This is a genomic window from Yinghuangia seranimata (genome assembly GCF_029953285.1).
In the GTDB taxonomy this organism is placed as follows: Bacteria; Actinomycetota; Actinomycetes; order Streptomycetales; family Streptomycetaceae; genus Yinghuangia; species Yinghuangia seranimata.
On the sequence record NZ_JASAOI010000013.1, the window covers coordinates 1 to 42,225 of the forward strand.

The following is a 42,225-nucleotide window of genomic DNA, read 5'->3' on the forward strand; positions in this document are numbered from 1 at the left end:
TGTGGGTGTGTGGGGGGGGGGGGGGGGGGGGGGCCCGCCCCCCCCCCCCCCCCCCCCCCCCCCCCCCCCCGCTCCGCCCGCCCCGACTACGAGGCCTGGCTCACCGAGCTCATGTTGAAGTCCGGCACCCGCACCGCGGGCATCGCCGCGCGCGAGAAGTAGTCGCCCCACTCGCGCGGCAGGCACCGCTCGGTGCGGCCGGCCTCGGTGATCCTGCCCAGCACGTCGACCGGCGAGTCGTTGAACCGGAAGTTGTTCACCGCACCGGTGACCTCCCCGTTCTCGACGAGGTACACACCGTCCCGGGTGAGCCCGGTCAGCAGCAGCGTCTGCGGGTCCACCTCGCGGATGTACCACAGGCAGGTCAGCAGCAGCCCGCGCTCGGTCGAGGCGATCATCTCGGCGAGCGACCGGTCGTTGCCCTCGCCGCCGTTCTCCAGCACGAGGTTGTCGGTCTCCGGCGCCAGCGGCAGCCCGGTGAGGCCGGCCGTGAACCGGTTGCTCGGCAGCGCGCGCAGCACACCCTCGTCGATCCACGACGTCGGCGCGAGCGCGAGCCCGTTGTCGAACACCGACGAGCCGTCCCCGGACGCCATCGCCGTGGAGAACGGCGTGCACTCCAGGCCCGGGTACGCGGCGTCGCTGCGCAGCGTCAGCGGCAGCGCCGCCAGCTTCTCGCCGACCCGGGTCCCGCCGCCCGGCTTCGAGAACACCGTGCGGCCCTCGTGGGCGTCCCGCGAACCGGCCGACCAGTAGAGGTAGATCATCAGGTCGGCGACCGCCGTCGGGGGCAGCAGCGTCTCGTACCGCCCGGCCGGCAGGTCGATCTGCCGGCGCGCCCACTCCAGGCGCTGGGCGACGTCCGCCTCGGTCGCGGCGACGTCCACGTCGCGGAAGTCGCGCGTCGAGACGCCCGCCCACGCCGAGCGCGCCATGTCGGCGGACTTGGCGTTGAGCTCGAAGCTGCCGGTCGGCTGGTCGTGCCGGGCGCGCAGCCCGGCGGTGTTGCCGACGTACGTCGACACCACGTCGTGCCGGGCGAAGCCGTACAGCTTCCGGTCGGCCGCGCCGGCCCGCCCGAAGGCCTCGCCGAGCGCGGGCGCGAAGTCCGCGAACACGTCGATCGAGGTCCGCGCCGGGGCGTCCTCGAAGCCGGCCGCGAACGCGTCGCCCGACACCAGCGGGTTCGCGTCCTCCGCGGGGCCCGCGTCGCGCGCCGCCGCCTCGGCCGCGCGCACCAGGCCCTCCAGCTGGTCGACGGTGACGCCGCTGCGCGACACCACGCCCGACGCGGTGCCCTCGGCGCCGCCGACCGTGGCCACCACCGTGATCCGGCGGCCCTGCGTGAGCCCGTTGGTGGTGAGCGCGTTGCCCGCCCAACGGAGGTTGGCGCTGGAGGTCTCCTCCGCGATGACCACAAGGCCGTCCGCGCGGGACAGCGCGAGCGCGCGCTCGACCGTCTCGCCCGGGCCGGTCACCGTCGTCGTCTGTGTCATCGCCCGGCCTCCTGCACCGTGTTGAGAATGCGAACCCCGCGGAACAGCGCCGAGGGGCAGCCGTGCCCGACCGCCGCGACCTGCCCCGGCTGTGCCTTGCCGCAGTTGAACGCCCCGCCGAACACGTACGTCGACGGGCCGCCGACCGCCTCCATCGAGCCCCAGAAGTCGGTGGTGGTCGCCTGGTAGGCGAAGTCCTTCACCTGGCCGGCGAGCCGGCCGTTCTCGATCTTGTAGGCGCGCTGGCCGGTGAACTGGAAGTTGTAGCGCTGCATGTCGATCGACCACGACTTGTCGCCGACGATGTAGAGGCCGCGCTCGACCGCGCCGATCAGGTCCGCCGTGGAGCGGTCCTCGGCGGCCGGCTGGAGCGACACGTTCGCCATGCGCTGCACCGGGACGTGCGACGGCGAGTCCGCGAACGCGCAGCCGTTCGACCGGCCGAAGCCCTTCATCCGGGCCATGTTGCGGTCCAGCTGGTAGCCCGTCAGCACGCCGTCCCTGACCAGGTCCCACTGCTGGGTGGCGACGCCCTCGTCGTCGAAGCCGATCGTCGCCAGGCCGTGCTCGGCGGTGCGGTCGCCGGTCACGTGCATGATCTCGGAGCCGTACTTGAGCGTGTTCAGCTTGTCGAACGTCGCGAACGACGTGCCCGCGTACGCCGCCTCGTAGCCCAGCGCCCGGTCCAGCTCGGTCGCGTGCCCGATCGACTCGTGGATGGTCAGCCACAGGTTGCTCGGGTCGACCACCACGTCGTACGTGCCGGCCTCGACCGAGGGCGCCGCCAGCCGCTCGGCGAGCAGCGCCGGCAGTTCGGCCAGCTCCGCCTTCCAGTCCCACCCGGTGCCGGTCAGGTACTCCCAGCCGCGCCCGGTCGGCGGCGCCAGCGTGCGCATGGACTCGAACGCGCCCGACTCGCGGTCCACCGCGATCACGGTCAGCTGCGGGTGGATGCGCACCCGCTGCTGGGTGGTCGTCGTCCCCGCCGAGTCCGCATAGAACTTGTTCTCGTGCACGGCCATCAGGCCCGCGTCGACGTGGTCCACGCCGTCGGCCGCCAGCAGCTCGCGGCTCCACTGCGCGAGCAGCCCGACCCGTTCGGCCTCGGCGACGTCGAACGGGTTCACGTCGTACGCCGAGACCCACACCGCGTCCGCGTACACCGGCTCGGGCGCCAGCTCCACCCGGTCGCCCAGGCCGGACGCCGCCGCGATCGACGCGGAGACCCGCGCGACCGCGACCGCCTCCTCGGCGACCCGCGCCGCCGCGTCCACGGTCAGGTCCACGCCGGCCGCGAAGCCCCACGCGCCGTCGTGTACGACGCGCACCGCGAACCCGACGTCCGTGGTGTCCAGCGACGACTGGGTGTTGCCGTCCCGCAGCCTCAGGGACGCGTCACGGATCCGCTCCAGCCGGAAGTCCGCGTGCTCGGCACCGAGTTCGGCGGCACGCCCGAGCGCGGCGTCGGCCATCGCACGCAGTGGGTACGCCAGGAACTCCGGATCGATGGGATGCGGCACTGGGGTTCTCACCTGTCCTTCATGTCGCGGTGATGTCGCAGTGAGGTCGCGGTGTCCTCGCGGTTCGCGCTTACATCCGGGCACACACGGTTCGCAGTCAACCACGCGCGGCCCACGGGCCGGTCCTGCTTTTCCGGCGCGTCGCGCGCCCGCGGGCAGGCCTGTCCGACTACTCCTCCGACTCCCGGAGCGGTTGGCGAGTTCCCACACGCGTGCGCGGATCTTCTTGTGGGGAGCGATTCCTTCCCGCAGTCACCGGACCGATACGGTTAGGCGCACCTCACACGATCCCGGGTAATAAGGAGTGATCCGTTGAGCCGGTCGGTTCTCGTCACCGGAGGAAACCGCGGCATCGGCCTCGCCATCGCGCGCGCGTTCGCCGCCGAAGGCGACAAGGTCGCGGTCACCTCCCGGTCCGGAGAGGCCCCCGAGGGGCTGTTCGGCGTCCGCTGCGACATCACGGACCCCGAGCAGGTCGAGCAGGCGTTCAAGGAGGTCGAGGCCCACCAGGGCCCGGTCGAGGTGCTCATCGCCAACGCCGGCATCACCCGGGACACCCTCCTCCTGCGCATGAGCGAGGCCGACTTCACCGAGGTCGTCGACACGAACCTCACCGGCACGTTCCGGGTCGTGAAGCGCGCCAGCAAGGGCATGCTGCGGGCCCGCAAGGGACGCATCGTGCTCATCTCGTCGGTCGTCGGGCTGCTCGGCTCCGCCGGCCAGGCGAACTACGCCGCCTCCAAGGCCGGCCTGGTGGGCTTCGCCCGCTCGCTGGCCCGCGAGCTCGGCTCCCGCAACATCACCACCAACGTGGTCGCGCCCGGCTTCGTCGACACCGCGATGACCGAGGTCCTCGGCGAGGACCGCAAGGCCGAGATCCTGGCCCAGGTACCCCTGGGCCGCTACGCGAGCACCGACGAGGTCGCGGGCGTCGTCCGCTTCCTCTGCTCGGACGCCGCGTCGTACATCACCGGAGCCGTCATCCCTGTGGACGGCGGACTTGGAATGGGGCACTGACGCATGGGTGACCTTCTGGTCGGCAAGCGCATTCTCGTCACCGGCGTTCTGACCGACGCCTCGATCGCCTTCCACGTCGCGCGCCTCGCGCAGGAGGAGGGCGCCGAGGTCGTGCTCACCGGCTTCGGCCGGCTCTCGCTCGTCAACCGCATCGCGGGCCGGCTGCCCAAGCCCGCCCCGGTCATCGAGCTGGACGTCACCAACCAGGAGCACCTCGACGCGCTCGCCGACAACGTGCGCCAGCACGTCGACGGCATCGACGGCGTCGTGCACTCCATCGCGTTCGGTCCGCAGGACGCGCTCGGCGGCAACTTCCTCAACACCACGTACGAGGACGTCTCCACCGCCGTGCAGGTCTCCGCCTTCTCGCTGAAGTCGCTGACCATGGCCGCGCTGCCGCTCAAGCCCGAGGACGGCTCGCTCTCCGTCGTCGGCCTCGACTTCGACGCGCAGGTCGCGTGGCCCGGCTACGACTGGATGGGCGTCGCGAAGGCCGGCCTGGAGGCCACCTCGCGCTACCTCGCCAAGTACCTCGGCGAGCAGAACGTGCGCGTCAACCTCGTATCGGCCGGCCCCGTCAAGACCATGGCCGCCCGCTCGATCCCCGGCTTCGACCAGTTCGAGGGCGTGTGGAACGAGAAGGCCCCGCTCGGCTGGGACCTCAACGACCCGGAGCCGGCCGCCCGCGGCGTCGTCGGCCTGCTGTCCGACTGGTTCCCCAAGACCACCGGCGAGGTCGTGCACGTCGACGGCGGCCTGCACGCCATGGGCGCCTGACCGAGGCACCGCTGTACTCCGCCCGCGAGGGCCGGCTCCCACCCGGGAACCGGCCCTCGCGGCGTTCCCACCCCCGGCGTCTGCGAGACTCGACGTCATGTCCGCAGATCCCACGCCGCAGCCCCAGACCGGCCGGACCGAGACCGCGAAGGAGCGCTACGCCCGCGCGGTCGCCGCCCGCAAGGCCCGCGAGGACCAGGCGCGCGCCGCCGACCACGACGCCGCCCGCGCCCGGGCCGCCGCCGAGGCCGCCGACCACGCCGCCCAGGGCGAGGACCAGGGCTGGACGCCGGTCCTCGCGCCGCCGGACCCGGACAAGCCGGCCAGCCGCGCCATGCTCGCCATCCTCGGCGCCATGCTGCTCATCACCGGCGCCATCGCCCTGCTCGCCACCCTGGTCAGCTGACCGCCGCCGCACCGCGGCATCCCTAGGGGGTAGGGCTAGCCCCACCAGCCGACCGGGCGCCCGCACCCCGTCGGACACGGCAGTTCGCCGGATGGGGCCCGACCACCGCTCGCCCGTAGCGTCGTAGCGACACCAAGGGACCACCGACTCGGGGCGGTTCCTGCGCGTACGCACACGCGACAAGGAGAGCAGACCCATGGCTAGCAGGCGCAATCTCGCCGCATCAATGGGCGGTTGGAGTGCACGGCACCGCAAGACGGCGGTCTTCGCCTGGCTGGCGTTCGTCGTCCTCGCCGTCGTCATCGGCGGCATGGTGGGCTCGAAGGAACTGTCCGAAGGGGAGAACACGCCCGGCGAGGCTGGGCGCGCCGAGCGGATCATCGAGGACGCCGGCGTCGAGTACCCGGCGAGCGAGATGGTCCTCATCAGCAGCACGACCCTCAAGGCCGACGACCCGGCCTTCCACGCCGCCGTCGACGACACCGTCGCCCGGATCACCGCGGCCAAGGACAAGAGCGGCGCGGTCGCCATGAACGTCCGCGGCCCGTACGGCCCCGGCGGCGCGATCTCCCAGGACCGCGGCTCGGTCCTCGTCCAGTTCGACATGGCGGGCAAGCACGACGACGCCACGGACCACATCGACCCCGTCATCGACGCGGTCAAGCAGGTCAAGGCCGCCCACCCGCAGCTCACCTTCGACGAACTCGGCGACGCCACTTCGGAGAAGTGGTTCAAAGAGACCATGGGCAACGACTTCAAGACGGCCGAGTGGACCGCCGTGCCGCTCGCCCTCGGAATCCTGCTCATCGCGTTCGGCGCCGTCGTCGCGGCCCTGCTGCCCGTCGCGCTCGCCATGACCGCGTTCATCGCGGCCGGCGGCCTGCTCGCCCTCGGCACCCGGCTCCTCCCGACCACCGACAGCACCATGTCCGTCATGCTGCTCATCGGCCTCGCGGTCGGCGTCGACTACTGCCTCTTCTACATCCGCCGTGAGCGGGAGGAGCGCGCGAAGGGCCGCTCCCCGGAGCGCGCCCTGGAGATCGCCGCCGCCACGTCCGGCCGCTCGGTCCTGGTCTCCGGCATCACCGTCATGGTCGCCATGGCCGGCATGATGTTCTCCGGCCTCGCCCAGTTCCAGTCCATGGCGTTCGGCACCATCCTGGTCGTCCTGACCGCCATGATCGGCTCGGTCACCGTGCTGCCGGCGCTGCTGTCGATGCTCCACGACAAGGTCGACGCGGGGAAGATCCCCGGCCTCGGCCGCATGCGCCGCCCGTCGCCCGAAGGCGGCCGCTTCTGGGGCGCGATCCTGCGCACCGTGCTGCGCCGCCCGGTCGTCTGGGCCGTCGCCTCGGCCGGCCTCCTGGTCGCGCTCGCCCTCCCCGCGCTCGACATGAAGCTGTCGCTGCTGCCCCTGGACAAGGAACTGCCCAAGGACAGCGCGATCGTGCAGACCTACACGAAGATCGACCAGAAGTTCCCCGGCGGCCCCGCACCCGCGGACGTCGTCATCAAGACCCGCGACATCAACGCCGCCGACTTCAAGGCCGCCCTGGAGGCGTTCAAGAAGCAGGCCGTCGCGAGCGGCGTCTCCACCGACCAGATCGAGACGCGCACCTTCCCCGGCAAGACCGACGTCATGACCGTCGAGGTCCCCTTCAAGGACCCCGACCACCAGGTGGCGGCGCTGCACACCCTCCGCGACACGGTGATCCCCGACACCCTCGGCAAGGTCAAGGGCCTCGACGCGCCCGTCTCCGGCCGGGTAGCCGAAACCGAGGACTTCAACCACCAGCTCGACAAGACCACGCCCATCGCGTTCGGGTTCGTGCTCCTGTTCGCCTTCCTGCTGATGCTCGTCTCGTTCCGCTCGCTCACCATCGCGCTCACCGCGATCGTGCTCAACCTGCTGTCGGTCGGCGCCGCGTACGGCGTCCTCGGCCTGGTCTTCCAGCACGGCTACGGCGACAACCTGGTCGGCACCGACGCGCCGGGCGCGATCACCTCGTGGCTGCCGCTGTTCCTCTTCGTGGTCCTGTTCGGCCTGTCGATGGACTACCACGTCTTCGTCGTCAGCCGGATCCGCGAGGCCTACGACAAGGGCATGGACACCAAGAGCGCCGTCGCCCACGGCGTGCGCAGCACCGCGGGCGTCGTCACCAGCGCGGCGGTCATCATGGTCGCGGTGTTCGCGGTCTTCGGCACCCTGTCCATGCAGCAGATGAAGCAGATGGGCGTCGGCCTCGCGGTCGCGGTCCTGCTCGACGCCACCATCATCCGAGCCGTCCTGCTCCCCGCCGTCATGGGCCTGCTCGGTGAGCGCAACTGGTACCTGCCGAAGTGGCTCGGCTGGCTGCCGCAGCTCGACCACGGCGCCGACGACGCCGCGCCCCCGGCCCCGGTCCGCGAGCCGGTCCTGGCCGGCGGCCGGCACGCCGCCCCGTACGCCGGGTACGAGGACGTCTCCGGCTCGACGCGCCTGCCCCGTCCGCCGGTCGGCTGAACCCGGCCACCGCACCGGACCGCACAGCGCCGCACAACACCGCCCCGAGTACGCGGGTCCCGGCCGTCATGGCCGGGACCCGCCGCGCGTTATGCGGGAATTCTGAGAGGCTGGATCCCATGGCATCGCACCGACAGCGCACCCTCGTCGTGGTCAGACACGCCAAGGCGGACTGGCCCGACGTTCCCGACCACGAGCGCCCCCTGGCCGACAGCGGGCGCCACGACGCCCCCGAGATCGGCAACTGGCTCGTCAACCGCCGTGTCCATCCCGACCACGTCGTGTGCTCGACCGCCGCGCGCACCCGTGAGACGTGGAAGCTCATGGGCAAGGTCTTCGACCCGAAGCCGCACACCGTCTACGACGACCGGCTCTACGAGGCGACCGCGCAGTCCCTGCTCTATGTAGCCCAGGAGACCGCCGACGATGTCGACACCCTGGTGATGATCGGCCACAACCCCGGCGTCGCGACCCTCGTGTCCGTCCTCGCCGGAAGCGCCGACGGCGACGCCCTGGAGCGCGCCCGCGAGAAGTACGCCACCTCGGGTGTGGCCCTGCTGCGCTTCGAGGGCGCGTGGGGCGACCTCAACGAAAAGGCCGCGCACCTGGCGGCGTTCGCGACGCCGCGCGCCTAGGCGCATACGCGGTCCGCAGCCCGCACCCCCGTGGGCCGTGACCGCGGGCCGTCACACCCGAGCGCCCCGCGACACCACGTGTCGCGGGGCCTCGCCGTACCCGGTGCCGCGTCCGCCCCACCCGGCGCCCCGTCGGGCGGCTGCGGCGCGCGGCACCGGAGTCACTTGTCAGGCGACCAGTTCTCCATCGTGGGCATCGTGAAAGGCACGTCCCACGGGTTCGGGCAGCTGTCGCGGTTCTGGGCGACGTGGCACGACAGCGCCGACGTCTCCGCCGTCCAGGCTCCCGGGCCGTCGACCCTGCCGCCGTCCGCGCGCACGAGGGTGGTGGCCGCCTTGCCCGGCATGATCGGCTTCGTCGCGACCATGGTCGCGAACCCGTCGGTGTCCGTCACACCCTGCGCGACGACCTCGCCCGTCGACGTGTCCCGCAGCTCGACCCGCGTCGCCGGGGTGGCGAACACCGCCCAGTTCCTGCTGCCCAGTTCGGACAGGAGCCAGGGCCCCTGCCGGTGCTCGGCAGGCCAGACGCCGCCGCCGCGCCTCCCCGGGACGGCGAACTCCTGGATCGTCTCCGTCCCGCGCGTGAAAGCCAGCACGACGCCGTTGCCTCCGGTCGGCATGCCGCCGCTCCACAACAGCCTCACGTCCAGGCCCGCGACACCGCCGAACTTGTCGTAGGCGCACACCACCTCGTAGACCAACTGGCGGTCGGCGCTCGACGCCGCCCCGTCGGGGGACTGCCGGAACGCCTCGTCGTAGGCGTCGGCGGCGGCATCCGCCTTGGCCTTGGCCTCCCCCTTGAGGAGCGTGACCTCCGTGCCCGCGATCTCCTGCCTGCCGCACTGCTCGGTCACCTTGTACGGCTCGGCGTCGTCGAACCCCGCGGCCACCCCCGACCGCTCGCCCGCCGCGTAGCCCGCCCACGCGGTGCCGCCGGCCAGTGCCAGCACGGCGGCCGCGGCCGCCACCGCGACCCGGGCCCGCTGGGCGCGGCGGGCCCGCACCGAGCGGAACCGGGCGTACGGCGTCGCCGACGGTGTGACCGCGTCGGCCCGGGCGTGCATCGTGGCGACCATTTCGGCCACCAGCCGGTCTTCGCCGGGCACTTCGTCGTGCGTGTCAGGCATGGGCGGACTCCTCACGGGGGCGCGGGCGCGGGCCGGCCGCGCGCTTCTCCGGGGCCAGCGCGGCGCGCAACTGCGCGAGGCCGCGGGCGTGTTGGCTCTTCACGGTGCCGAGCGGCCGGTCCAGCAGGCGGGCCACCTCGGTCTCGGGCAGGTCCTCGTAGTAGCGCAGCACCAGCACGGCGCGTACCGCCGGCTTGAGGGTGCCGAGTGCCTTCCACATGTCGGCGTGCAGCTCGACCGGGGCGTGCGCGTCGCGCGCGGCGTTGTCCGGGACCTGCGCCCACGTCTGCTCGCGCGAGGCCGCCCGGCGCCACCACGAGCTGTTGAGGTTCACCACGACCCGGCGGGTGTACGCCTCGGCGCCCATCGACCGGTCGATCCGCTCCCACCGGCGGTGCACCCGCATCAGCGCGGTCTGCACCAGGTCCTCGGCGCGGTGGTGGTCACCGGTGAGCAGATACGCGGTGCGCAGCAGTCGGGGCCACGCGCCCTCGACGAACTCCTTGAAGTCTTCCTCGGGATCCATCACTCCCCGTTCCACGGAACCGGACCTCTGTCACGGCTATTAGTCCGTGGCCGGGGCGAAAGGTTCCGTCGGAACGGGGAGCGGTCCGCGTACGGGCGGATCAGTGCTCGGCGTCGGCGTCGCCCAGGTCGTCGTCGGCGGCGTCGGCCGCCTCGACCTCCTCGCGGGTGAGGCCGAGCAGGAACAGCACGGTGTCCAGGAACGGGAAGTTCACGGCGGTGTCCGCCGCTTCGCGGACCACCGGCTTGGCGTTGAACGCCACGCCCAGGCCGGCCGCGTTCAGCATGTCCAGGTCGTTCGCGCCGTCGCCGATCGCGACGGTCGCGGACAACGGCACGCCCGCGTCCGCGGCGAACCGCGCCAGCATCCGGGCCTTGCCGGGCCGGTCGACGATCTCGCCGACGACCTTGCCGGTCAGCTTGCCGTCGACCACCTCGAGCGTGTTCGCCGCCGAGTAGTCCAGTCCGAGCCGCTCCACCAGCACGTCGGTGACCTGCGTGAAGCCGCCCGACACGATGCCGACCTGGTAGCCGAGCCGCTTGAGGGTGCGCACCAGGGTGCGCGCGCCGGGGGTGAGCTCGACGCGCTCGCGGACGGCGTCGATCGCGGACGCGTCCAGGCCGGCCAGCAGTGCGACGCGGGCTTCCAACGACTCGGCGAAGTCCAGCTCGCCGCGCATCGCCGCGGCGGTGACCTCGGCGACCTCGTCCAGACAGCCGGCGTACTCGGCGAGCAGTTCGATGACCTCGCCCTGGATGAGCGTCGAGTCGACGTCCATCACCACGAGGCGCTTGGCGCGCCGCAGCAGGCCCGAAGGCTGCACCGCGACGTCGACCCGCCGCGCGGCCGCCTCGCCGGCCAGCTCGCCGCGCAGCTTGTCCGTCTCGACGCCGGAGACCTGCAGCTCGATCGCGGTCACCGGGTACTTCGCGAGCCGGAAGATCCGGTCGATGTTCGCGCCGGTCGCCGCGATCCGGCCCGCTATGGCGGCGATCGCCGAGGCGGTGAGCGGGTGGCCCAGCACCGTGACGTGCGAGCGGCCCTCGCCGCGCGGACGGTTGTCGCCGCTGCCGGAGATGATCTCGATGTCGAGGCGCTCGCCCTCGGCCCAGCGGTGCAGCTCTGCGCGCAGCGGCCCGTCGACCGCGGGAGCCGGCACCAGGACGCACAGCGTCAGGCGGCCCCGCGTGACGGTCTGCTCGATGTCGACCACGTCGAGTCCGTGCCCGGCCAGCGTCTCGAAGAGCGACGAGGTGATCCCGGGGTGGTCCTTCCCGAAGATCTTGACCAGGAGAGTGCGGGGCGCGGCGTCCATGATTGATCACGGTACCCGGCGCCGCGACGACGGCGTCGCGCGGTTCCGCTGGGTGGACACGATCACGACCGCGCGGGTCCGCGGGACGGTTCCCGCACGTCACACGTTCAGCGTTGCCCCGGTGGTGGGCCAGGCGGGGGAGGCGGCGGGTAGCCGCCCGGCTGCCCGCCAGGCGGCTGGGCGCCGGGGCCCGAGGGTCTGCGCGGGGTGAAGCCTCCGGGGCCGCCTGCGTAGCCCCCAGGGCCGCCGGGGGCGGGACCGGGCGCGGGGCCGGGGGCGGTTCCCGGCGCGGGAGCGCGTCCCGGGCCGGGCGCGGGGGCGGCGCCGTAGCCGCCTGCGGGCTTCGGACGGGGGACCGCGCGCTGGCGCGCGGCCGGGGCCGGGTTGCGGCTCGCGCGCACCGCTCGGATCCACGCGGCCATCGCGCCGCCGAGCAGGCCCGCGCAGGCGCCCCACAGTGCGCCGAGGCCCGCCGTCATGGCGTAGTCGGGGTGCAGGTTCACCTGACCGCCGGGCTGCACGCTGTCGCCCAGCACGTCGACGTTCGCCTTCAGCTGGATCTGCGCTATGGCCGCCGCACACACCGCCGTCACCGCGAACGCCACGGCGAACCGCCACGCGTGTTGGTACAGCTTCACCTGCGCGGGGGAGCGCAGCGCCATCACGGTGCCGCCGAACAGCAGCAGGATCCCGGACACGACCGGGATCCACCACGCGCGGCTGTCCAGCTCGGCCAGCCGGTTGATCGTGATCGGCAGGCCCTTGCTGCCCGACTCGTTGAGCAGCTTGCCCAGCGGTCCGGGCAGACCGAAGCTGAACGCGCCGCCGCCGCTGGACTTCCACTCGACGCCCATGCCAAGCGTCAACAACAGCCACATGACGTTCGGGATCGCCAGCAGCATGCCGCCGATCATCCGCTTGGGCCCCGGTGCCGCGGCGGCCACGAACGGCGCGCCGATGATCGCGAGCAGCACGGCGCCCAGGAACACCGCCATCACGCCCGCCACCGGCGGCCGCACGACGTCGCGGTAGCGCAGCCACAGCCGCGGCAGCGGGCCGCGCGCGGACACCGCCAGCGCCAGCACGAGCGTCAGCACCATCCACAGCAGCCCGAAGCCGAGCGTGGTCGGTGTGTCGGTGGTGAACTTCGCCGTCGCGCCGAGGCTGAAGATGCCCATCAGCTCGTCGGCCTTCACCTTCGGGACGACGTCCCCGATCGGCAGGTTGTGGGTGCCGAGCACCGCGCACGCGCCCAGCGCGGCCACGGTGAACACCGCGATCCGGGCCACGTGCGCGAGCAGTTCGTTCACCCCGATGACCAGCCGGTAGCGCAGCGGCCGCAGGAACAGCCAGCCCAGCACCAGCGCGCCGACCAGTCCGACGCCGAGCATGATCACGTCGACGTGGCCGCTGCCCTCCGCGACGGACAGGTCGTCGATCGGGATCAGGCCCCCGAGCGGGTTGTCGCCGGTCTGCAGGTTCTCGGCGCCCTTGAGCTCGACCTTCCCGCCGACCGCCAGCGCGATCGTCGCGGCGACCAGCGGTGGCATCGACCCGCCGCCCAGGTCGCCCGCGCCCAGCAGCCACAGGGCGAGCCACGCCGTGGCCGCCATCGCCGCGAACGACGCGAAGACCGCCACGAACGCGTGGAGCCACGCCTCCAGCCCGCCGAACAACCGCACCGCGGGCGCGGCGGGGGGCCGGGCGTTGCGCGGCGGCCCCTGGGGCCCCTGCGGGCCCCGTGGTCCGGGCCCGCCGTGCGGGCCGCGGCCGGCGCCGGGGCCGGGCCCCGGTCCGGGGGGCTGCGGTGGGTTGTTCCAGGACACGCCCGCTCCCTGCGACTGAGGTGACGAGGGCGCAGTACGGCGAGGTATCCAGCCCCCCATTCGGACATGAATGACTATCGGACCCGGCGTGACGCACGTCAACGGGATCGCTGAGACGGGTGAACGCCTGTTACACGGCCGTTCGGACGGGTTTCCCACACCCGTCCGTGTCGCCGCCGACACACCGGGGCCGCAGCCAACGGGTTTGGCGCACGCCGAAATTCCGGTTGCCCGTAACGCCCCGCCCGCCCGGATCACGACGGTCTGCGCACACCCCGCGTGACCAGGCCGCACGCATTTGTCCTCAGCCGTCCGGCGCACGGAGCACACCGGCCCCGGGCTCGTACACCGATCCGAGTGGAAGCCTGGGCGAACAGGTGCCACACAGGCCCGATGGTCCCTAAACTCGCTGGACATGGGGGGCAGGTATGCATCCGAAGACCCGGCCGTGCCGAGACTGACGGCGGGCACCGACGCCGGGCAATCCGTCGTGCTCGATCCCGGGCACGACTACATCGTGGGCCGTGACCCGCAGTCGTGCGACGTCGTCGTCGACGACCGCCGGGTGTCGCGCCGCCATGCCGTCCTGCGCGTGGCCGCCGACGGCTGGGAGCTCGTCGACACCGGAAGTGTGAACGGCACGTACGTGCGCGGCCAGCGCGTGACCCGGATCGTCGTGGGAGGCGGATGCGAAGTCCGCCTGGGGGACCCCGACGACGGCGGACGCCTCACGCTGAGCCCGGTCGCCGAGGCCACCGAGCTGGTGCCGGCCCGCGACCGCCAGGCGTACCCGCCGCAGCCGTACGAGGACCGGCCGGACAACAGGCCGCAGGGCCCGTCGGGCGTGCCGCAGCCGCCGTCCGGCGGTCAGGGCGTCGGCTCGGGCGCGCCCGGACCCGGACCCGGCAGCGGCGGCCCGGGAACGCCTGCGGGCGGCCGCGCAGGCGGCGCGCTGTGGGAGAACATGGCGCCCGGCCCGTTCGCCGACCGCCGGCCGAGCGTCGACCGGCGGCCCAGCCAGGTCATCCGCATCCCGGTCCGGACGCTGCGCATCGGCCGCGCGCTCGACAACGACCTGGTCCTCACCGACCTGATGGTGTCGCGGCACCACGCCGAGCTGCGCACCACGCCCGGCGGCCAGCACGAGATCGCCGACCTCGGCAGCCACAACGGCACGTACGTCAACGGTGTGCCCGTCGAGCGGCAGGTCCTCGGCGCGAACGACATCGTCGGCATCGGGCACGCGACGTTCCGCCTCGACGGCAACGAACTGCGCGAGTTCATCGACACCGGCGAGGTCTCGCTCCACATCCAGAACCTGGAAGTGAAGGCCGGCGACAAGACGCTGCTGCACGAGGTGTCGTTCCCGGTCGGCGAGCGCACGCTGCTCGCCGTCGTCGGTACCTCGGGCGCCGGCAAGTCCACGCTGCTCAAGGCGCTCACCGGGTCGCTCCCGGTCAGCAGCGGCAACGTGCTGTACGACGGCCGCGACATGTTCGCCCAGTTCGCCGAACTGCGGCAGCGCATCGGCCTCGTCCCGCAGGACGACATCCTGCACAAGCAGCTCACCGTGCGGCAGGCACTGCGCTACGCGGCCCGGCTCCGGTTCCCCGAGGACACCGAGAAGGCCGAGCGCGCCCGCCGCGTCGAGGAGGTCATCGCCGACCTCGGCCTGACCGAGCGCGCCGAACTGCCCATCCACAAGCTGTCCGGCGGCCAGCGCAAGCGCGTCAGCGTCGCGGTCGAGCTGCTCACCAAGCCGTCCCTCCTGTATCTGGACGAGCCCACCTCAGGCCTGGACGTCGGCTCCGCCGGCGACCTGATGGACAACCTGCGCAACCTCGCCGACGACGGCCGCACCGTCATCACCGTGCTGCACGACCTCGACAGCGCCGAGGTGTGCGACCGCCTGCTGGTGCTGGTCACCGGCGGCTACGTCGCCTACTACGGGCCGCCCGGCGAGGCGCTGGCGTACTTCGGCAAGGAGAACTGGCGCGCCGCGTTCCAGATGCTCAACAACGAGCGCGGCAAGGTGCTCGCCGAGCGGTTCCGTGCGTCCGAGCCGCACGCCCGCTACGTCGACACCGGCACGACCCCGGCCGCGACCGCGCAGCCGCAGGCCGACCGCCCGCAGGTCAAGCCGCCGAAGCCGCAGAGCTGGGGCTCGCAGCTGGCCACGCTGTCGCGCCGCTACCTCTCGGTCATCGCGTCCGACCGCAAGTACCTCATGCTGCTGCTGGCCGCCCCGGTCTTCCTGGGCGCGCTGTGCCGGGCCATCCCCGGCAAGCTGGTCACCGACCAGGCGGGCAGCAACCCGGACGTGATGACGAAGCTGCTCGTGCTGTTCGTCATCAGCGGCCTGATGGGCTCGGCGACCGCGGTCAACGAACTCATCAAGGAACGCGCGATCTACCTGCGCGAACGCAGCGCGGGCCTGTCCGTGTCCGCGTACCTGTGCTCGAAACTGCTGGTCCTCGGCGCCATCGCGGCACTGCAGGGCGCGGCGCTGACGGCGGTCGCGCTGATCGGGGTGAAACTGCCCGACAAGGGCGTCGTCACCGGCACACCGATCGTCGAGATCGGCATCGCGGTCATCCTGTCCGCGGTCGCCGCCATGGCCCTCGGCCTGGTCATCTCCGCGCTCGTCGGCACCCCGGAACTGACCATGCCGCTGCTCGTCGTGATCGCGATCATCCAGGTCGTGCTGTGCGGCGCGCTGTTCCCGCTGCACGGGTCGCCGGGCATCGAGCAACTCGCCTGGATCGCCCCCGCCCGCTGGGCGTTCTCCGCCGCGGCGGGGACCGTCGACGTCATCTTCCAGGCGCCCATGAAGGACTCGGGCAAGGGCCCCGATCCGCTCTGGAAGCCCGAGGCGTCGGTCTGGTACACGAACGTCGCGATACTCGGCGCCCAGATCATGGTGTACGCGGGCATCGCGATGTTGATGCTGCGCCGGCTCGACCCGAAGGCGGGCGGCCGCAAGGCCAGGACGAAGAAGAACTGACGCGCCGAACGGGCGCGGACGCCGGGAAGCCCCGGTGTCCGCGCCCGTTCGCGTTTGCCGGTTCGGCCGGGTCGGCCGGTTCCGTCGAGTCGGCCGGGTCAGTCGGCGGCCGACGGTTCCAACGCCGCGCCGAAGGCCGCGACCAGCGCCCGCCGGCAGGCCCGCTCCAACGGCACCAGCGAGTCCGTCCGCGCGCTCATCTCGTACGCGTTCACCGCGGCGCCGTGGTCCTGCCCGGCCAGCTCCAGGATCGTCGCGACCCGGTAGGCCTGCTCGACCACCCGCACCGCGCGTTGCGGATAGCCGGGCGCCAGCGGCGACTCGTGGCCCCCCGGGCGGGCCCGCAGCGCCGCGGCGACCGCGCCCGTGCGCGCACCGGTGCCGCCGACGTCCAGACGCATCAGCACGTCGGTGGCCTCCTTGAGCGCGGCCGCCAGCTCCCGGTCGGCCTCGGCCAGGAACGGCCCCGGGAACGGCCGGTCGGCGGCCTCGTACACCCGCCACAGCACGCGTACCGCCTGGTCGCCGGGCGGGCCGTACACCTCGCCCTCCGGTACCAGCCCGAGCTGGCCGCCCGGCAGGCCCACCGTGACCGCGGCCTCTCCGGCCTGCAGCGCGGCGTCGTTGAACTCCGGCGGCCCCGGCAGCCCCAGAGGATCGCCCGGCGCGGGCAGCGCGAGCCGCAGCCCCGTCGCCCCGAGCGCGCGCAGCCGGCCCAGCGCGAGCGACAGCCCCACCGGCCCGGACTCGCCCGGGAGGCCCACGACGCGGTGCGGCTCGTCCCCGTGGGTGATCCGGGTGACGGCGTCGTCGGGGCCGACCCGACCGGAGAGCAGGGCGTTGCCCCAGGCGACCAAGGCACCGGAGCGCGGGACATCAAGCATGCGGTTGAGACTAAGGGGTCGCGGTGTCATAGGTTTCTCCACGAGTGGGTGAGTCGACAGCGGCACCGCACGGACTGCACGCGATGGGGAGCTGGTACGCGAATGGGCGAGCGAATCAACAGCGAGGCGCAGGCATGAGCGATGTTCTTGAGCTGGTGGATGTATCCGTCATCCGCGGCGGCCGGCCACTGGTCGAACAGGTCACGTGGGCGGTCGCGGAAGGCGAGCGCTGGGTCGTCGTCGGGCCCAACGGCGCCGGCAAGACCACGCTCCTGCAGATCGCCTCCTCGTATCTGTTCCCGACCACCGGCACCGCGGCGATCCTGGGCGAGAAGCTCGGCTCGGTGGACGTGTTCGAGCTGCGGCCCCGCGTCGGCATGGCGTCGGCGGCGCTCGCGGACCGGCTGCCGCGCCGCGAGAAGGTCCTCGACATCGTGCTGACCGCGGCGTACGGCATGACCGCGACGTGGCGCGAGCGGTACGAGGAGAGCGACGAGGATCGCGCGCTGTTCCTGCTCGACCAGCTCGGCATGATCGACTTCGCCGAGCGGCGCTTCGGCACGCTGTCCGAGGGCGAGCGCAAACGCGTGCAGATCGCCCGCTCGCTGATGACCGACCCCGAGCTGCTGCTCCTCGACGAACCCGCCGCGGGCCTCGACCTCGGCGGCCGCGAGGACCTGGTGCGGCGGCTCGGCCGGCTGGCGTCCGACCCGTACGCGCCCGCGATGGTGATGGTCAGCCACCACGTCGAGGAGATCCCGGCCGGGTTCACCCACGTCCTGATGCTCCGCCAGGGCCGGGTGCTCGCCGCCGGACCGATCGCCGAGACCCTGACCTCGCGCAACCTGTCGCTCTGCTTCGGCCTCCCGCTCGTGGTCAAGCAGAAGCACGACCGCTGGTCGGCCCGGGGCCTGCCGCTGCACGCGTGAGGCGATGAACCCCCGCCGGAGGCGGGGTCGGTCGACACGACCGGCCCCGCCTCCGGCGTTTCCGGCGCCCAACCGACCGTGACCGTCGACGACTTCGGCCGATCTTCGTCCCCCCGTACCCCTACGTCACGCGAATCCGCCGCCCTACCATGGCTTTGTGAACTCATGGATGTGGTGGCTGGTCGCGTTGGGCGGGCTCGGCATCGTCGGAGTCCTCACGTCCGTCGTCGAGTTCGGCATGTTCGCGGTGGGCGCGCTCGCCGCCGCGATCGCGGCCGGACTCGGGGCCGGACTGATCGTGCAGTGCATCGTGTTCTCCGCGGTGTCCGTATCCCTCCTCGTGTTCGTCCGGCCCATCGCCATACGCCAGTTGCAGGGCGGGCCGCGCACGCGCACCGGCGTCGAGGCGCTGACCGGCAAGACCGCGCTGGTCCTGGAGCGCGTGGACGAGAACGGCGGGCGCATCAAACTCGCGGGCGAGGTGTGGTCGGCGCGTGCGATGGACGCGACACAGGTGTTCGAGCCCGGCGAGAAGGTCGACGTCGCGGAGATCGACGGCGCGACCGCCGTCGTCATCTGACCCGACGCGCCCGGGCGTTCGGACGGGGGTCGGCGAACCCTCGTACGGGGTAAGCGGGTAGGGACCGGTCGTGTTGCGGTCCCAGGCGGCGCCGGCAACCCGTAAGGTCGACACAGCAACTTCCGAAACGGAATTGGGGGAGGGGTCGTGACCGTCGTCATCGTCGTGATCGTTCTCGTCCTGCTGGTGATCGTCGCCCTGGTGCGCACGGTCAAAGTCATCCCGCAGGCGAGCGCGGCCATCGTCGAGCGGTTCGGCCGGTACACGAGGACCCTGCACGCGGGGCTGAACATCCTTGTGCCGTTCATCGACCGCGTACGGCAGATGATCGACCTGCGCGAGCAGGTCGTGCCGTTCCCGCCGCAACCGGTCATCACCGAGGACAACCTGGTCGTCCAGATCGACACGGTGATCTACTTCCAGGTGACCGACCCGCGCGCGGCGACGTACGAGATCGCCAACTACATCCAGGCGATCGAGCAGCTGACCATCACCACGCTGCGCAACATCATCGGCGGCATGGACCTGGAGCAGACGCTGACCTCGCGCGAGGAGGTCAACGCGGGCCTGCGCGGCGTGCTGGACGAGGCGACCGGCCGCTGGGGGATCCGCGTCAACCGCGTGGAGCTGAAGGCGATCGAACCGCCGCCCTCCATCCAGGAGTCGATGGAGAAGCAGATGCGCGCCGAGCGGGACCGCCGCGCGGCGATCCTGACGGCCGAGGGCACGCAGCGTTCGCAGGTCCTGATCGCCGAGGGCGAGAAGGAGGCCGCGGTGCTGCGCGCCGAGGGCGACCGCACGGCCGCCGCGCTGCGCGCCGAAGGTGAGGCCAAGGCGATCGAGACGGTGTTCCGCGCCATCCACGACGGAGACGCGGACCAGAAGCTCATCGCCTACCAGTACCTGCAGATGCTGCCGAAGCTCGCCGAGGGCGACGCGAACAAGCTGTGGATCGTGCCGAGCGAGATCGGGCGCGCGCTGGAGGGCATCGGCGGCGTGTTCGGGAACCTGGCCGGCGCCCCGCAGGTCGGCGGGGCCGCGGCGCCGCTGCCGCCCCCGGTCGCGCCGCCGGCCGCCGACCAGGAGCCGGCCGCGTTCGGCGCCGCGAAGCCGCGGCCGCCCGCCGAGGTGCCGTCCGACATCGACGAGCCGGGCGCGCCCGCTCAGGCGCCGGCCGAGACGCCCGCGCCGACCATCCCGATGCAGGCGCCGCCGAGCGGCACGCTGCCGGCGCGTCCGGAGGACCCGGACGCGGACCCGGGCCCGGCCGGGCTGCCGGGGCCCGACGTGGGCCGGCGCGCACCGGGCCGGGGCACGCGGCAGCAGGTGGACCCGCCGCGCATCGAGCGCCCGACCGCGCCGGGCCGGCGCCAGCCGCGGGACAACGGCCCGCTGGGCTGAGTACGGCCTCAGGCCTCCACGGGGCCCGCATCCCGATCCGGGGTGCGGGCCCCGCGCTTGTGCGGCGCCTGTCGTCGCCTGTCGTCGCCGTACAGGCCTTCCTGCGTCGCTGTTGTGTCCACATTCCGGAAGGTCCATCTCGTCTCGCGGACAGCGGTTAGGGTGCCCCACGAGGAACGTTGGTGCGGGACCCTGGTCGACGGGACGTCAAAGGAACCACCGGACATGACATGGCTTGAACAGCTGGCGGTCTTCGGCGCCGGCATCGCCGCGGGCGGCATCAACACGATCGTGGGCTCCGGGACGCTCATCACGTTCCCGGTGCTGCTCGCGATCGGCTACCCGCCGGTGACGGCCAACGTGTCCAACACGATCGGCCTCGTGCCTGGATCGCTCAGCGGGGCGATCGGATACCGGCGCGAACTCGCCGGACAGCGAAGCCGGTTGATCAGACTCGGAATCGCCTCCGTGCTCGGCGGCATCACCGGCGCGGTGCTTCTGCTGACGCTGCCCGCCGGCGCGTTCAAGGCGATCGTGCCGGCGCTCATCATCGTGGCGCTGGTCCTGGTCGTCGTGCAGCCCGCACTGTCCCGGCGGCTCCAGGCGCGCCGAGCCGGCAACGGCGGCGGCGTCCCCGCGCACGGAGGGCCGGTGCTGTTCGGCGCGGTGTACGCGACCGGCATCTACGGCGGCTACTTCGGCGCCGCGCAGGGCGTCATCCTGCTCGCCCTCCTCGGCGTCTTCGTCGCCGAGGACATCCAGCGGCTCAACGGGGTCAAGAACGTCCTCGCGATGCTCGTGAACGGCGTCGCCGCGATCCTCTTCATGATCGTCGCGGACGTCTCCTGGGCCGTCGTCGCGCTGATCGCGGTCGGCTCGATCATCGGCGGACAGCTCGGCGCCAAGATCGGCCGCAGCCTGTCGCCGACCGTCCTGCGCGCCGTCATCGTCGTGGTCGGCACCATCGCCGTGGTGCGCCTCCTCGCCGCCTGACCCTCCGACGGGTCGACCGGGGCGACGGAGTCCGGGGTGTTGCCTCAGGGGGGCGGCATGGATGAACTTCACGGTCATTACCGCACGTTGTTCGTCATCGCGATCGCCGCGTCCGTGCTCGAGCTGCTGCTGAGCGCGTTGACCCGGCTGCCCGGCGAATCGCACGTCTCCAGGCCACTGGTGATCACGCTGGTGCTGCTGGCCTTCCCGTTGTGGTTCGCAGGCCTTGCCGCCATGTTCGTCTCCCGCGCCCACCACCTGCTGCGTGGCCGCCGCCTCGTCTCCTACAACCCGCTGCGCACGGTGAAGGCGCTGCTGCGCCCGACGCGCGGGGCTGCTACGCGACGTAGTGGAGCGACGAGCAGCGCGCCACGGTGCGCGTAGCGACCAGGAAGGACGAGTACGACGCGGCCACGCGGCAGGGCATGCGCGTGTTCACCGCGGCGCCTGCCCTGTTCGACGCGGGCGCGGGCGTGATGCTCTTCGTCGCGTCGGGTGTCGCGGCCCGTCGTCGGGGTGGGGCGGGCGCCGTGGTGTGATGGGCCTCCCGCCGCCGCCAGGCCGACCTCGGAGGATCCGCCGTGCCCATACCCGCCCTCGGGCTCGCCCTCGGTGTGGCCGCCGACGCCCTCGTCGGCGACCCGCGTCGCGGGCACCCCGTCGCGCTGTTCGGCAGCGCGGCGCACCGGCTCGAACAGCGGCTCTACGCCCCGACGCGCGCCCGCGGCGCCGTCTACACCGCGCTGCTGGTCGGCGGCAGCGCGGCGCTCGGGCAAGCCGCGACGCGGCTGACCCGGCGCAGCCGTGTCGCGCGCACCGCGGTCACCGCCGCGGCGACGTGGGCCGTGCTCGGCGGCACGACGCTGTGCCGCGAGGCCCGGGCGATCGGGGCCCCGCTCGCGGCGGGCGACCTGCCCGCCGCGCGGGCCCGCCTGCCGTACCTCGTCGGGCGCGATCCGTCCGGCCTCGACGAGACCGGCATCGCGCGCGCGGTGGTGGAGTCCGTCGCCGAGAACACCTCCGACGCCGTCGTCGCACCGCTGTTCTGGGGCGCCGTCGCCGGCGTCCCCGGGCTGCTGGCCTACCGCGCGGCCAACACGCTGGACGCCATGGTCGGGCACCGCACGCCCCGGCACGCCGAGTTCGGCTGGGCCTCGGCCCGCCTCGACGACGCCGCCAACTGGATCCCGGCGCGCCTGACCGGGCTCCTGACCGTCGCCGCCGCACCGCTGGTCGGTGGCTCTCCCCGCACCACCTGGACCGTCCTGCGGCGGGACGGCGCGGCGCACCCCAGCCCGAACTCCGGCCGCTGCGAAGCCTCCGCGGCCGGTGCGCTCGGTCTCCGGCTCGGCGGCCGCAACGTCTACGCCGGGCGCACCGAGGACCGCCCGGAGCTCGGCGACGGCCGCTCCGCCGAGGCCGCCGACATTCCGCGCGCGAACCGCCTGTCGACCGCCGTCGGGCTGTCCGCGGCCGCGCTCACCATCATGACCCTGGTCGTCCGGAACCGCGGTTCGTCGTCCACAGGTTGAGGCTCACCCGACCCGGAACGCCGAGTTGTCCACAGATTCGGACCGCGGCTTGCCGACGGCCGGGCGGCCCGGCGAGCATTGCGGGTGTGCGGCGCACCGGGCGCCGCACGGGTGCCCCTGCTGTCCTCCACCCGCGCGGTGGGATCATCGGACCGCGGCCCTGCGGCCGCACGTCCGCCGACCCCGCCCGAAGGACCGCACTCATGAACGGCGCTCTGCTCGTCGCCGGAACGACCTCCGACGCCGGCAAGAGCGTCCTCGTCGCCGGGCTGTGCCGGCGACTCGCGCGGGAGAGCGTCAAGGTCGCGCCGTTCAAGGCGCAGAACATGTCGCTCAACTCGATGGTGACCGCCGACGGCGCGGAGATCGGCCGCGCCCAGGCGATGCAGGCAGCCGCCGCCGGCATCGCCCCCGAGGCCGTCATGAACCCGGTGCTGCTCAAGCCCGGCGGCGCGATGAGCAGCCAGGTCGTGCTGCTCGGCCGCCCGGTCGCCGAGGTGTCGGCGATGAACTACCGCGACCTCAAGCCGCGCCTGTTCGAGGCGGTCCTGGAGTCGCTGGCCGACCTGCGCGCCCGCTACGACGTGGTGGTGTGCGAGGGCGCCGGCAGCCCCACCGAGATCAACCTGCGCGACCGCGACATCACCAACATGGGCCTCGCGCGCGCCGCGAACCTGCCCGTCCTCGTCGTCGGCGACATCGACCGGGGCGGCGTGTTCGCCCACCTGTTCGGCACCGTCGCGCTGCTCTCGCCCGAGGACCAGGCGCTGCTGTGCGGGTTCGTCGTCAACAAGTTCCGCGGCGACAAGGCCCTGCTGGAGCCCGGCCTGGCGCAGATCCGCGCGCTGACCGGCCGCCCGGTGCTCGGCGTGCTGCCGTACCTGCCCGGCCTGTGGCTGGACGTCGAGGACTCGCTCGCGCTCGATGCCGACCGCGGCGCGGCCGTGCCGCCGCTCGGCGAGGACATCCTGCGCGTCGCCGTCGTCCGGCTGCCCCGGGTCAGCAACTTCACCGACATCGACGCGCTGTCCGTGGAACCCGGCGTCGTGGTCCGGTTCGTCACCTCGCCCGCTGAACTCGCCGACGCCGACCTGGTCGTCGTCCCCGGCACCCGCGCGACGGTCGAGGACCTGGCGTGGCTGCGTGAGCGTGGTCTGGCCGACGCCCTCGCCCGCCGCGTCGCGGAGGGCCGCCCCGTCCTCGGCGTGTGCGGCGGATACCAGCTGCTCGGCACCGAGATCGACGACGCCGTCGAGTCGCGGCGCGGCCGCGTCCCCGGCCTCGGCCTGCTCCCGGTTCGGGTGCGGTTCGCCGCCGACAAGACCCTCGCGCGCCCGACCGGGTTCGCCGACGGAGAGCCGGTGTCCGGCTACGAGATCCACCACGGCGTCGTCACCGTCGACGGCGGCGACCCGCTGTTCACGTCCGCCGACGGCACCCCGTTGGACGGCTGCCGGGTCGGCGCGACCTGGGGCACGCTGTGGCACGGCGCGCTGGAGAACGACGGCTTCCGCCGCGCGTTCCTCACCCGGGTGGCGCAATGGACGGGGCGGCGTTTCGCCGTGTCGCCCGACACCTCGTTCGAGGCCGCGCGCCAGGCCCGCCTGGACGCGCTCGGCGACCTCGTCGCGGACCACCTCGACAACGCCGCCGTCGACCGGCTCATCGAACACGGCGCCCCCGGCGGGCTGCCGTTCCTGCCGCCGGGGGCCTGACCGGCCCGATCGGCCCAATCGGCCGCGTCGATCGTCGGATTCTCGGGGTTTCGGCCTCAATATGCCGACTGTGGTGATCCGTGTCTCAATGGTGCGTACTTTCGTGTGAAGGCGAGGGAATCCACCATGCGCTCACCGCTGGGCCGCGCCCTGCTCGCCGTGCTGACCGCGTGCATGCTGGTCCTCGGCACCGCAGGCTGCAACGAGGACAAGACCTCGGACGCCGTCGAACAGTCCAAGGACCCGGTGAAGTTCGCCAAGACCAAGTTCGTGCTGCACTCCGGGCTCGCCGCGGGAGCGTCGTACCGCTGGATCGTGAAGCCGTACCGCGAGGGGAAGTTCCAGTCCGGCGCCGACGGCCGCACGTTCGCGCTCGTCAAGGCCGGCCTCGCGGGGGCGTTCACCTACCACGAGGTGAAGAAGGCCCTCGACGCCGCACAGGGCGACCCCACGCTGTCCAAGGCGCTGGTCCCGATCACCGCGGTGGCGGACAAACTCAGGGACCTCGGCGGCAAGCTGTCCGGCGGCAACGCCACCGACGCCGACGTCAACGACGTCGGCTCCGTGATCGACGGCCTCAAGTCCGTCGGCACCCAGAACGGCCTGACGATCGAGGACAAGGAGCCCAGCCTCAGCCAGCTCAACAGCGGCTGAGACCTCGGCCGGGCCCTCGGCGCGGACCTACAGCGGCCGCAGCGGCGGCGGAGGCGGATACGACGCCATCAGGCGCACATGCCGCCGCCGCGCCCGCACCGCCCACCACGCGACGAGCAGCACGACCGGGCCGAGCACCGACATGAGCCACACCGGCACACCGCCGACCGTCAGCAGCTCGTCCCGGTACTTCACACGGTGGTACCGGGTGTCCTTCGCGGCCGGCCGGAACTCGAAGTCACCCGTGATCGTCGAGGGCGCCGACAGGTCCCGTGCCATCGCCGTCAGATAGGGCGCTGCGCCGAGGCCCTCGCCCGGCCAGCGCACGTCGTCGGCGTCGGGCTTCCCGGCGTACAGCAGCTCGGTCGTGCCGCCCCCGCCGATGTCCGCGACCGCCTCCACACGGTGCGGCGCGAACACGTACAGCCTCAGCTGCTGCGGGTTCTTCGCCCGCTGCGACAGCCGCATCGGATACACCAGCCGGTCCGACGCGAAGCTGATCCGCAGCGGGTCCATCGGACCGCTCAGCACCTTGCCGCGCGTGTCCGGGGCGAGCTTCACCGCCACGTACTCCCAGTGCTGGTCGACGTACGGCCGCAGCGACTGGGCGAGCCCGTCCGGCATCGAGAACCCGTTCGCGCCCAGCCAGGACTCCAGCGCCGCCGGGTCCGTCGCCGCCAACTGCACGAACTCGAACGGCCCCAGCCTCCCCGAGCCGACCACCGACACCGGCGGCGCGCCGGCGGCCTCCCCGCCGCCGCGCGGCGCCCCGGCGACGGACTCGTGGTCCGGCCGGTCGGTGAACGGCCAGTCGCCCTCGCGGGGCCAGAAGTAGTGCCGGGTCTCCTCGACGGGCTCCACGACGTGGCCGAGGCGGGAGAACAGCTGGTCGTCCCCGAGCGCGACCGTCGCCCGCGTGGGCACCGGCATGATCCACGCCGCCTTGTCGCTGTTCCCCGCGACCGTCAGGCGCATCATGATGTCCTCGGCCCGGCCGTCCCACCGCACCGCCGACGTCTCCTCCGTCACCCGGAACGTCGTGTTCGCCGCCGGCACCGCCGCCCCGCAGCCGCAGGCCCACGCCGGACGGACCAGTCCGCCCAGCTGTATCCCGACGACCAGCAGCAGCACCGTCAGCCACCGCGCGGGTGCCGCCCCCGTCCATCGCCTGGTCTTCATGCCCGTGGCCCCGTTCCTCGCTCCGTGCTGTGAACGCGGGTTCGACGCCGCCGCCGCAAATCCGGTTCCGGGCACTCCGGCAGGCGGCGATCATGGGGGGAGGAGAAACCGACACACGGGGGAACGACGATGCGGATCCTGCTGGCCGGAGACACCCACGGCAACCTCGGGCACCTGCGGCTGCTGCTCGACGTCGCCGCGGAGGCCGGCGCCGACCGGATCTTCCAGCTCGGCGACTTCGGCTACTGGGAGCACGAACCCGCCGGCGTCCGCTTCCTCGACGAACTGCACCGCTCCGCCCGCTCCCGCGGCGTCACCGTCTACTTCCTCGACGGCAACCACGACAAGACCGGCCTGCTCCTCGAGCGCTACGGCGACCGCGCCGACACCGAGGGCTTCCTCGCCGTCCGCGGCCGCGTCCGCTACGCCCCGCGCGGACACCACTGGACGTGGGACGGCACCACCTTCCTCGCCTTCGGCGGCGCCCTGTCCCTCGACAAGGACTGGCGCCTCGCCGAGGAGGAACGCCGCCACAAGAAGGCCGCCCGCAAAGAGGGCTTCCGGCAGGCGGCCGGCCGACCGCCCGGCGACGTCGCGGACTTCGCCGGCACGCTGTGGTTCCCCGAGGAGGAGGCCACCGACGCCGAGACGGACGCCGTCCTGGCCGCCGCGCGCACCGCGCTGCCCGACGGCGTCGACGTCCTGCTCACCCACGACAAACCGCGCGCGACGAAGCCCGAGTTCAACCGCAAGGACGACGAACGCTGCTTCCCGAACCAGGACCGGGTGCAGGCCCTCGTCGACGCCCTGCACCCGGACCTGGTCGCGCACGGCCACCTGCACTACCGCTACACCGAGCAACTCCCCGGCGGACCCGGCCTCGACCCCGTCCAGGTCGAGGGCCTGGCCGCCGATCCCCAGGTGTCATGGGACGTCCCCGGCTACCGGGTGGCCGACTCGTGGCTGGTGCTCGAGGTCGAACCCGACGACCCCGACCCCACGCCGGACGGCACCGGCTCCGCGCCTTCGTCCGCCACCGGCTGACGCGCGACCGGAGCCGCACCGCCCTCGGACACGCCGTACCGCGCGTGGAGGCGCTTCAACGCGGGCGGCGCCCACCACGCCCGCTCGCCGACCATCCCGAGCACCGCGGGAACCAGCAGGCTGCGCACGACGAACGCGTCCACGACCACGGCCAGCGCCAGACCGCAGCCCAGCATCATCGTGTTCGTCACCCGTGACGTGCCGATCGCGCCCATGACCACCGCGAGCACGGCCGCGGCCGCCGTGATGATGCCGCCCGTCCGCGCCAACCCGACCGCGACGGACCGCCGGTGGTCACCCGTCAGGTCGTACTCCTCCTTGACCCGGGACAGCAGGAACACGCCGTAGTCCATCGACAGCCCGAACGCGATGCAGAACATCAGCACCGGCAGCACCGTCTCGATCGACCCCGTCGGCGTGAACCCGAGCGCGCCCGCGAAGTGCCCGTCCTGGAACACCCACACCACCGCGCCGAACATCGCCGTCAGGCTCAGCGCCGCGAACACGATCGCCAGCAGCGGCATCACCACACTCCCGGTCAGCGCGAACACCAGCAGGAACGTCGCCAGCACCACGATCAACCCGGCCGGCACCAGGCGTTCGGCGACCGCCGCCTTGCTGTCCACGACCGTGGCGCCGAGCCCGCCGACCAGCACCGGCACCGGCGCCGCAGTCGCGCGGACGTCCCGCACCAGGTCCTGGCCGGCCGGCGACAGGTCCTCCACCGACGGCACCACCGACAGGTACGCGTAGCCCGCCGCGATCCGCCCGGCCTCCGCGGGCCCCGCCGGTGCGGCGGCCGCGCCGGCCCGGAACACCCCGTCCGGGCCCTCCACGCGCGCGACCCCCGGCAGCGCCGACAGCCGGGCCGCGTAGTCCGCGCGCGCCGCCGGGTCCACCGCCGCCCCGCCCCGCGCGACCACCTCGATCGTGCCCGCCGGACGGCCGTCGACATGTTCCCGGATGACCTGCTGCACCTGACGCGACTCGGCGGACTTCGGCAGCTGCCGGTCGTCGCCGGTCCCGAACCGCACGCCCAGGAACGGCAGTCCGAGCAGCACCAGGCCCACCAGCGTCGCGCCGGACACCAGCGGCGCACGGCGCATCACCGCGCGGGCCAGCCGCTCCCAGCCGGCACCCGGCAGCCGATGCGCGTCCCGCTCCGGGGCGGCGGCCGACCGCGAGCGGCGGCGCACCAGCCGCCGCAGGTCGCCCGCGTCGATGCGGTGCTCCAGCAGCGCCAGCGCGGCCGGCAGGAACACCAGCGCGCCGACCGCCGCCAGCAGCACGACCGGGATCCCGGCGTACGCGAACGACCGCAGGAAGTACTGCGGGAACACCAGCATCGAGGCGAGCGACACCGCGAGCGTCAGCGCCGAGATGAGCACCGTCCGGCCCGCGGTGCGCAGCGTCGCCGCGATAGCGTCCGCCGTGCCCGCGCCGCCGGCCAGTTCCTCGCGGTAGCGGCGTACCACGAACAGGCCGTAGTCGACGGCGAGTCCGAGGCCGAGCACGGTGGTGAGGTTCTGCGCGAACACCGACACGTCCGTCTGCCCCGCGACCACGCGCAGCACCGCGTTCGTGCCGAACATCGCGAATATGCCGACGCCGAGCGGCAGCAGCGCCGCGACGGCGCTGCCGAAGACCAGCACCAGGATCAGCAGCGTGATCGGCAGTGCGATGAATTCGGCACGCATGAGGTCCTCGGACGCGGTGGACTGCATGTCGCGCTGCACCGCGACGATGCCGCCGATGCGCACGGTCAGGCCGCCGTGGGTGCCGCGGTAGTGCGGCGCGATCCGCTCCAGCGTGTCCGCGGCGGTCGTCTCACGACCCGTCAGGTGCGCGACGACGAGCCCCGAACGCCCGTCGTCGGTACGCAGCGTGGGCGCCCCCGTCGCCCAGTACGACTGCACGCCCGCCACACCGGGCTCGGCGGCGAGCCGGTCGGCCAACGCCCGTGCGCTCGCGGCGGTGGCGGGCGCGTCCAGCCCGTCGCCCACGGGGGTGACCTGGAGGACCAGGTTGGGGCGGCCGCCGGGGAAGTCGCGGTCGAGCACCTCGGCGGCGCGCGCCGACGCCGAGCCGGGGTCCTGGTTGCCGCCGCCGAGCAGGTGGTCGGCGGCGTCCCGGCCGACGAAGCCGGCGAGGGCGAGGAAGAGGAGTGCGGACACCAGGAGCAGCCGTGGCCGTCCGGTGGCGAGGCGTGCGAGGGCAGCGAACATCGCCCGACCTTCCGATCGAAGAAATCGTATCGGCAGCATACGATATGAAGACGAGTTCATATGGAGTGCATATGATTGATGCTCGCTAGAGTTAGGCGCATGGAGCGACGGCCGCCGATGGGCGACAGGACCGGATACCGCCTGGTCAAACTGGGTGACGCGATGCTCTCGCTGGCCGAGGAGACGCTCGCTCCGCTCGGCGTGAAGTCCAAGCACGTCCACGTCATGGAGACCCTCCTGACCTACGACGGGCTCTCGCAGCAGGACGTCAGCCGCATCCTCGGCATCGACCCGAACGTCCTCGTCGGCGTCATCGACGAACTCGAGGACCGCGGCTTCGCCGAACGGCGCCGCAACCCCGAGGACCGGCGCCGCCACCTCGTGCACGTCACCGACGCCGGACGCGAGGCCGTCGAGACCAGCCGACGCCTGCTCGGCGCCGCCGAAGAGGCCTTCTTCGCCGTGCTCGACCCCGCCGAGGTCGACACCCTGCGGGACGCCTCCGACCGCCTCCTCGCCGCCCACCGGCCGGGCTGGCAGTCCGTCGACTGCTGACCCGCACGGCCCGGGGGCAACCCGCTTGACGGTGCGGAGGCAAAGCCCGGTACTCTCCGCGAACGCGCTTGCGCGGAACATTGGAACGGCAAGTCCCGGACGACCGCACGGGGGGACGTCGGTCACGGGCACGGGGGAGGCGGCGCGATGGCCGGGGTTCACGACGACGGCATATCCGCCGACGACCGTCACGACGCCGAACCGGCGGTAGCGCAAGGCGGATCCGAGCCGAAACCGGCCGCCGACAACGACCCCGCGGACGAGCCGCGCGAGGCCCCGGCGCCGTCACCTGAACGCCCGGCACCCGCCTACTCCGACCCCGCGGCCGAACCCGACGCGTTCGCCCGGCCGCTGCCCCCCGCCGCGCCGCCGGAGCCCACGGCCGACGTCCTCGCCGACCCGGCCACCGAGCCCGAGGCGTTCGCCTCGCCGCACGGCGCCGCGCAGCCGGGAGAAAACCTCACGCCCGCGCCGCTCGTCGTCACCGAAGGCCCGAAGGCCGAAGGCACGGCACCGTCCGGCCCCGACGCGGCGGGAGTCGGCGATCCGGCCGCGGCCGCGCAGTCCGCGGCACCGAACACCGCACCCGACGAACCCTTGCCGGCCACAAGCACCGTCGTCGGCGCGGTCGACGCCGCCTCCGCGCCGCCCGCCGCCGACGTCCCGGCCGAACCCGCCGCCGTGGCCCCGCCGCGCCGGATGCACCCGGTGCTCGTGCCGCTCATGGTCATCGCCACCGTGCTCGCGGTGCTCATCGTCGGCAGCGGCCTCGTCTCACTCCCGGGCGCGGGCGACGTCGTCGCGCCCGCCGCGGCGTCCGGCCCGTCCGCGTCGGCCGGCACACCGCACGGCTCCGCGAGCGCCTCGCCCTCGCCGTCCGAACCACCGCACACCGAGATCAAGTTCGACGAGGTCCGCGCGCTCGCCACCGCGCAGAGCGCCGCGCTGAGCGGCGGGAACGTGGACGCCTTCCTCGCGCCGTACGACCAGACCGGGGCCGCCTCCGCCGACCTGCTCGCGGAACGCCGGCGCACGTTCGCGAACCTGCGCCTCATCCCGTTCGACCGCGCCGAGTTCCGCTGGGACCGCGTCGCGTCCGGCGCGCTCAGCGGGCGCGACACCGGCCCGGTCGCCGCCGACGTCGAGGTCAGCTTCGTCCACCAGATCTCCGGCGTCGACGCCGCGCCGGTCGCCGAGGTCTACGTCTGGACCCTCGAACGTGCCGCCATCGGCGCCCCGTTGCGCATCACCAAGGTGCGCGGCTCGTCCGGGCGCGGCGGCGGCTACCCCGCCGCGTGGGACCTCGCCGAGCTGGTCAAGGCCGACCGCCCGCACGTCATCATGCTCGCCGCGGCCGCCGACCAGGGCAAGCTCGGCACCTGGGCCGACCGCGCCGAGGGCGCCGCCAAGCGCGACCTCGAGCTGTGGAAGGGCCCCGACGGAATCCGGTCCCGCTTCATCGTGTTCGCCAGCCCCGACGACGACACGTTCGCCAAGGCGTACGGCCCCGGCATGCCCAAGGGCGTCGTGGCGTTCTGCGCCCCGCTCGTCGGCGACGGCTCCCGTGGCAGCGGAACGGTCGTCGGCAGCCGCCTCACCTGGAACAGCCGCGCGAAGGGCACCACCAGCGCGGAGGGCCAGAGCGGCGTCATGCGCCACGAGATGGGCCACGCGCTCATGGACGCGTTCGAGAACACCCGCGGCGCCGAGGCCCCGCTCTGGGTCGTCGAGGGCTTCGCCGAATACCTCGAATGGGTGGACCGCTTCGGCGAGTACTACGTGCCCGCCGCCCGCGACTACGTCCGCAGCGGCGAGTTCACCGGCAAACTCCCCGGCGACAAGGACCTGTACGGCGAGGACCCCGAGTCCAGCGGCATCAACTACCACCTGGCCATGACGGCCATCCGGTACATCGCCGACAAGTACGGTGCGGGCAAGGCCTTCGAGTTCGTCGTCGCCGTCTACCGCGAGCCGACCGCGGTGGAGAGCGCGCTCCAAGCGGCGACCGGCCTCGACATGGCGACGTTCCAGTCGAAGTGGGCGCAGTGGGTCAAGAGCCACGTGTGACGGAAGCCTCCGGGCCCGACGACGCCGACCGCCGCAGCCCTCCGGGCCGGCCCGGCGTACGGCTTGCCGCCGCCATCGCGGTCGCCGCCGCACTGCTCATCCCCTCCGGCCTCGCCGCCGGACCCTATCTCGCGGAACGCCCCGACGCCGCCCGCTCGGTCGTCGACCACGTGGGCGCCGACGGCCGCATCCCGGGCGCCGGCGGGCAGCCGGACCGCGAGACCGGCGGACCCGGACGCGCCCGCCCCGCCGACCCCACCCGCGACGAGGTCGCGGCGCTCGTCGCGACGCAGAACACCGCACTGCGGACCCGCGACGAGCAGCTGTTCCTGTCCGCCTACGCACCCGACCGGCCCGACCTGCGCGCCGAACGGGTACGGCTGTTCGGCAACCTGCTCAAGATCCCGTTCAGCCGCGCCGAGTACCGGCTGCAGGACGTCCGGCCGGAACCCCCGCCGGACCGCCCGCCCGGTGGCGGTCCGGGCCCAGGCCCGGGCGGTCCCGGTCCTGGAGGTCCGGGCCCGGGCGGCGGTCCCGGACGCGGACCCGGCGGCGGCCCTGGAGGCGGCCCAGGTGGCGGTCCCGGCGCGCCGAGCCGCGGCCCGAACGGCGGTGCGGGGCACGGCCCCGGCGGCCCCGGCGGTGGTCCGGGCGGAGGACCTGGAGGCGGCGGCCCGCCCCCCGGAGGCCCGCGCGCCAGCTCCGCCACCATCGTCTTCGCCCACCAGATCACCGGCGTCGACGTCGGCGCGATCGCCGAGATGTACCACTGGACGGTCACCCGCGCCGCGCCGGGCGCGCCCGCGCTGATCACCGCCGTCGACGGCGGCCCCACCGACGCCGCGCGCCGCAACTCGACCTATCCGGCGCCGTGGGACGCGGCCGAACTCGTCCTCGTCGACAAGCCGCACGTGCTGCTGCTGGCCGCCCGGCAGCACGAGTCCAAGGCCGCCACCTGGGCCACCCGCGCGGAGACCGCCGCGACCCGCGACCTGGCCGCCTGGCAGGGTCCCGAGCGCCCGCCCGAGCGCTTCGTCGTCTTCCTGACCCCGGACCACGCGTCGTTCGACGCGGTCCGCGGCGGCGACAGCGTCACCTCCAACGCCATCGGCGTGTGCCTGTCCCTGCCCGCCGACCCCGTGCAACGCGCGCCCGACACCCCGGACTTCGCCGGCAGCCGGATCTACGTCGACTCCACCTCCGCCGACATCAGCGACGGCGCCGCCGACGGCACCATCGCGATCTTCCGGCACGAGATGGGCCACGCCATGGTCGCGCCGTTCCAGAAGCGCGTCGTCGGCGCCGCGCCGCCGCTGTGGGTCGCCGAGGGGTTCGCCGGATACCTGGAGTGGGCCGACCGCTCGCTCGACCGCTGGTACGTCCCGCCCGCCCGCGAACTGGTCCGCTCCGGAGGCTTCTCCGGCCGGCTGCCGACCGACACCGAGATCTACTCGACCGATTCCAAGACGAGCGCGACCGGCTACCACTTCGCGATGCTCGCGATCCGTTTCATCGCCGACAAGTACGGCCCCGCCAAGGCCTACTGCTTCGTCGTCGCGGTCTACCGCGACCCCCGCCCGGAAGCCGTCGACGCCGCGCTCACCGCCGCGACCGGACTGGACCGGACAACCTTCGAAGCCAAATGGGCGCAATACGTCAAGAACAAGGTCGGATGAGCACACGACACCACGCGACGGCCTTGCGCCGACGCCGCATTCGCCCGGTTTTCCCCCGACCCGGGCGCACCCCGATATCCTCACGCTGCACCCGCACGGGTGACGGCACCCGCGGAGCACAAGGATGACCATGGACGACAGCGCACCTGGCCCCATGGTCGAGGGGGAGTCCTCCGACGCCCCGATATCCGGCGGTATCCCCGGGCAGACCCGCGGCGCCACCCCGTACCCCGCCCCCGGCACAAACCGGCAGCCCACCCCGTACTGGCCCGCCCCCGTGCCCGGCGCGTGGCAGTGGACGCCCACCGGTTTCCCGGGACAGCGCCCGCCGTTCGGCCAGATCCCGTACGCGCACCCCGGCGACCCGCAGCGGCTGTGGCCGCACGCCGTCGTCGACCCCCGCCGCGACCAGCAGACTCCCGCCATCGTCGCGCTGAGCCTGCTCGCCGCCGTCGTCACCCTCATCGCCTACGTCGGCGTCGCGGCCGACCGCGGCGCCGCCCGCTCGGCGGGTGCCGCCGCCGACTCCGCGCACGGCGAGACCCACCCGTACGCGCCCCAGGCCGGCGACCCGGCGCGGCCCGGCGGCACCAACCCGACCAAGGACCCGGGGCTCACCGGCCCCACCGCGTCCTCCTCCGCCGAGGCCGCCGTGCTCACCCGCACCCAGGCCCTCGCCGCGACCCGCACCACCGCCCTGCGCGCCAACGACGCCGCCGCCTTCACCCGCGGCCTCGACAAGAACGACAAGGCGCTCCTCGACGGCCAGAACCGGCTGTTCGCCAACCTGCGCAAGATCCCGTTCGACGAGTCCACGTGGAACGCCAAGCGCGTCACCGACGCCCGCACCGACCCCGGCGCCACCGGCGGCTGGCCGGTCACCGCAACCGTCGACGTCGCGTTCCAGCACAAGATCACCGGCGCCGACGTCGGCGCCGTCGCCGAGCACTACGTGTGGACCGTGCGCTGCGCCACCAGCACCGACCCGTGCGCCGTCACCAAAGTCGTCGGCGCCGACGACAGCCACGTCACCGGCCCCTCCGGCTACCCGGCGCCGTGGGACCTGTGGGACCTCGCCGTCGAACGCCGCGCGCACGTCGTCACGTTGGGCGACCGCTCCCTCGGCGACCACCTGCGCATCCGCGCCGACGAGGCCGAAGCGGCCGCCACCTACGACCTCCAGCGCTGGTCCGGACCCACCGGCACCTCGCCCGGCTTCGTCATCGCGCTCACCCGCGAACGCGCCGACTTCGACAAGATGTACAGCCGCGAGTCCGCCGGCGACTGGGCGGCCGGCTTCGCGCTCCCGCTGTCCGCCTCCGGCGACAACGACCGCGTCGGCGGCAGCCGCGTCGTCATCGACCTCACCGAGATGGACCGCGACGCGGTCTTCGCCAAGGTCATCCTGCGGCACGAGATGATGCACGCCCTGCTCGACCCCATCACCCGCGCCGACTTCACCCGCATACCCCTCTGGGCCGCCGAGGGCTTCGCCGACTGGGCCGCACAGGCCGACCGGTCGATCCGCGGCACCTACGAGGCGCGCGGCGTCGCCGACCTCATCCACAACGGCAAGTTCAAGGGCACCCTGCCCACCGACGCCGACTTCGACTCCACCGACGAAGACGTCATCGACGCCGCCTACAACCAGGCCCACCTGGCCATCCGCTACCTCGCCGACACCTACGGCGCCGACCGCGCCTGCGCGTTCATAGCGGACGTCTACCAGGGCACCTCCAGCAGCCTCGACGCCGCGATGCGCGCCGCCACCGGCAAGAACCTCAGCGAGTTCGAGAAGGCCTGGGCCGACTGGACACGCAAGAACTTCGGCTGACCCCACGGGTCAGCCGAAGTCCTCGCACTCCACACCGGCGTCACACGCCGGGACACCCACCGCCGGACGGCCGCGGCACACGCCGCGTCAGGCCGTCACCGGCTCACCGAACCACGCCTGCTGCTCCGCCCCCGTCACGCCGAACGCCAGCACCAGCGCACGCGACCCGGCGGGCTCGTACGGCTCGAACAGCAGCCGCATCCCCGCCTCCTCCGGCGTCCGGTCCGCCTTGAGCTGGTTGTCCGCCGCGCAGGCCGCCACCGTGTTCAGCCACGAGTCCGCGCCACCGCGCGACTTCGGCCGCACGTGGTCCACCGTCGTGGCCCGCCCGCCGCAGTACGCGCACTTGCGGCCGTCCCGCTGCAGCACCCCGCGCTTCGACCACGCGACCCGTTGTCGGAACGGCACGCGGACGTAGCGGAGCAATCTGATGACCCGGGGAACCGGCAGCTCAAGCGCCGCCGCTCGCACGACCCGGCCGGGATCGGCGTCCTCGACGACGGCCTTCTCCTGCAACACCAGCACAAGCGCGCGACGGAACGACACCGTCGCGAGCGGCTGGTACGTCGCGTTCAGCACCAACGTGTCCCGCATGCGTCCGCCCTCCTTCCAAGGGGGTGGACCGCCGGGAACCCGGAACGACACCGCGCACCGCCGGGCAGACGCCCGCCGGAACGCGCCGACACGCTACGCGCGCCGGATCGTCCTCAACAGAGCGGTGGTGCCGCGGTGGCCATGCGCGCCTTTCCGTGAACTCGACGGCCCGGTTCGGGGAATTCCGACTCGGCGGCCCGCCGCGTCACGGCCGCGGGCCGTGACCACTGTGCCCCCCGCACGATCAGCCGGACAACGCAATTTCGCCGAACACCCGCCGAACACCCCGCGTCGCGCGGGCGCGCACACGACCGCGCGCCCGCCGCGGAGCAGGGCTCCACGACGGGCGCGCGGTTCGTCGGGGGAAGGCGTCAGCGCTGGTACACCGGCGTGATGATGGCCCGCGCCAGCGTCTTGAAGAACAGGTTGAAACCGACCACCGCGGGCGTCACGTTCTCGTCCACACCCAGCGTCTCCTCGCCCACCGCGTGCACGACGAACGCGTAACGGTGCGCGTGGTGCCCCTCCGGCGGCGCCGCACCCACATAACCCGGCATACCGGCGTCGTTGCGCACATGGAACGCGCCCGCGGGCAGCCCCTTGCCGTCCGCCGCGCCCGCGCCCCGGGGCAGCTCCGTCACCGACACGGGGACGTCCACCACGGTCCAGTGCCAGAACCCGCTCGCGGTCGGCGCGTCCGGGTCGAAGCACGTCACCACGAAGCTCTTCGTCTCCGGCGGGAAACCCGCCCACGACAGCTGCGGCGACACGTCCTCGCCACCCGCGCCCATCACCCCGCTCACGTACGGGTCGGGCAGCGTCACACCGTCCGCCACATCCGTGCTCTCCACCGTGAACCACGGCTTCTCCGGCAGGAATTCATACGGCATCGGGGGCAGCTTCAGGTCCGACACGACCACTCCTCGTCTCCAGGACGGCACCAACCCTCCGACCCTACGCGCTCCCCAGGCGGCATCCCGCCCACCACGGACAACGCGAGCACGATCATCTCTCGGCGCCACGCCCACGCCCAGGTATCCTCCCGCCACCGGGCGAAGCGAACCGAGGGGAGCGGGCCACGTGGCGCAAGCGCGACCGATACGGCCCACCACGGGCCGGGCAGGCCGCGTCAACCGCCCCACCGTCGCCCTGATCCTGCTCGTCGTCCTGCTCACGTCGGTCATCGCGTACGGCGCCACCCGAAGCCGCGGCGGCACCCCGCACACCCCCGGCCAAGGCGCCCAGCCCGGCGTCCCGAGCGCCACCCAACCGGGCGACGCCACCCCGGCCGTCCCCGGCACCGACACCGGCATCACCCCGGCGCAGCTCGACGCCCTCGCCGCCGCCCGCACCCACGCGCTCGCCGCCGGCGACGAAGCCGCCTTCACCGCGGCACTCGACCCCGCCACCCCCGGCCTCGTCGACGAACAACGCCGGCTCTTCCGCAACCTGCGGCCCATCCCGTTCGACGAAGCCGCCTACCGCGTCGACAGCAGCCGCCCCGTGCCCGGCGCGGCCGGCACGCTGATCGTCGACGTCTCCTTCGACCACCGCATCACCAACGCCGACGTCGCGACCGTGGGGGAGGGCTACCGCTGGACCGTCACCCGGCCCGCGCCCGGCGCGCCCCTGCGCATCAGCAGCATCACCGGAACCCCGTACGAAGGCGCCGGATACCGCTACGCCCGCGACTACCCCGCACCCTGGGACCGCGCCACACTCACCGTCGTCCGACGCCCCCACACGGTCGTCCTCGCCGACCCCCAGGTCGCCGACCGCGCCGAATCCCTCGCGGACGCCGCCGAACAGGCCGCCGTCACCGACCTCACCGGCTACGCGGGCCCCCGCGGCACATCTCCCGGCTTCGTCCTCGTCCCCGTCGCCGACCGCGCCGCCTTCTACGAGCTCTACGGCGGCCGCGCCGACCAGCACGGCGACGAGTCCGGCCTCACCTACGCGCTGCGCACCTCACCCACCGGGACCACCGCCACCCAGTCCGCCCCCGGCAGCACCCCCCAGTTCGGCGGCGCCCGCATCGTCGTCGACGTCACCTCCGGCTACTTCACGTCGGGCGACCCCGAACGCGCCGCCGTCCTGCTCCGCCACGAGACGGCCCACGCCCTCATCACCCCGCTGCGCAGCGAACTCGCCGGACAGAACCAGCCCGTGTGGCTCGTCGAAGGCTTCGCCGACTGGCTCGCGCTCCGCCCGCACCACGGACACCTCGAGGGCGACCTCGCCGAAGCACGCACCTACGTCCGCAGCGGCCGCTTCCCCGGCACGCTGCCCACCGACGCCGACCTCTACCAGGCCGACCCGGTGGGCAACGCCGCCTCGTACGAGCTCGCCCACCTCGTCCTGCTGCGCATCGAACAGACCCGCGGCAGCGCCGCCGTCTACCGGCTCGTCAGCGCCGTCTACGCGGACCCGTCACCCGCGTCCGTCGACCGCGCCATCAAGGACGCCACCGGACGCGGCCGCGCCGACTTCGAACGCGACTGGGCGCAGTACGTGAACAGCATGTTCGGCCGCTAGCCACTAGCCGCTAGCCGCCGGCGCCGACGGGAACGACTAGAACCAGCCGCGCCGCGAGCCCACCTCGTGCAGCCAGCCGTGCAGGTACGCCGTCCAGTCCGTCCCCGCCACCGCCGCGTGGTCGACCGTGAAGTGCCGGTACGCGTCGCTGCCCTCGGTGAGCAGCCCGCCCTTCTTGTCCAGCTCGAGGATGACCTCGGTCGCGTGCTCGTCCGAGATGAACGTCAGCTCGACCTCGTTGATCCCGCGCGCGTACTGCGCCGACGGCGCGAACTCGATCTCCTGGTAGAAGGGCAGCCGCTGCCGCGTGTTGCGGATGTGCCCCTTCTCCAGGTCGGCGCCCTTGAAGTGGAACCCGAGGTTCCCGAACGCGTCCAGGATCGCCGCCTGCGCCGGCAGCGGGTGCACCTGGACCGGGTCCAGGTCGCCCTTGTCGATCGCGTTGTCGATCTCCAGCTCGGTGCGCACCCCGATGCTCGTGCCGCGCAGCTGAACGCCCCGGAACACCGTCACCGGCGTCTCCCACGGGATGCCGAGCGAGAACGGCACGTCGTGCACCGCGCCCTCGCGCAGCTGGAAGCCTCCGCCCACCTGCAGACGCGCGAAGTCCTGGTTGACCTTGTACTCGCCGTCCTCGGTCTCGATCTCCACCACCGCGCGCAGCTCGACGTACAGGCCCTCGATCACCTGGTCGACCTTGCCGCCCTGGATCCGGATGCGGCCCTCGGCGAAGCCGCCCGGCGTCACATTCGGCTGGTAGAGCTCCGTCTCGACGGATGCCCCGCCGGCTCCCAAGCTCGCCATCAGCTTCTTGAACACCATGGTTCCTCCCCTGCCGGGACCGACCGCTGCCGGACCGTTTCTCCTGGGACGGGCCCGGAGGCCCCGCACCAGCACCTGACCCCCGTCGCCGTAGAGTCTGGACCATGCCCGCAGCACCGCGTCGAGCCCTACCCCGGTCGTTCTTCGCCCGGCCCGTTCTGGCCGTCGCCCCCGACCTGCTCGGACGCCTGCTGCGCCACGACACCCCGGACGGGCCGATCGTGCTCCGCGTCACCGAGGTCGAGGCCTACGACGGACACAACGACCCGGGCTCGCACGCGTTCCGCGGACAGACCCCGCGCAACAGCACCATGTTCGGCCCGCCCGGACACCTGTACGTCTACTTCACGTACGGCATGCACTACTGCGTCAACGTCGTCTGCGGCCCCGAAGGACGCGCCTCCGCCGTGCTCCTCCGCGCCGGCGAGATCGTCGAAGGCGCCGACCTCGCCGCCGCGCGACGCCCCAACGCCCGCCGTCCCAGTGAACTGGCGCAGGGCCCCGCCCGGCTCACCCTCGCCCTCGGCATCGACCGCACCGACGACGGCGCCGACGCCTGCGCACCCGACACCGGCTTCCGCCTTATGTACGGCACACCCCCGCAGGCCGGCGCGGTCCGCACCGGGCCGCGCACCGGCGTCGGCGGCGACGGCGCCGCCCACCCCTGGCGCTTCCACATCGACGCCGACCCCACCGTCAGCCCCTATCGGGCCCACACCCCGCGCGTCCGCCGGAATCCGGTTCGCGCCGCGGCGGACCCGTCGGGCACGCTGTAGGCCGACCGCATCTTCCTGACCTTCCCACCAAGGAGAAGAACGACCGTGACGGACATCGTCGAGGACCTCAAGTGGCGCGGGATCATCGCCCAGACCACCGACGAGGACGCCCTGCGCAAATCCCTCGCGGACGGTCCGATCACGGTCTATGCGGGCTTCGACCCCACCGCGGCCAGCCTCCACGTCGGACACCTCGTCATCGTGCTCACGCTGCGCCGCCTCCAGCGCGCCGGCCACCGGCCCATCGCCCTCGTCGGCGGCGCCACCGGCCTCATCGGCGACCCCAAGCCGTCCGCCGAGCGCCAGCTGAACGACACCGACACCGTCCGCGACTGGACCGGGCGCATCCGCGGCCAGCTCTCCGCCTTCCTCGACTTCGAAGGCGACCGGCCGGACACCGCCATCATGGCCAACAACCTCGACTGGACGGCCGACCTCACCGCCATCGACCTGCTCCGCGACCTCGGCAAGCACTTCAGCATCAACCAGATGCTGGCCCGCGACACCGTGAAGTCCCGGCTCGGCGGCGAAGGCATCAGTTACACCGAGTTCAGCTACGTCATCCTCCAGTCCTTCGACTACCTGGAGCTCTACCGCCGGCACGGCTGCACGCTGCAGATCGGCGGCAGCGACCAGTGGGGCAACATCACCGCAGGCCTCGACCTGGTCCGCCGCGTCACCGGCAACACCCCGCACGGCCAGGCGCACGCCCTGACGATGAACCTGCTCACCAAGGCGGACGGCACCAAGTTCGGCAAGACCGAGGGTGGCGCGGTCTGGCTCGACCCCGAGCTGACCACGCCCTACGCCTTCTACCAGTTCTGGCTGAACTCGGACGACCGCGACGTCGCCCGCTACCTGCGCACCTTCAGCTTCCGGAGCCACGACGAGATCGAGGCCCTCGAGCGCGAGTCCGCGGAACGCCCGGCCGGCCGCGCCGCCCAGCGTGCCCTCGCCGAGGAGCTCACCACGCTCGTGCACGGCGCCGACCAGTGCGCCGCCGCCGTCGAGGCCAGCCGCGCACTGTTCGGCCAGGGCGACCTGGCGACGCTCGACCGCGCGACGCTCAACGCCGCGGTCGCCGAGCTGCCCTCGGCGTCCGTGACCGAGCTGCCGACCGTCGTCGACGCGCTGGTGGCCACCGGTCTGGTCGCCAGCAAGGGCGCGGCCCGCCGCACCGTCAAGGAAGGCGGCGCCTACGTGAACAACGTGAAGGTGACCGAAGAGGACGCGCTCCTCGGCGCCGACGACCTGCTGCACGGCCAGTGGGTGCTGCTCCGCCGGGGCAAGCGCAACCTGGGTGCCGTCAAACTCGGCTGACACATAAGGCAGTTCGCGACCCCGTCAAGCCGGGCGGGGGCACCTCCGACGAGGTTCCCCCGCCCGGCTTGACTCGTCCCGGGCGTTGGTCTAATGTCGTCCGAGTCGCTAGTTCGGGAGGCCCGGACAGGCGCGCCCATCCGTGAACCCCCTTCCAGAGCAGCGCGATTCGTCGTGCGCCTGAAGCAGGTCCGCGTCCGTGGCGCGATGGCCGGTCCCGCAGCGACCAACACATCGAAGCGAATCGAACGGAATCGTTCCCATGCGATTTCCGGGAGTCGTTATTTGTGCTGTCCGAATTTGCTTTCGGCGGTGTTCGCACCGGAAAACGGAAGTGGTTCGGAGCCCCGCAGAAACCTGCTAAGGTTGATGCATCGAGAACGCCAGGTGCGCGGCTTGTGTTCAACTCGGAAGCGAGTTGAAAACGAGAAAACGGATCTGGTAAGCTCGAAGAGCAGAAAGAAAAGAAACAAAACGAAACACAAAAGAAGCGAAACGCCCGGAGAGACCGGTGAAAGGGTCTCAAAGGAAGCGTCCGTTCCTTGAGAACTCAACAGCGTGCCAAAAGTCAACGCCAAATAACAACCCCGGCGTTCACTACAGGATCGACCGTCCGGTCGTCTCCTGGGTGTTCGTAGGGATTCCTTTGGTACAAAATCCTCCGGCCATGTCAGCGGCCGGGGGTCACAGCAAGGACGCATGCGCTGGTCGGACTATTCCTCCGACGGAGCGCGGCTCCTTCGTATGTGTTGACC

34 protein-coding genes and 1 pseudogene are annotated in these 42,225 nt (G+C 72.9%); 23 read left to right on the forward strand and 12 right to left on the reverse strand.

Annotated elements, in window-relative coordinates; all coding sequences use genetic code 11:
* Positions 1-86: 86 nt before the first annotated feature.
* The gene (locus QI554_RS09475; RefSeq protein WP_281468049.1) at positions 87-1,496 is read right to left on the reverse strand and encodes a metallopeptidase TldD-related protein; all 1,410 of its coding nucleotides are present in this window, start codon (positions 1,494-1,496) and stop codon (positions 87-89) included.
* Entirely contained in the window at positions 1,493-3,016 is a 1,524-nt protein-coding gene (locus tag QI554_RS09480; protein WP_281468051.1) for a TldD/PmbA family protein, read from the reverse strand. Before QI554_RS09480 ends, QI554_RS09475 begins: the two co-directional genes overlap by 4 nt.
* Before the next feature lie 312 nt (positions 3,017-3,328).
* On the opposite strand from QI554_RS09480, the gene fabG reads away from it, so the two are divergent.
* The 5 genes from fabG to QI554_RS09505 all read left to right on the forward strand — a co-directional run bounded on the left by fabG (position 3,329) and on the right by QI554_RS09505 (position 8,354).
* On the forward strand, positions 3,329-4,033 hold the full coding sequence (gene fabG, locus QI554_RS09485; protein WP_281468053.1) for a 3-oxoacyl-[acyl-carrier-protein] reductase: 705 nt from the start codon (positions 3,329-3,331) through the stop codon (positions 4,031-4,033).
* Positions 4,034-4,036: 3 nt separating this feature from the next.
* Positions 4,037-4,810, forward strand: a complete 774-nt coding sequence (fabI, locus tag QI554_RS09490) for an enoyl-ACP reductase FabI (RefSeq protein WP_281468054.1) — start codon at positions 4,037-4,039, stop codon at positions 4,808-4,810.
* Positions 4,811-4,907: 97 nt separating this feature from the next.
* Entirely contained in the window at positions 4,908-5,216 is a 309-nt protein-coding gene (locus QI554_RS09495; protein ID WP_281468056.1) for a hypothetical protein, read from the forward strand.
* 196 nt (positions 5,217-5,412) lie between these two features.
* The gene (locus QI554_RS09500; protein ID WP_281468057.1) at positions 5,413-7,719 is read left to right on the forward strand and encodes an MMPL family transporter; all 2,307 of its coding nucleotides are present in this window, start codon (positions 5,413-5,415) and stop codon (positions 7,717-7,719) included.
* A gap of 119 nt (positions 7,720-7,838) precedes the next feature.
* The gene (locus tag QI554_RS09505) at positions 7,839-8,354 is read left to right on the forward strand and encodes a SixA phosphatase family protein (protein WP_281468058.1); all 516 of its coding nucleotides are present in this window, start codon (positions 7,839-7,841) and stop codon (positions 8,352-8,354) included.
* Between the two features lie 161 nt (positions 8,355-8,515).
* On the opposite strand, the gene QI554_RS09510 is transcribed toward QI554_RS09505, so the two are convergent.
* From QI554_RS09510 to QI554_RS09525, 4 genes are all read right to left on the reverse strand, one after another.
* Entirely contained in the window at positions 8,516-9,484 is a 969-nt protein-coding gene (locus tag QI554_RS09510) for a hypothetical protein (RefSeq protein WP_281468059.1), read from the reverse strand.
* Positions 9,477-10,010, reverse strand: coding sequence for a SigE family RNA polymerase sigma factor (locus tag QI554_RS09515; protein ID WP_281468061.1), 534 nt, complete (start codon positions 10,008-10,010; stop codon positions 9,477-9,479). The genes QI554_RS09510 and QI554_RS09515 overlap by 8 nt, the downstream gene beginning before the upstream one ends.
* Before the next feature lie 100 nt (positions 10,011-10,110).
* Positions 10,111-11,325, reverse strand: a complete 1,215-nt coding sequence (gene serB / locus QI554_RS09520) for a phosphoserine phosphatase SerB (protein WP_281468063.1) — start codon at positions 11,323-11,325, stop codon at positions 10,111-10,113.
* Between the two features lie 107 nt (positions 11,326-11,432).
* On the reverse strand, positions 11,433-13,151 hold the full coding sequence (locus tag QI554_RS09525; protein ID WP_281468065.1) for a streptophobe family protein: 1,719 nt from the start codon (positions 13,149-13,151) through the stop codon (positions 11,433-11,435).
* Positions 13,152-13,599: 448 nt separating this feature from the next.
* Here QI554_RS09525 and QI554_RS09530 point away from each other — a divergent pair, with 448 nt between their 5' ends.
* Complete coding sequence (locus QI554_RS09530) at positions 13,600-16,155, forward strand: FHA domain-containing protein (protein ID WP_281468068.1); 2,556 nt, start codon at positions 13,600-13,602, stop codon at positions 16,153-16,155.
* 98 nt (positions 16,156-16,253) lie between these two features.
* Here QI554_RS09530 and QI554_RS09535 read toward each other — a convergent pair whose 3' ends face one another.
* Positions 16,254-17,039, reverse strand: a complete 786-nt coding sequence (locus QI554_RS09535; protein ID WP_281468070.1) for a hypothetical protein — start codon at positions 17,037-17,039, stop codon at positions 16,254-16,256.
* Between the two features lie 134 nt (positions 17,040-17,173).
* Here QI554_RS09535 and QI554_RS09540 point away from each other — a divergent pair, with 134 nt between their 5' ends.
* The 9 genes and pseudogenes from QI554_RS09540 to QI554_RS09580 all read left to right on the forward strand — a co-directional run bounded on the left by QI554_RS09540 (position 17,174) and on the right by QI554_RS09580 (position 24,843).
* Entirely contained in the window at positions 17,174-17,968 is a 795-nt protein-coding gene (locus tag QI554_RS09540; protein ID WP_281468072.1) for an ABC transporter ATP-binding protein, read from the forward strand.
* A 169-nt stretch (positions 17,969-18,137) separates the two neighbouring features.
* The gene (locus QI554_RS09545) at positions 18,138-18,548 is read left to right on the forward strand and encodes an NfeD family protein (RefSeq protein WP_281468114.1); all 411 of its coding nucleotides are present in this window, start codon (positions 18,138-18,140) and stop codon (positions 18,546-18,548) included.
* 147 nt (positions 18,549-18,695) lie between these two features.
* Positions 18,696-19,628, forward strand: a pseudogene (locus QI554_RS09550) (SPFH domain-containing protein); the annotation flags it as partial.
* A 546-nt stretch (positions 19,629-20,174) separates the two neighbouring features.
* Complete coding sequence (locus tag QI554_RS09555) at positions 20,175-20,942, forward strand: sulfite exporter TauE/SafE family protein (RefSeq protein ID WP_281468074.1); 768 nt, start codon at positions 20,175-20,177, stop codon at positions 20,940-20,942.
* A gap of 57 nt (positions 20,943-20,999) precedes the next feature.
* The gene (locus QI554_RS09560; protein ID WP_281468076.1) at positions 21,000-21,326 is read left to right on the forward strand and encodes a hypothetical protein; all 327 of its coding nucleotides are present in this window, start codon (positions 21,000-21,002) and stop codon (positions 21,324-21,326) included.
* The gene (locus QI554_RS09565; RefSeq protein WP_281468078.1) at positions 21,317-21,481 is read left to right on the forward strand and encodes a hypothetical protein; all 165 of its coding nucleotides are present in this window, start codon (positions 21,317-21,319) and stop codon (positions 21,479-21,481) included. Before QI554_RS09560 ends, QI554_RS09565 begins: the two co-directional genes overlap by 10 nt.
* Positions 21,482-21,523: 42 nt before the next feature.
* A complete protein-coding gene (locus QI554_RS09570) occupies positions 21,524-22,474 on the forward strand; it encodes a cobalamin biosynthesis protein (RefSeq protein WP_281468080.1) in 951 nt (316 codons plus the stop codon).
* Positions 22,475-22,677: 203 nt separating this feature from the next.
* Positions 22,678-24,189 (forward strand): cobyric acid synthase, encoded by a 1,512-nt coding sequence (locus QI554_RS09575; protein WP_281468082.1) that lies wholly within the window; start codon positions 22,678-22,680, stop codon positions 24,187-24,189.
* A gap of 126 nt (positions 24,190-24,315) precedes the next feature.
* Entirely contained in the window at positions 24,316-24,843 is a 528-nt protein-coding gene (locus QI554_RS09580; RefSeq protein ID WP_281468084.1) for a hypothetical protein, read from the forward strand.
* Between the two features lie 27 nt (positions 24,844-24,870).
* Here the strand turns inward: QI554_RS09580 and QI554_RS09585 are convergent, their stop codons facing one another.
* The gene (locus tag QI554_RS09585) at positions 24,871-26,022 is read right to left on the reverse strand and encodes a DUF2330 domain-containing protein (protein ID WP_281468086.1); all 1,152 of its coding nucleotides are present in this window, start codon (positions 26,020-26,022) and stop codon (positions 24,871-24,873) included.
* Between the two features lie 129 nt (positions 26,023-26,151).
* Here QI554_RS09585 and QI554_RS09590 point away from each other — a divergent pair, with 129 nt between their 5' ends.
* Positions 26,152-27,066 carry a metallophosphoesterase family protein gene (locus QI554_RS09590; RefSeq protein WP_281468088.1) on the forward strand — a complete coding sequence of 305 codons (915 nt, stop codon included), beginning with the start codon at positions 26,152-26,154 and terminating at the stop codon, positions 27,064-27,066.
* On the opposite strand, the gene QI554_RS09595 is transcribed toward QI554_RS09590, so the two are convergent.
* On the reverse strand, positions 26,964-29,291 hold the full coding sequence (locus QI554_RS09595; RefSeq protein ID WP_281468090.1) for an MMPL family transporter: 2,328 nt from the start codon (positions 29,289-29,291) through the stop codon (positions 26,964-26,966). The two genes, QI554_RS09590 and QI554_RS09595, sit on opposite strands and share 103 nt — an antisense overlap.
* A gap of 99 nt (positions 29,292-29,390) precedes the next feature.
* Between QI554_RS09595 and QI554_RS09600 the strand changes: the two genes are divergently transcribed.
* The 4 genes from QI554_RS09600 to QI554_RS09615 all read left to right on the forward strand — a co-directional run bounded on the left by QI554_RS09600 (position 29,391) and on the right by QI554_RS09615 (position 35,423).
* Positions 29,391-29,846, forward strand: a complete 456-nt coding sequence (locus tag QI554_RS09600; RefSeq protein ID WP_281468092.1) for a MarR family winged helix-turn-helix transcriptional regulator — start codon at positions 29,391-29,393, stop codon at positions 29,844-29,846.
* Positions 29,847-29,993: 147 nt separating this feature from the next.
* Positions 29,994-31,913 carry a hypothetical protein gene (locus QI554_RS09605; protein WP_281468094.1) on the forward strand — a complete coding sequence of 640 codons (1,920 nt, stop codon included), beginning with the start codon at positions 29,994-29,996 and terminating at the stop codon, positions 31,911-31,913.
* Positions 31,910-33,589: a hypothetical protein gene (locus QI554_RS09610; RefSeq protein WP_281468096.1), complete on the forward strand. Its 1,680-nt coding sequence runs from the start codon at positions 31,910-31,912 to the stop codon at positions 33,587-33,589. The genes QI554_RS09605 and QI554_RS09610 overlap by 4 nt, the downstream gene beginning before the upstream one ends.
* A gap of 130 nt (positions 33,590-33,719) precedes the next feature.
* Positions 33,720-35,423, forward strand: coding sequence for a peptidase MA family metallohydrolase (locus QI554_RS09615; RefSeq protein ID WP_281468098.1), 1,704 nt, complete (start codon positions 33,720-33,722; stop codon positions 35,421-35,423).
* Positions 35,424-35,510: 87 nt separating this feature from the next.
* Here QI554_RS09615 and QI554_RS09620 read toward each other — a convergent pair whose 3' ends face one another.
* Together QI554_RS09620 and QI554_RS09625 are read right to left on the reverse strand one after the other, a co-directional pair.
* Positions 35,511-36,017, reverse strand: coding sequence for an HNH endonuclease (locus QI554_RS09620; protein WP_281468101.1), 507 nt, complete (start codon positions 36,015-36,017; stop codon positions 35,511-35,513).
* A gap of 371 nt (positions 36,018-36,388) precedes the next feature.
* Positions 36,389-36,931 carry a YbhB/YbcL family Raf kinase inhibitor-like protein gene (locus tag QI554_RS09625; RefSeq protein WP_281468103.1) on the reverse strand — a complete coding sequence of 181 codons (543 nt, stop codon included), beginning with the start codon at positions 36,929-36,931 and terminating at the stop codon, positions 36,389-36,391.
* Between the two features lie 166 nt (positions 36,932-37,097).
* Between QI554_RS09625 and QI554_RS09630 the strand changes: the two genes are divergently transcribed.
* On the forward strand, positions 37,098-38,552 hold the full coding sequence (locus tag QI554_RS09630; protein WP_281468105.1) for a hypothetical protein: 1,455 nt from the start codon (positions 37,098-37,100) through the stop codon (positions 38,550-38,552).
* Positions 38,553-38,588: 36 nt separating this feature from the next.
* On the opposite strand, the gene QI554_RS09635 is transcribed toward QI554_RS09630, so the two are convergent.
* Entirely contained in the window at positions 38,589-39,374 is a 786-nt protein-coding gene (locus QI554_RS09635; RefSeq protein ID WP_281468108.1) for a sporulation protein, read from the reverse strand.
* 104 nt (positions 39,375-39,478) lie between these two features.
* Here QI554_RS09635 and QI554_RS09640 point away from each other — a divergent pair, with 104 nt between their 5' ends.
* Both QI554_RS09640 and tyrS read left to right on the forward strand, forming a co-directional pair.
* Complete coding sequence (locus QI554_RS09640) at positions 39,479-40,150, forward strand: DNA-3-methyladenine glycosylase (RefSeq protein WP_281468110.1); 672 nt, start codon at positions 39,479-39,481, stop codon at positions 40,148-40,150.
* A gap of 45 nt (positions 40,151-40,195) precedes the next feature.
* Positions 40,196-41,470, forward strand: a complete 1,275-nt coding sequence (tyrS, locus tag QI554_RS09645; protein WP_281468112.1) for a tyrosine--tRNA ligase — start codon at positions 40,196-40,198, stop codon at positions 41,468-41,470.
* Positions 41,471-42,225: the final 755 nt, after the last annotated feature.

Excerpts from the sequence above, each read along its gene's own strand:
- QI554_RS09475 (WP_281468049.1), bottom strand. The coding sequence starts at position 1,496 with ATGACACAGACGACGACGGTGACCGGCCCGGGCGAGACGGTCGAGCGC.
- fabI (WP_281468054.1), top strand. The coding sequence starts at position 4,037 with ATGGGTGACCTTCTGGTCGGCAAGCGCATTCTCGTCACCGGCGTTCTG.
- QI554_RS09495 (WP_281468056.1), top strand. The coding sequence starts at position 4,908 with ATGTCCGCAGATCCCACGCCGCAGCCCCAGACCGGCCGGACCGAGACC.
- QI554_RS09500 (WP_281468057.1), top strand. The coding sequence starts at position 5,413 with ATGGCTAGCAGGCGCAATCTCGCCGCATCAATGGGCGGTTGGAGTGCA.
- QI554_RS09505 (WP_281468058.1), top strand. The coding sequence starts at position 7,839 with ATGGCATCGCACCGACAGCGCACCCTCGTCGTGGTCAGACACGCCAAG.
- QI554_RS09510 (WP_281468059.1), bottom strand. The coding sequence starts at position 9,484 with ATGCCTGACACGCACGACGAAGTGCCCGGCGAAGACCGGCTGGTGGCC.
- QI554_RS09515 (WP_281468061.1), bottom strand. The coding sequence starts at position 10,010 with ATGGATCCCGAGGAAGACTTCAAGGAGTTCGTCGAGGGCGCGTGGCCC.
- serB (WP_281468063.1), bottom strand. The coding sequence starts at position 11,325 with ATGGACGCCGCGCCCCGCACTCTCCTGGTCAAGATCTTCGGGAAGGAC.
- QI554_RS09535 (WP_281468070.1), bottom strand. The coding sequence starts at position 17,039 with ATGCTTGATGTCCCGCGCTCCGGTGCCTTGGTCGCCTGGGGCAACGCC.
- QI554_RS09540 (WP_281468072.1), top strand. The coding sequence starts at position 17,174 with ATGAGCGATGTTCTTGAGCTGGTGGATGTATCCGTCATCCGCGGCGGC.
- QI554_RS09545 (WP_281468114.1), top strand. The coding sequence starts at position 18,138 with ATGTGGTGGCTGGTCGCGTTGGGCGGGCTCGGCATCGTCGGAGTCCTC.
- QI554_RS09555 (WP_281468074.1), top strand. The coding sequence starts at position 20,175 with ATGACATGGCTTGAACAGCTGGCGGTCTTCGGCGCCGGCATCGCCGCG.
- QI554_RS09560 (WP_281468076.1), top strand. The coding sequence starts at position 21,000 with ATGGATGAACTTCACGGTCATTACCGCACGTTGTTCGTCATCGCGATC.
- QI554_RS09575 (WP_281468082.1), top strand. The coding sequence starts at position 22,678 with ATGAACGGCGCTCTGCTCGTCGCCGGAACGACCTCCGACGCCGGCAAG.
- QI554_RS09580 (WP_281468084.1), top strand. The coding sequence starts at position 24,316 with ATGCGCTCACCGCTGGGCCGCGCCCTGCTCGCCGTGCTGACCGCGTGC.
- QI554_RS09585 (WP_281468086.1), bottom strand. The coding sequence starts at position 26,022 with ATGAAGACCAGGCGATGGACGGGGGCGGCACCCGCGCGGTGGCTGACG.
- QI554_RS09590 (WP_281468088.1), top strand. The coding sequence starts at position 26,152 with ATGCGGATCCTGCTGGCCGGAGACACCCACGGCAACCTCGGGCACCTG.
- QI554_RS09595 (WP_281468090.1), bottom strand. The coding sequence starts at position 29,291 with ATGTTCGCTGCCCTCGCACGCCTCGCCACCGGACGGCCACGGCTGCTC.
- QI554_RS09600 (WP_281468092.1), top strand. The coding sequence starts at position 29,391 with ATGGAGCGACGGCCGCCGATGGGCGACAGGACCGGATACCGCCTGGTC.
- QI554_RS09605 (WP_281468094.1), top strand. The coding sequence starts at position 29,994 with ATGGCCGGGGTTCACGACGACGGCATATCCGCCGACGACCGTCACGAC.
- QI554_RS09615 (WP_281468098.1), top strand. The coding sequence starts at position 33,720 with ATGGACGACAGCGCACCTGGCCCCATGGTCGAGGGGGAGTCCTCCGAC.
- QI554_RS09620 (WP_281468101.1), bottom strand. The coding sequence starts at position 36,017 with ATGCGGGACACGTTGGTGCTGAACGCGACGTACCAGCCGCTCGCGACG.
- QI554_RS09635 (WP_281468108.1), bottom strand. The coding sequence starts at position 39,374 with ATGGTGTTCAAGAAGCTGATGGCGAGCTTGGGAGCCGGCGGGGCATCC.
- QI554_RS09640 (WP_281468110.1), top strand. The coding sequence starts at position 39,479 with ATGCCCGCAGCACCGCGTCGAGCCCTACCCCGGTCGTTCTTCGCCCGG.